Source organism: Mesorhizobium sp. M2E.F.Ca.ET.209.01.1.1, from assembly GCF_004010375.2.
Lineage (GTDB): Bacteria > Pseudomonadota > Alphaproteobacteria > Rhizobiales > Rhizobiaceae > Mesorhizobium.
This window is the reverse complement of record NZ_SADP02000009.1, coordinates 1-57,074: the sequence shown is the minus strand read 5'-3', so window position 1 is coordinate 57,074 and position 57,074 is coordinate 1. Positions and strand designations below refer to the sequence as shown.

Sequence of the window (57,074 nt, the reverse complement as noted above, 5' to 3'; positions counted from 1 at the left end):
AGATTGGAGATGAAACCCGGCACGAAGACGAGGTCGAAAGAGCCCTGGCCGATCACCTGATAGGCGATCCGCACATCCCCGCTACGGGCGTATCTGGTCTCGATCGGCCTCACGCAAACTACCCCGCCGGCCAGACGATTTCCTGTCGGCAACCATAGCAGAGCCGCGCCGATAGCGGCAGCTTAAACTTTATCGGAAAGGAATATAAGGCCGTCCAGTGGCTACATTATTCCTGCGAAGCGGCGATATCGGCTGGAAAGGCCGCGACCCCAAGCTTCCTGTCGGCCTCCGCGGGGGAGATCGGCCGCTTGATCTTGGCCGAGGCCGCGATCACGAGGTCGTCGAAATTCTCCGCGCCGCCATCCAGCATCTCGAACAACTGCCGCCGCATCCGCGGTTCCCAGAACTTGTTGATGTGCTCGGCAACGCCGGCAATGCCTTCCTCGCGCGGCTTCGAATGAAAGAAAGTGGCGATCTGGTTGGCCATGCGCACCAGCTTTTCCCTAGTGCCGGCGATGTGGTCTTCGTCATGCGACATGCTTGGCAACTCCGGAGGCCACCCGGTGCGGGTGGGTGAAAATATCGAAATCGTCGCCGCGCACCAGCGCGACCAGCGTCATGCCGGCGGCATCGGCCGTGCGGATGGCAAGCGCCGTCGGCGCCGAAACCGCCATGATGATCGCGGCGCCGATGGCGGCCGTCTTCTGCACCATCTCGACCGATACGCGCGAGGTCACCACGACGGCGCCGCTCGCGCCATCGATCCCGGCCTTGGCCAGCGCGCCGGCGAGCTTGTCCAGTGCATTGTGGCGGCCGACATCCTCGCGCGCCATAACGATGCCCTTGCCGGGCACGTAGAAGCCCGCGGCATGCACCGCGCCAGTCTCGGCGTGCAGCGGCTGCTGCTTCGACAACAAGCGGACGGCGCTTGTGACGTCCTTGGCCTGAAGCGTAAGCCGCGACGCACCAACCGCGTCGACCGAGCGCATCGCTTCCTCGATGGATTCGATGCCGCACAAGCCGCAGCCGACAGGCCCGGCCAGCCGGCGCCGCCGTGCCTGGAAACGCGTGTTGGCCTGGTCCTTCAGCCGGATCTGGATATCGATGCCGGCGCCGAGATCCTCGACCTCGATCGCCTCGATCTCTTTGGGGTCGGCAATGATGCCTTCGGTCAGCGAGAAGCCGAGCGCGAAATCCTCGAAATCGGCGGGACTTGCCATCATCACCGCATGCGTGGTGCCGGCAAAGGAGAACGCCACCGGCGTCTCTTCCGGCACCATGCGGTTCGCGGCAGCGGTGCCGCTGGCGCGATGCGCCAGCCGCGAGATTTGCGTCGTGGCTTTGCGCCGCGCGGTCAAGACTACTCCGCCGCCTGCAGCGGTGTGATGCGGCGGCTCTGGCGCGCCTGCTCGTTATAGTCCTTCTGCCAGTCGGTCGGGCCGTTGGACGGCGCCACCTGCACGGCGGTGACCTTGTATTCCGGGCAGTTGGTCGCCCAGTCCGAGAAGTCGGTGGTGATCACGTTGGCCTGCGTGTCCGGGTGGTGGAACGTCGTGTAGACGACGCCCGGCGACACGCGGTCGGTGATCAGCGCGCGCAGCGTGGTTTCGCCGGAGCGGCTGGCCAGCCGCACCCAGTCGCCTTCGCGCACGCCGCGGACTTCCGCGTCATGCGGATGGATCTCCAGCCGGTCCTCGGCATGCCACGTGACGTTTTCGGTGCGCCTGGTCTGCGCGCCGACATTGTATTGCGACAGGATACGGCCGGTGGTGAGCAGCAGCGGATAGCGCGGACCGGTCCGCTCGTCCGTCGCCACATATTCGGTGCGGATGAACTTGCCCTTGCCGCGCACAAAGCCGTCGACATGCATGATCGGCGTGCCGAGCGGCGCCTTCTCGTTGCAGGGCCACTGCACCGAGCCGACGCGGTCGAGCAGCTCGAACGAGACGCCGGCGAAGCTCGGCGTCGTCTTGGCGATCTCGTCCATGATCTGCGAGGGATGGGTATAGTTCCAGTCGAGGCCGATTGCGCGGGCAAGCTCCTGCGTCGCCTCCCAGTCGGCATAGCGCGCCTTCGGCTCGATGACCTTGCGCACCATATTGATGCGGCGCTCGGCATTGGTGAAGGTGCCGTCCTTTTCGAGGAAGGTCGAGCCCGGCAGGAAGACATGCGCGTAGTTGGCCGTCTCGTTGAGGAAGAGGTCGTGCACGACCACGCATTCCATCGCGGCGAGACCGCCCGCGACGTGCTTGGTGTCGGGATCGGACTGCAGGATGTCCTCGCCCTGGATGTAGATGCCCTTGAACGAGCCGTCGACAGCGGCGTCCAGCATGTTGGGGATGCGCAGGCCAGGCTCGTCGTCCAGCTTCACGCCCCACAGGCTCTCATAGATGTCGCGCACGGCTTCGCCCGAGATGTGGCGGTAGCCCGGCAGCTCATGCGGGAAGGAGCCCATGTCGCACGAGCCCTGCACGTTGTTCTGGCCGCGCAGCGGGTTCACGCCGACGCCCGGACGGCCGATATTGCCCGTGGCCATGGCCAGGTTGGCGATCGCCATCACCGTGGTCGAGCCCTGGCTGTGCTCGGTGACGCCGAGGCCGTAATAGATCGCGCCATTGCCGCCCTTGGCGTACATGCGCGCGGCTCCACGGATCAGTTCGGGGTCGACACCGGACAACTTGCCGACAACCTCGGGGCTGTTCTCCGGCAGGGCGACGAAGGAGGCCCAGTCCTGGAACTCGGCCCAGTCGCAGCGCTCGCGGATAAAGGCTTCGTTGAACAGGCCCTCGGTGACGATGACATGCGCCAGCGCTGTCAGCACCGCCACATTGGTGCCGGGCTTCAGCGGCAGGTGATAGTCGGCCTCGATATGCGCGGACTTGACCATCTCCGTGCGGCGCGGATCGAGAACGATCAGCTTGGCACCCTGGCGCAGCCGTTTCTTCAGCCGCGAGGCGAACACCGGGTGCGCCGAAACCGGATTGGCGCCGATGATGACGGCGACATCGGTGAACTCGACCGAGTCGAAATCCTGCGTGCCGGCCGAGGTGCCGTAGGTCTGGCCGAGGCCATAGCCCGTCGGCGAATGGCAAACTCGCGCGCAGGTGTCGACATTGTTGTTGCGGAAGCCCTGCCGCACCAGCTTCTGGACGAGATAGGTCTCCTCGTTGGTGCAGCGCGAGGAGGTGATGCCGCCGATGGCGGTGCGTCCATACTGATACTGGATGCGGCGGAATTCCTTCGCCGTATGGGCGATCGCCTCTTCCCAGCTCACTTCGCGCCAGGGATCGGAGATCTTCTCGCGGATCATCGGCGACAGGATGCGGTCCTTGTGGGTGGCATAGCCATAGGCGAAACGGCCCTTCACGCAGCTATGGCCGTGGTTCGCCTTGCCGTCCTTGTAGGGCATCATGCGGATGACCTCGTCATCCTTGACTTCGGCCTTGAACGAGCAGCCGACGCCGCAATAGGCGCAGGTGGTGACGGCCGAGCGCTCCGGCATGCCCTTTTCCAGCACGGTCTTTTCGCGCAGCGCGTCGGTCGGGCATGCCTGCACGCAGGCGCCGCAGGACACGCATTCGGAAGCGATGAAGTCCTCATGCATGCCGGCAACCATGCGCGATTCGAAGCCGCGGCCCTCGATGGTCAGCGCGAAGGTGCCCTGCACCTCTTCGCAGGCGCGCACGCAGCGCGAGCAGACGATGCACTGCGCCGGGTCATAGGTGAAATAGGGGTTGGATTCGTCGCGGGCGATGTAGTCGACGGCCAGCGAGCCATGGCCGGGCGCGACGCCGCCTTCGTCCTTGACGTGGTTGCGGCCTTCGACGCCGTAGCGGTTCTCGGTCAGACCGACCGACTTCGCCACCGCGTCGAATTCGCTGGCGCCGGTGCCGGCCTTCTCGTTCCAGCCGCTCGGGTGGTCGGAGACGTAGAGCTCCATGACGCCGCGGCGGATGGCGTCGAGCCGGTCCGACTGCGTGCGCACCACCATGCCTTCTCCGACCGGCGTCGTGCAGGAGGCCGGCGTGCCGCCGCGGCCTTCGATCTCGACCAGGCAGACGCGGCAGGAGCCGAAGGAGTCCAGCATGTCGGTGGCGCAAAGCTTCGGGATCTCGACCCCGCCTTCCATCGCCGCGCGCATGATCGAGGTGCCTTCCGGCACCGTGATGCTCTGCCCGTCGACGGTGAGCGTGACCTGCTTCGTCGCTTTCGACTCCGGCGTTCCGTAGTCGATCTCTTCGATGAGTGTCGGGAAGTCGGCCTTGATGTTCATCTGCCAGCTCCTATTCAGCCGCCACGCGCGCCGGCGCGGGCTTGAAATCCTCGGGGAAATGCGTGATCGAGCTCATCACTGGGTAGGGCGTGAAGCCACCCAGCGCGCAGAGCGATCCGAACTTCATCGTGTTGCAGAGGTCGGTGACCAGAGCGAGGTTCTTCTCCGCCTCGATGCCCGCGGCAACCTTGTCCAGAACCTCCACGCCGCGCGTCGAGCCGATGCGGCAGGGCGTGCACTTGCCGCAGCTTTCGATGGCGCAGAACTCCATGGCGAAGCGCGCCTGCTTCAGCATGTCGGCCGTGTCGTCGAAGACAGTGATGCCGGCATGGCCGATCAGTCCGTCGCGCTTGGCGAATTCCTCATAGTCGAAGGGGGTGTCGAACAAGGCGCGCGGGAAATAGGCGCCGAGCGGCCCGCCGACCTGCACAGCCTTCACCGGGCGCCCCGAAGCCGTTCCGCCGCCGATGTCGTCGACGATTTCGCCCAGCGTCAGGCCGAAGGCCGTCTCGAACAGGCCGCCCTGCTTGACGTTGCCGGCGATCTGGATCGGGATCGTGCCGCGCGAGCGGCCCATGCCGAAATCCTTGTAGTAGGCGGCGCCCTTGTCCATGATGATCGGCACCGAGGCCAGGCTGATCACATTGTTGATCACCGTCGGCTTCCCGAACAGGCCCTGGATCGCCGGCAGCGGCGGCTTGGCGCGCACCACGCCGCGCTTGCCCTCGAGGCTGTTCAAGAGCGAGGTTTCCTCGCCGCAGACATAGGCGCCGGCGCCGACGCGGATTTCCATGTCGAAGGCGTTGGGCGAGCCCAGCACATTGAGCCCGAGCACGCCCGCCTTGCGGGCGATCGCGACGGCCTTGTTCATCGTCGCCACCGCATGCGGATATTCCGAGCGGATATAGACGAAACCCTTGGTCGCGCCGGTGGCGATGCCGGCGATCGCCATGCCTTCGATCAGCACGAAGGGATCGCCTTCCATGATCATGCGGTCGGCGAAAGTGGCGCTGTCGCCTTCGTCGGCATTGCAGACGATGTATTTCTGGTCGCCCGCCGTATCCAGCACCGTCTTCCACTTGATGCCGGTCGGGAAGCCGGCGCCGCCGCGGCCGCGCAGGCCGGACTCGGTCACTTGGCTGACGACATCGGCCGGCGCCATGGCGACCGCGTTCTGCAGGCCGCGCAGGCCGCCAAGCGACTTGTAGGCATCGAGCGACAGCGGGTCATTGATGCCGCAGCGCGCGAAGGTCAGCCGCGTCTGCTTGGCGAAGAAAGGGATCTTGTCGGGCGCGCCCAGCCAGCGCTTGTGGTGGCCGCCGGTGAGAAAACCGCTGTCGAACAGGCTCTTGACGTCGGAAGGCTTGACCGGCCCGTAGGCGACGCGGCCCTTGTCGGTTGCCACCTCGACCATCGGCTCCAGGAAATAGGCGCCGCGCGAGCCGTTGCGCACGATCTTGGCCTCGACGCCGCGCTCCTTGAGCTCCTTCTCGATCGCCCTGGCGACCTTCTCGGCGCCGAGCGCCAGCGCGCCGGAATCTGCGGGGACATAGATGCGCGGGATCATGAACGCACCTCCGCGACGATCTCTTCGATCTTCTCGTCATCGAGCCGGCCGATGACTTCGCCGTCGAGCATCGCCGACGGCGAGCAGGCGCAAAGCCCGAGGCAGTAGACCGGCTCCAGTGTAACCGATCCGTCGCGCGCGGTCTCGTGGAAATCGATGCCCAGCAGTTGCTTGACCTTGGCCGCGACGGCGTCCGAGCCCATCGACTGGCAGGCTTCCGCCTGGCAGAGCTTCAGCACATGCCGCCCGGCCGGCTTGGCGCGGAAATCGTGATAGAAGCTGACCACGCCGTGCACTTCGGCCCGCGACAGGTTCAGCCCGTCGGCGATGACCGGCAGCGCATCCTTCGGAACGTATCCGAACTCTTTCTGTATGCTGTGCAGGATCGGCAGCAGCGGACCCTCGAGGCCCTTCATCTCGTCAATGATCGCCGCCGTGCGCGACGCGATCTCGGTACTTGCGGCCTGCATGGTCACGCAGCGCCCTCCCTGGTCGTAGCGGCCAATGTATGTCACCCCAGGATATAGAGCGGTTTCGGGGCAACGACATGCATAGGACGCAATATCGCTAAGTCCTTACGAAATCAGAGGAAACCTCCGAAATCAATAAAGCGCTCCCGTCGATCGATAGAAATTTTCTATCAAAAAGCGGCGGCTCGCATTCTCTAGCCTAGCGATGACGACGGAAATCGTCTGCCAGCGCCATCGCCTCGTCCAGCAGCGCCTGTACCAGCGGCGTGTGCGGCTCGCGCGGCGCCGCCACCAGGCCGACCGTGTGGCTGGCGTCCGGCTCGACGATCGGAATGGCCCGGATCGGCTCGGAAAAACCGAACGTTTCCGCGAGGTTGAGCGGCATGATCGACGACCATTTGCCTGTACGGATATGCGAGAACAGCACGATCATCGAGTTGGATTCCAGCGTCGGCCGCACCTGCACGCCGGCTTCCGCCAGATGCTGGTCGATGATGCGCCGGTTCTGCATATCCGGCGTCAAAAGGCAGAGCGGCAGCTGGCTGATCTCGGCCCATGTCACTTTGTCGCGATCGGAATAGGGGTTCCCGACCGCCGTGATCAACTGGTAGCGCTCGTCATAGAGGGGCACGCTGATGACGCGCCCAAGCGGCTCGTTGTCCAGATAGGTGATGCCGGCATCGACGTCGAAATTACCGAGCAGCGACAGCACCTCGATCGAGGTGCGCGACAGGATGGAGAAGGTGACGCCCGGATGCTTTTCGCGGAACGGCGTCGTCAGCCGCGCCACCATCGCAAGGGCGGTTGGGACGGCGGCGATGCGGATGCGGCCGGAGAGGCCGCGGCGCGCCGCCCGCATCTCCTCGCGCATCGTCCTTGTGTCGCCGACGATGCGGCGCGCCCAGCCCAGCACCTGCGTTCCTTCCGGCGTCAGCCCCTGGAACCGCGAGCCGCGCAGCACCAGCATGACCCCGAGCTGCTCCTCGAGCTGCTTGATGCCGGCCGACAAGGTCGGCTGGGTGACGCCGCACACCACCGCCGCCCGGCCGAAATGCTCTTCCTTGGCCAGCGCGATGAAGAATTCCAGCTTGTCGATCATGCCATCCGATCCACCACCGTTTAGCCCAAGGTCAGGGAAATCGCCTTGCCGCGCAAGACGCGCACGCAATCGGGCCTCGTCCACATTTTTGAGCCGGCTATCTGTTTTCCCGCGCCACGCATGGCGCTATGTGGGATAAGCGAAGGCAAGGAGGACGAGATGCTGGGCTGGTTTCGCAAGCTGTTGCCACGCGAGGATCGCTTCTTCGATCTGTTCGAGCGGCATTCGCGCACCGTGGTTGGCGGCGCCGAAGCCCTTCAGCAGCTTCTCGGCGGCAATGACATTGACCGCTGGTGCCAGAAGATCGTCGATCTCGAAAACGAGGCTGACGGCATCACCGCCGAGGTCCTGCTCGCGGTCAGGCGGTCCTTCATCACCCCTTTCGATCGCGGCGACATCAAGGATTTGATCCAGTCGATGGATGACGCCATCGACATGATGCACAAGACCGTCAAGACGGTGAAACTGTTCGAGGTGAGGGAGTTCGATCCGCTGATGCGGGAAATGGGCGGCGTCATCGTCCAGGCTGCCCGGCTGGTCGCCGAGGCGATTCCGCTGCTGAGCAAGGTGGGCGCCAACGCAGCGCGCCTCAACGCCATTGCCGAGGAGGTCATGCGCGTCGAAGGCCGCGCCGACGACCTGCACGAGCAGGGCCTCAAGGATCTGTTCAGGCATCACGGCCGCAGCGACCCGATGGCTTACCTGATCGGCTCGGAGATCTACGGCCAGCTGGAAAAGGTGGTCGACCGCTTTGAGGACGTCGCCAACGAGATCAGCGGCATCGTGATCGAGAACGTTTAGGCGATGGACGCGACGATCGCTTTTCCGCTGCTGATCGGCCTCGTTGCCGTGGCCCTGTTCTTCGATTTCCTCAACGGCCTGCACGACGCCGCCAATTCGATCGCCACCATCGTCTCCACCCGGGTGCTCAGGCCGCATTACGCGGTGTTCTGGGCCGCCTTCTTCAATTTCATCGCTTTCCTGTTCTTCGGCCTGCATGTCGCCGAGACGGTGGGGAAAGGCATTGTCGACGCCAGCATCGTCACGCCGGCGGTGATCTTCTCGGCACTTGTCGGCGCCATCGTCTGGAACATCGTCACCTGGGTCGCCGGCATTCCGTCGAGCAGCTCGCACGCGCTGATCGGCGGGCTGGTCGGCGCCGGCGTCGCCAAGGCCGGAACCGGTGCCATTGTCTGGTCCGGGCTCGGCAAGACGGTCGCGGCCATCGTGCTCTCGCCGGCGACGGGATTCGTGCTCGCGCTGGTCCTGGTTCTCATCGTCTCCTGGCTGTTCGTGCGCCAGACGCCGTTCGCCGTCGACAATACGTTTCGCGTGCTGCAGTTCTTTTCCGCCTCGCTCTACTCGCTGGGACATGGCGGCAACGACGCGCAGAAGACCATGGGCATCATCGCCGTGCTGCTCTATTCGCAAGGCATGCTCGGCCAGAGCTTCTACGTGCCGCTGTGGGTGGTCCTCACCTGCCAGTCGGCGCTGGCTCTGGGCACGCTGCTCGGCGGCTGGCGCATCGTGCACACGATGGGATCGAAGATCACGCGGCTGAACCCGATGCAGGGTTTTTGCGCCGAGACCGGCGGCGCCATCACGCTTTTCGCCGCCACCTGGCTCGGTGTTCCGGTCTCGACCACCCACACCATCACCGGCGCCATTATCGGTGTGGGCGCCGCCCGCCGCGTCTCCGCCGTGCGCTGGGGCATCGCCGGCAACATCGTCGTCGCCTGGGTGATCACCCTGCCGGCGACGGCGGCGATTTCAGCGCTCACCTACCTTGCCACCAGGCTGGCCGCTTAGCTTCGCGGCGAGGCTATTTGTCGACCAGATTCAGGATGTTGCCGTCGGGATCCTTGAACCAGGCGACCTTCATGCCTTGGCCGACATGAATGTCGCCTTCGAGCGTCAAGCCGGGCATGTCATAATGCTCGAAAGTGACGCCCTTCGACTTCAGCGACTTGACGATCGGCTCGATCCGGTCGCCGACTGCCCAGGTTACGGCCGTGGCCTTGTTGGTGCCAGCGAACTGCGAATGATAGACATTGATGAGCGTGTCGCCGCTCTTGTAGACGATCAGCTCGCCGCCCATCTCGTCCACCTGGCGGAGACCCAGCGTTCCCTCATAGAAAGCCTTGGCTTTCTCCAGATCCTTCACCGCGAGATTGGCTGTCGCATTGCTGTTTTCGAGCATGACGATCTCCTTCACAGCTTGTCGTGATGGCAAGGCAGATAGCGCGGGCGGCCCGTTTGGCCATGACAAGGTTCGAACGCCGATTGGCAAATTCGACGTCCTCCGTCGCTTTCGGGGGCACACTGGGCGAGCCATTGCGCCACGGCTTGGTTCTGGCGGGAAACTGCACTATCTGGAACGCCAAAGCCCCGAGGAAAGATCATGACCGTCACCAAGGAATCCGTCATCGAGCGCCTGAAGACGGTGAACGGGCCGGACTTCACCGGCAACATCGTCGACCTGGGCATGGTCTCGGAGATCTTCATCGCCGATTCCAAAGTGTTCTTCTCCATCACCGTTCCCGCCGCCCGTGCCCAGGAGCTGGAGCCGCTGCGCGCCGCGGCCGAGCGCGCGGTGAAGGCCATTCCCGGCGTCGCCAGCGCGGTCGTTGCGCTCACGGCCGAGAAGAAGGGCGGCGGCATGGAAGCGCCTGTGCCGCCGCGTCCGGCAGCACCGAGACCCGCGACCCCGCAGCCGGCGCAGCGTCCCGCGCCGCAGGCGCCCGCATCGCACAGCCATGGCAGGCGCGGCGTGCCCGGCATCGATGCCATCATCGCGGTCGCCTCGGGCAAGGGCGGCGTCGGCAAGTCGACCACCGCGGTCAACCTCGCGCTCGGCCTCGCCGCCAACGGCTTGAAGGTCGGCGTGCTCGACGCCGACATCTACGGGCCGTCGATGCCCAGATTGCTCAACATCCATGGCCGGCCGCAGACCGTCGACGGCAAGATCCTGAAGCCGATGCAGAACTATGGGCTGAAGGTCATGTCCATGGGCTTCCTTGTCGATGAAGAGACGCCGATGATCTGGCGCGGCCCGATGGTGATGTCGGCGCTGACGCAGATGCTGCGTGAGGTCGAATGGGGCGCGCTCGACGTGCTGGTGGTCGATATGCCGCCCGGCACCGGCGACGCCCAGCTCACCATGGCGCAGCAGGTGCCGCTCGCGGGTGCCGTCATCGTCTCGACGCCGCAGGACCTGGCGCTGATCGATGCCCGCAAGGGCCTCAACATGTTCAAGAAGGTCGACGTGCCGCTGCTCGGCATCGTCGAGAACATGAGCTACTTCCTCGCGCCCGACACCGGCAAGCGCTACGACATTTTCGGCCATGGCGGCGCGCGCCGCGAGGCCGAGCGCCTTGGCGTCACCTTCCTCGGCGAGGTGCCGCTGGAGATGGGCATTCGCGAAAGCTCGGACGCCGGCGCGCCGGTCGTCGCCTCCAAGCCGGAGGGCGCCGAGGCGAAGATCTATCGCGACATCGCCTTGAAGGTCTGGGATCGGGTCCGGGAAGAGCGCGGCGCGGCCGAAGCCGCGGTGCCCAGCATCGTGTTCGAATAACCCCTTTTCCCTAAGGGGTCAGGCGCCGACCTTCTCCCCGAATGTCGAGAAGAACTGCCCCGCCAATTTCTTCGATGTCGACTGGATCAGCCGGCTGCCGAGCTGCGCGATCTTGCCGCCGACCTCGGCCTTGGCGGCGTATTTGAGCACCGTCGCATCCGGCCCGTCCTCGGTCAGCGTCACATCGGCGCCGCCCTTGGCAAAGCCGGCAATGCCGCCCTTGCCTTCGCCCTGGATGGTGTAGGAATGCGGCGGCTTGAGGTTCTTGAGCGTCACTTCGCCGTTGAAGGTCGCCTTGATCGGCCCGATCTTCAGCACCACGGTCGCCGCCATCTCGGTGTCTGAGCGCTTTTCCAGGCTCTGGCAGCCCGGAATGGCTTCCTTCAGGATCTCCGGGTCATTGAGGGCTTCCCATACTTTCTTGACGGGTGCGGCGATCCGCTCCTCGCCTTCGATCACCAAAGCCATCAAAACCTCCCCGATTTACTGATGCCGATTGGTCGTAGCGCGCGGGCCGCGACAAGTCTATCGCACCAAAGTCCGGGTCCGGGCAGCGTCTGCCTCTTGCTTGCGCTCGCGCGTTGTCCTATCGATTTGTCATACAAATACGGAGACCACCATGGCAGGCGCCCCCACTAAGAAAAAGAAGTTTCGCTCGCAGGAGTGGTTCGACAACCCCGACAATCCGGGCATGACGGCGCTCTATCTCGAGCGTTATCTGAACTATGGCCTGACCCGCGCCGAGCTGATGTCGGGCAAGCCGCTGATCGGCATCGCGCAGACCGGGTCCGATCTCTCGCCCTGCAACCGCCACCACCTCGAGCTCGCCAAGCGCGTGCGCGAGGGCATTGTCTCGATGGGCGGCATCCCCTTCGAGTTCCCGTGCCATCCGATCCAGGAGACTGGCAAGCGCCCCACGGCCGCGCTCGACCGCAACCTTGCCTATCTGAGCCTCGTCGAGGTGCTTTACGGCTATCCGCTCGACGGCGTCGTGCTCACCATCGGCTGCGACAAGACCACGCCGGCGCTGCTGATGGCGGCGGCCACCGTCAACATTCCGGCCATCGCATTGTCGGTTGGCCCGATGCTCAATGGCTGGCACAAGGGCAAGCGCACCGGCTCCGGCACCATCGTCTGGGAATCGCGCCAGCGCCTGTCGGCCGGTGAGATCGACTATGACGAGTTCATGGATATCGTCGCCTCCTCGGCGCCGTCGACCGGTTATTGCAACACCATGGGCACCGCCACCACGATGAACTCGCTGGCCGAGGCGCTCGGCATGCAACTCCCCGGTTCGGCCGCCATCCCCGCCCCTTATCGCGAGCGCGGCCAGATCGCCTACGAGACGGGCAAGCGCATCGTCGACATGGTGCATGAGGACCTGAAGCCGTCCGACATCATGACGCGCCAGGCCTTCGAGAACGCCATCGTCGTCAATTCGGCGATCGGCGGCTCCACCAATGCGCCGATCCACCTGAACGCGATTGCCCGCCATCTCGGCGTGCCGCTCGACAATGACGACTGGCAGAAGATCGGCCTCAACGTGCCGCTGCTCGTCAACCTGCAGCCGACCGGCGAATATCTCGGCGAAGACTATCACCACGCCGGCGGCGTGCCGGCGGTCGTCGCCGAACTGATGAAGGGCGGCCTGCTGCCCCATCCCGACGCCATCACCGTCAACGGCAAGTCGATGGGCGATAATTGCCGGGATGCCCTCAACGAGAACCACGAGGTCATCCGCAGCGCCGACAAGCCGCTCAAGGCCAATGCCGGCTTCATCAATCTCAAGGGCAATCTGTTCGATTCCGCCATCATGAAGACCAGCGGCATCTCGCCCGAGTTCCGTGAGCGTTATCTCTCTAATCCGAACGATCCGGAGGCTTTCGAGGGCAACGCCATGGTCTTCGATGGGCCGGAGGATTATCACGCCCGTATCGACGATCCGGCGCAGGGTATCGACGAGCATACGATCCTGTTCATGCGCGGCGCCGGCCCGGTCGGCTATCCGGGCGGTGCCGAGGTGGTCAACATGCAGCCGCCGGCCTACCTCATCAAGAAGGGCATCCATTCGCTGGCCTGCATCGGCGACGGCCGCCAGTCCGGCACGTCCGGCTCGCCGTCGATCCTCAACGCTTCGCCGGAGGCTGCGATCGGCGGCGGCCTTGCGCTGCTCAAGACCGGCGACCGCGTCCGCATCGACCTGAAGAAGGGCACGGCCAACATTCTCGTCAGCGACGAGGAGATCGCCAAGCGGCGCGCCGCGCTGCAAGGCAATGGCGGCTATCACTATCCCAAGCACCAGACGCCGTGGCAGGAGATTCAGCGCGGCATGGTCGACCAGTTCTCGGCCGGCATGGTGCTGAAGCCGGCTGTGAAGTACCAGGACGTCGCGCATACCAGCGGCGTGCCGCGCGACAATCACTGAACTTTTAGTCGGCTAAATCTTGAGGGCGGCCTCGCCATCGGCGGGCCGCCCTTTTTCGTGCCCTTGTCTCGGCCACGCTCAGCCCACAGATAAGGTCGAACTCGGCAGCCTCGCGAAGGGGAGATCATCTGTGGCGAAACGGCGCTCTTCCCTTGGGTTCCTCGGCATGTTTGGCCGCTCGAGCGACCTGCGCCAGCTCGACGACGCGTTGCGCAAGGCCGACCTGCATCCGGCCCTGGTCCCGGAAGGCGTGAAACTCACCATCGTCAATCTGATGAACGACCGCTGGCCGGACGAGCCGCCGCCTGACGCGTATACCTCGGTGGCGCAGCTTTGCGGCTATTGCGTCGCCGGGCCGGACGTGTTCGAGCAGGCCAATGGTCCTGAACTGACCTTGGCGGTCGAGCGCCGCATCGAGGCGGCGCTGGAGGCCGGCGACAGTTTCGACGCGCGGATCGTGCTGATGACGCTGCACGCCAAGCTGATCAACGCCGAGGTGGTCGTGCGTTATGCGCTGAGCGTCGAGTAGATCAACCACCCATGCCGCTGCGCGGCAACTTGATCATCTCGCCGAAGCGGGCGCGCAATTTGTCGTCGAGCAGGCGCGAGACATGGCGCGGGAAACGCTCGGCAAGCACGCGCTTCTTCTCCGCAATTGCCCGCGACAGGATATCGGGCCGGCCCTTTTCGTTCCATTCCTTGGGCGAGAAACGGTCGCCGACGGCGGGATAGAAATACTCGGTCTGCATCAGTTTCAGCGTCTGGTCGTTGCCGAGATAGTGGCCGGGGCCCTTGAGGCAGACCTCGGCTATGGTGTCGATCGACAGTGCGTCGTCGGTCACCTCGATGCCGCGCACGCAGCGCAGGCAGTGGCCAAGCATGTCGTTGTCGATGATCAGGCTTTCCAGGCAGAAGCCGAGCAGTGAGGCATGCATGCCGGCCGATTCATAGACCAGGTTCAAGCCGGACAGTCCCGCCATGACATTGGTGATGCCCTTCTCGTAACCGGCCTGGATGTCGGGCAGCTTGGAGTCCGACATGCCGGCGGCCGAGCCGCCGGGCAGGTCGTAATATTGCGCCATCTGCGCGCAGGCCGCGGTCAGCACCGCCTGCTCGGCCGAGCCGCCGGACATGGCGCCGGTCCTGAGATCGGAGACGAACGGCCAGGTGCCGAAGATCGCCGGATGTCCGGGCTTGATTGCGTTGACATAGACCAGGCCCATCAGCACTTCCGCCACCGCCTGCACGACCGCGCCGGCAATCGCCGCGGGTGCCGTGGCGCCGGCCTGGCCGGCGGAGAGCAGCAGGATCGGAATGCCGCCTTCGACGCAGGCTTCGAGCACGCCGCAGGCGTCCTCGGCGAACTTCATCGGCGGCACGACGAAGCAGTTCGAGTTTGAGACGAACGGCCGCGCCCGGAAATTCTCCTCGCCGCCGGCGATCGCATAGAGCATCTCCAGCGCCGGCTTGACGTTCTCACGCACGGTGAACGAGGTGCCGACATGCTTCGACGTCCCCATCACACAGGCGTAGAGCGTGTTGAAATCCATATCGAGCGGGTCGGGAATGTCGCGCGGCACCATGGTGCGCTGGAAGAAATGGATGTTGTCCAGCCCGTCGACGAGACGGGCGGCGTCATAGAGATCCTGCAGCAGCGATTCGCGGTATTCGCGCTTCTCGACATCGACCAGATGCACCGCCGCGCCCGCCGTGCCGTAATGCACGCGTTTGCCCTGGATCACCATGTCGTGCTTGGGATCCTGGCCGTAGAGGGTGAAGTTGCGCGCCGCCCTTTTGATCGTGTCCAGCACCAGCGCGCGCGGCAGCCGGATGCGGCCGTCGTCGCCATAGATGCCGCCGACCCGGGTCAGCGCTTCGATGCAGGACGGGATGGCATTGGCGAAGCCGACCGTCTCCAGGAGCGTCAGCACCGCTTCGTGGATGCGTTCCTGGTCGGCCTGGCTCAATGGCCCGTAGCTGCCGCCTTCAAGCCCCGCCCGCACCGGGCGGATGTCGTCGGCCAAGGGTGCTGCCCGCATCGCGCGGCGCGCTTCGCGCCCGCCGGAACGCCGCGAACGCTGGTCCGACGACGTTTCCTGCTTCTCGAGAGCCACTGACATGGAAGCACTCCACTTTTTGTCTTTATCCGCGAGGCGGGACACGGGTGGTTGGTCCACCATCGGCCTGCCTCGTCCCCTTCTGGCCCCGACTATGCTGCCGGCATTGGCACAGCATATGGGCCAGCCGATTCCGTCGAATATGCCAGGGTTCTAAAACGACAAGGATGCGCCAAAACAAAAAGAGCCGGCGCGGCGCCGGCTCTTTTTTAAAGTCCATGGCAATCAGGCGGCCGCGGGCCTGCGGCCGGCGGCGGTGGCAAGCTCGCGGATGCCCGGCTCGATATGCTGCAGCGAGATCGAGGAGATGCCCAAGCGCATGAAACGCGAAGGCTTTTCGCTGCGGTCGAAGAACCGGTCGCCAGGTTCTATGATGACGCTGCGCGAAGCAGCGGCTTCGGCCAGGCCGCGGGAATCGGTGCCGCGCGGCCCTTCCAGCCAGAGCGACGTGCCGCCCGCCGAGTCGGTCGAGCGCCATTCTGGCAGGAAAGCGGAAATCGCATGGACCAGCCGCTTGCGCCGCTCGTCGAAGGCGGCGGAAAGCCTGCGCACCAGCGCTTCGTGATGGCCGAGCGACAGGAACAGCGCGACGGCGCGCTGGTTGTTCGCCGGCGGGTGCCTGAGCATGAAGCGGCGCAGCGCACGAAGCTCGGCGATCAGCCCCGCCGAGGCGACGATGTAGCCGAGCCTCAGCCCCGGAGCCAGCGTCTTCGACATCGAGCCGACATAGATGACGCGGCCAGAGCGGTCGAGGCTCTTCAGCGCCTGCTGCGGCGCCTCGTCGAGCAGCTGGCTGTCATAGCCGTCCTCGATGATGATCTGGTTGTTGCGGTTGGCGCGCGCCAGAAGGTCCTGCCGGCGTTCCGCCGACAGCGGCACCATGGTCGGGCAATGGTGGCTCGGCGTGACGAAGACGAAGCCCGAATCGCTGGGGATCGACGAGGTGACGATGCCCTGCTGGTCGACCGGAACCGGCTGGATATCGGCGCCGGCCAGCCGGAAGATCGAGCGTGCATCCGGATAACCTGGATCCTCCATCGCCACTTTCGAGCCCTTGGTCATCAAGAGCGAGGCGAGCATATAGAGCGCGTTCTGCGCCCCCAGCGTCACGATGATCTCGTCCGGATTGGCGAAGATGCCGCGGCGCGGCAGGAGCCTGGCCTGGATCTGCTCGATCAACAGCGGATCGTCGCGATCCACCATGTCGGACGCCCAGTTGCGGATCTCGAGCACGGCCAGCGCCATGCGGTTGCACTCGCGCCATTCGGCGGTCGGGAACAGCGCCGGGTCGAACTGGCCGTAGACGAACGGGTAGGAGGACTTGATCCAGTTGTCGTGCTTGGCCGGCGGCGGCATGTCGCTGGCGGCGATCTGCCGGCGCGCCTTCCAGTCGATCTCGTTCTGCTGGTCGGGCGCCTTCTGGTGTGGCTTGGCCGGGGTGGCCAGCACATCCGGATTGACGAAATGGCCGCGCCGTTCGCGCGCCACCAGAAAGCCCTGGTCGACCAGCTGCTGGAAGGCGAGCACCACCGTTCCGCGGGCAACGCCAAGTTTTTCCGCCAGAATCCGGCAGGACGGCAGTGGCATCGAGGCGGCGATCTGTCGGTCGAGAATAGCCGCGACGATCGCCTGGCGTATCTGCGCCTGGAGGGTTTGGCCGGATTCAGCCGAAATCCGGAAGAGGCCGGACCATATGGCCGTGTCATTGCGCTGTGGCATGGGGAATCTTCCTCGGATGGCCAGCTGTTTTCACTTGGCTGGACCAGTGGAGTGTATGGGTGGCATAAGGGGTTGCGCCAATCAATTTTTCTGATCGCTGGGATTTATGCCAGTGATCTATTGGCCGCGCAGGCGGTCCATCTACCGGTCGGTAAAAACAATGCTGCAATGCATCATAAAAGCGTGATGCACTGCGGCAAAGCCGCGCTTGAATGAAATGGAAATAGGCTCAATAGAATGATGCGAAAATGACGCGACGACACGCGCCGGAAACATCCGGCCTGTTAAGATAAATCTAAAAACCCGCCAGGAGCCCGTCAGTGGATCAGTCATCTTTCGACAAGCAACTTGCCGCCCTGCGTGATCAGCGCGCGGCGGCCAAGGGTACGATGCGCGAGGCCTTCGCCGCCGATCCCAAGCGCTTCGAGACGTTCTCCGCCACCGACGGCGACCTCCTCCTCGACTGGTCGAAATGCGCGGTCGACGCAAATACCATGACGATGCTGGAGAAGCTCGCCGGCGCCGCCGATCTCGCGGGACGACGCGCCGCGATGTTCGAAGGCAAGAAGATCAACATTACCGAGAATCGCGCCGTGCTGCACACCGCGCTGCGCAACTTGACCGGCAAGAGCGTCGTGGTCGACGGCCAGGACACCAAGGCCGATGTGATTGCCGTGCTCGACGCCATGGGCGCCTTCGCCGACGCCATCCGCTCCGGCAAGGCCGCGGGCGCCACCGGCAAGAAGATCACCGACATCGTCAACATCGGCATCGGCGGTTCGGACCTCGGCCCGGCGATGGTGACGCTGGCGCTGGCGCCCTACCATGACGGGCCGCGCGCGCACTACGTCTCCAATGTCGACGGCGCCCATATCCATGACACGCTGAAGGGCCTTTCCGCCGAGACGACCCTGTTCATCGTCGCCTCCAAGACCTTCACCACCGTCGAGACGATGACGAATGCTGAGACTGCGCGCCAATGGGTGGAGAAGGCGCTGGGCGAGCAAGCGATCGGCAAGCATTTCGCCGCCGTCTCGACCGCGCTCGACCTGGTGGCGAAGTTCGGCATCGAACAGGACCGTGTCTTCGGCTTCTGGGACTGGGTCGGCGGCCGCTACTCGGTCTGGAGCGCCATCGGCCTGCCGGTGATGATCGCCGTCGGCCCGCGCAACTTCCGCGCCTTCCTCGACGGCGCGCATGAGATGGACGAGCATTTCCGTACCGCGCCGATGCAAAAGAACCTGCCGGTGCTGCTGGGGCTGATCGGCTGGTGGCACCGGGTCGTCTGCAAATATCCGGCCCGCGCCGTCATCCCCTACGACCAGCGCCTGTCGCGCCTGCCGGCCTATCTGCAGCAGCTCGACATGGAATCGAACGGCAAGAGCGTCACGCTGGACGGCACCGCGGTCGCCACGCCGACCGGCCCGCTGGTCTGGGGCGAACCCGGCACCAACGGCCAGCACGCCTTCTTCCAGCTGCTGCATCAGGGCACCGACTTCATACCGGTCGAATTCCTCGCCGCGGCGATAGGTCATGAGCCCGAGTTGAAGCACCAGCACGACCTTCTGCTAGCCAATGTCTTGGCGCAGTCGGAGGCCTTGATGAAGGGTCGCACGCTGGAAGAGGCGCGCGCGCAGATGCTGGCCAAGGGCATGAAGCCGGCCGATGTCGACCGCATCGCGCCGCACCGCGTCTTCTCGGGCAACCGCCCCTCTCTGACCATTCTTTACAGGAAACTCGATCCGCGCACGCTGGGGCGGCTTATCGCACTTTATGAACATCGCGTCTTCGTCGAGGGCACGCTGTTCAACATCAATTCCTTTGACCAATGGGGGGTCGAGCTCGGCAAGGAACTGGCGACGGGCCTGCTGCCTGTCGTTGAGGGCAAGGAGACTGCCGCAAACCGCGACGCCTCGACTGCCGGTCTGGTGGGACACATCCACCAATTGCGCGGCGCGGAGTAACAGGATTGGCAGACATCAAGGGAATTCTCTTCGACAAGGACGGCACGCTTGTCGATTTCAACGCAACCTGGCTCGGCATCGCCGACTTCATGGCCATGGACGCTGCCGAGGGCGACCGCTGGAAGGCCGACAGGCTGCTCGCCGCCGCCGGCTTCGACTTCGCCACCAAGCGCTTCAAGCCCGATTCGATCTTTGCGTCCGGCTCGAACATGGATGTCGTTGAGCTCTGGTTCCCGCGCCTGTCTAACGAGGATCAGCTGCTCGCCGTTTCCCGCTTCAACGAGATCACCTCGGTGCAGGGCTCCTCGATGGCGGTGGCGCTTCCCGGCGTTATCGATTCGCTGCGGGCGCTGCACAACCGATCCTACCGCATGGGCGTCGCCACCAATGACTCCACCAGCGGCGCCGAGAAGACGCTCGCCACGCTCGGTGTCGCGCAGCTCTTCGACGCCGCCTTCGGCTATGATGCGGTGGCCAACCCGAAGCCAGCGCCGGACACCGTCATTGCCTTCTGCGATCTGACCGGGCTGAGACCCGGCGAGATCGCCATGGTCGGCGACAACCGCCACGACCTCGAAATGGCGCGCGCCGGCGGCTGCGGCCTGGCGGTGGGCGTCCTTTCCGGCACCGGCACGCGCGACTCGCTGGCGCCGATGGCCGATGTCATCCTGGACTCGGTCGCCGACTTGCCGGATTTTCTTGCCGCGCGGGTGAACGTGCCGGCCGGCTAACCGGGTTCGGCCACAAGCGCGAACACCGCGCTCGGCTTCGGCTCGCCGCCGCCGTTTCCGCCGACGTCTGGCACCTGGTATTCGCCGAGCAGGCAGAGCCGCGACCTCGGCAGCCATGCGCGGCCGGGATCGCCGACCAGCACATCGATGCCGGCGGCCAGGCAGCGGTCGAGGAAAGGCATCATCCGCTGTCCCACATCCTGCGCGTAAAAGACATCGCCCGCGAGCACCAGCTCGACCTCCGGCGGCGGACCGCCGGTGACATCCCCCTCGAATATCTGGATGGCGACGCCATTGGCTTGCGCGTTGAGGCCCAGCGCCACGATCCCGTTGCGGTCGACCTCCGCCGCGATCACAGCGCGCGCTCCGGCTCTCGCCGCCGCGATACCGACCAGCCCCGAGCCGGCGCCGAGATCGAGCACGCGTTTGCCGGCCACGATCGACGGACGGTCCAGCACATAGCGGGCCAGCACCGCGCCGCCGGCCCAGGCATAGGCCCAGTAGGGCGGCTGTGGCTCCGTCTCGCCTTCGCCGCCATCGTCCGGTTCGAGCAGCCGCCGCAGGCCGCTGCCGGGATGCGCCATATAGAGACGGACCTCCGGCAGCGCGGGTACCGGCGCCAGCCGCATGTTCGCCTTGATGAATTCCGCCGGATCGAGCGCTTTCGCGGGCTCTCGCCTCAGGTTGGCCGTGCTATCGCTCAAGCCTGGTCCCGCAGCGCGCGACGCAGGATCTTGCCGACCGGCGTCTTCGGCAGTTCGGTGCGGAACTCGATGTATCTCGGCCGCTTGTAGCCGGTCAGGTTCTCGCGGCAATAAGCCATCAGCGCCTCGACGGTGAGCGCCGGATCCTTCCTGACCACGAACAATTTAGGCACTTCGCCGGAATGCTCGTCCGGCACGCCGACCGCTGCCGCTTCCATCACGCCGGGGTGATGCGCCACCACTTCTTCCAGTTCGTTGGGATAGACGTTGAAGCCGGAGACCAGGATCATGTCCTTCTTGCGGTCGACGATCTTGGTGTAGCCGCGTTCGTCCATGAAGCCCATGTCGCCGGATTTGAAGAAGCCGTCCTTGGTCATCACCTTGGCGGTCTCGTCGGGCCGGTTCCAGTAGCCGGCCATCACCTGCGGACCGCGGATGCAGATCTCGCCCACCTCGCCGAGCGGCACGTTGTTGCCGTCATCGTCGCGGATGGCGATCTCGGTCGAGGGCAGCGGCAAGCCGATCGTGCCGGTGAAGTCGCTGGAGCTGAATTTGTTGGCGGTGGCCACCGGCGATGTTTCGGAAAGCCCGTAGCCTTCGCTGACCGGGCAGCCGGTCAGCGCCTTCCAGCGTTCGGCGACGCCCTTCTGCACCGCCATGCCGCCGCCCAGCGTCAGGATCAGCGGCTTGAAGTCCAGCTGGCGGAACTCCTCATTGTTGAGCAGCGCGTTGAACAGCGTGTTGAGGCCGGGGAAGATGTGCATCGGGTATTTCGCCAGCTCCTTGACGAAGCCCGGAATGTCGCGCGGGTTGGGGATCAGCACGTTCTGCGCGCCCTGTTGCATGCCCATCAGCGCGTTCACCGTCAGCGCGAAGATATGGTAGAGCGGCAGCGCGCAGATGAAGTTGAGATGCGCCGGCTTGGGCTTCACCGCATAGGCGTCCTCCACCCACAGCGAATTCTGCGCCACGTTCGAAAGCACGTTGCGATGCAGCAGCACAGCGCCCTTCGAGACGCCGGTGGTTCCCCCCGTATATTGCAGGAAGGCGATGTCGTCGCTGGAGACCGTCGGCGGCTTGAAGGCGATGGTCGCGCCGGTCTTGAGCACGGCGTTGAACTTGACATGGCCGGGCAGCGACCATGCCGGCACCATCTTCTTCACCCGCCGCACGACGAGGTTGACGATGGCGCCCTTGAGGCCGCCGAGCATGTCGCCCATCGACGCGACGATGACATGCTTGACCGGCGTCCTGGCGATGACCGCCTGCAGCGTGCCGGCGAAGTTCTCGAGGATGACGATCGCCTGCGCACCGGAATCCTTCAACTGGTGTTCCAGTTCGCGCGGCGTGTAGAGCGGGTTGATATTCACCACCGTGTAGCCGGCGCGAAGCACCGCCATCATCGCGACCGGATATTGCAGCACATTCGGCATCATGAGCGCCACGCGCGCGCCCTTCTCCAGGCCTCTCGCCTGCAGATAGGCGCCGAACGCGGCCGACAGCCGCTCGAGCTCGGCGTAGGTGATCGACTTGCCCATGCACACGAAGGCCGGCCGCCCGGCGAATTGCTTGCAGGCGCCGACCAGGAACTCGCCGATGGACTTGTAGGGCAGGGCGCCGATCTCGGCCGGCATGTTCTTCGGATAGCTTTTCAGCCACGGTTTTTCCGGCAGGCCGGCCGTGAGTTCGGTGATCGCCTTCGGCAAGCCCTTCGAGGCAGGCTTGGCGGTGGCCGGCTTGTCAACTTTCGCGGCTGCGGCCTTGGTCTTTGCGGCTGCGGGTTTGGCGGCGGCAGGCTTTGCTGCTTTGGCGGGCGCTGCCTTGGCGGCCGTCTTCGGCTTCGATGCGGCGGCAGACTTGGCAGCCTTGGGCGTATTGCTTTCCGCGGCGGCCTTATCTCTTTTTTTCGCCGGGGCTGTCGTCTTGGCTGCTTTTGCCACCTGTCTCTCCCTGTCGCGTTCGATCTGGGCGCCCGCTTCCGCAAGAAGCGTCCTCCACGCCGGTCCGGATTTTCCGGGAAATCCCGCCCACCATCTATGTATTGCCTCTATCCGCGACCGTGCAAGCCTTGCCCCAGCGGCAATGCGAGGAAAGATTTGCCGTCGAATCCAGCTCTCCACGGCCTTCCTGGAGGGCAGGCGGACATCCAGCAGCGCCTCTCACAGGCTCGTTTCCCGGGACAGCCGATCAATAAAAAAATCCCGTCGTTAATAATGTTGTGAGGAGAAAATAATGCTCATTCTTTCTATCGCCGGAGCATAATCCGGATTCTTTTCCTGCTTCCCGTGGGGTACGCATACGAGGTGTTCCAAAGGCGAAGAAACGGTGCTTATATGCGCCCTTCGCGAGCCTGATAGAGGGGCTTGAGAGAACATCAGGGAGTGCTCAATGAAAAAGACAATGACTTTTGCAGCCGCGTTGCTGGCTGCAAGCGTCCTCGGCGGCGTGGCCAGTGCCAAGACGCTCGTTTATTGCTCGGAAGCGTCGCCGGCCAATTTCGATCCGGGTACGACGACCGGCGGCAACGACTTCGACGCGTCCTCGCGCACCGTCTATTCGCGACTGGTCGAATTCAAGCATGGCGGCACCGAAGTCGAGCCGGGTCTTGCCGACAAGTGGGAAATTTCCGACGATGGCCTGGTCTACACTTTCCACCTGCATCCGGGTGTGAAGTTCCAGACCACCGACTATTTCAAGCCGACGCGCGACCTCAACGCCGATGACGTCGTCTTCTCCTTCGATCGCCAGTTCAACAAGGAGAATCCTTGGAACGGCGACAAGTATCTGCCGAACCTCACCTGGGACTACTACACCGGCATGGACATGCCGAAATATGTCGCCAAGTGGGAGAAGGTCGACGACCTCACCGTCAAGCTGACGCTGACCGAGCCGAATGCGCCGATGCTGGCCAATCTCGGCATGGATTTCGCCTCGATCGTGTCGAAGGAATATGCCGACCAGCTGCAGAAGGACGGCAAGATGGCCGACTTCTCGACCAAGCCGATCGGCACCGGTCCGTTCCAGTTCGTCGACTACCAGCTGGATTCGGTCATCCGCTACGCGGCCAACCCGGATTACTTCAAGGGCAAGGAAAAGATCGACGATCTCGTCTTCGCCATCACGCCTGACGCCACCGCCCGCATCCAGAAGGTGCTGGCTGGCGAATGCGACGTTGCGCCCTATCCGAACCCGGCCGACATCGGCACCATCAAGGCCAACAAGGACGTGACCTTGATGGATCAGGCCGGCCTGAACATCGGCTATATGAGCTACAACACCACGATCCCGCCGCTCGACAAGCCGGAGGTGCGCCATGCGCTCAACCAGGCGATCGACCGGGAAGCGCTGATCAAGTCGCTGTTCCAGGATGCCGGCGCCACGCCCGCCGAAAACCTGATCCCGCCGACCATGTGGTCGTGGAACAAGGATGTGAAGACCGACGCCTACAATCCGGATGAGGCCAAGAAGGTGCTCGAGGCTGCCGGGCTGAAGGAAATCCAGCTCTGGGCTTCCGACCGCGTCCGCCCGTATAACCCGAACTTCCAGCGCGCCGCGGAGCTGATCCAGGCCGACTGGGCCAAGGTCGGCGTCAAGGCTGAAATCGTCAACTACGAGTGGACCAAGTATCGCGCCGAAGGCAAGAAGAAGGACCGTCCCGGTGCCTTCCAGATCGGCTGGACCGGCGACAATGGCGATCCGGACAATTTCTTCGCCACCCTGTTCGCCTGCTCGGCCATCGGCGTCTCGAACTACTCCAGCTGGTGCGACAAGGACTTCGAGGACCTGATCCAGAAGGCCAAGAAGACCAGCGACCAGGCCGAGCGCACCAAGCTCTACGAGCAGGCGCAGGTGATCTTCGCCAAGGAGGCTCCGGCTTTCCTGCTCGCCCACAGCCAGGTCTACGCGGTTGTTCGTAATAATGTCAGCGGCTTCAAGATGGACCCGCTCGGCATTCATCGCTTCGACGGCGTTGACAAGGCCGAATAATATTGCGAACGGGGCGGCGCAACTTTGGCGCCGCCCCCTTCAATTCGACGATGCTCCGATATCTTCTCAACAAAATCGCCCTCCTGATCCCGACCCTCGTCGGCATCACCATCTGCGCCTTCGCCTTCGTCCGGCTGCTGCCCGGCGATCCGATCCTGGCCATGGCCGGCGAGCATGGCGTCGCCCCCGCCCGCTACGAAGAGCTCAAGCAACAGTTCGGCTTCGATCTGCCGATCTGGGAGCAGTACGCGCGCTATGTCGGTGAGGTCGCCACCGGCGATTTCGGTGTCTCCATCTCGTCCAAGCGCCCGGTGCTCGAGGAGTTCAAGACGCTCTTCCCGGCAACGCTGGAACTGTCCTTCTTCGCCATGATCTTCGCCATGGTGCTCGGCATTCCGGCCGGCATCTTCGCGGCCGTCAAGCGTGGCTCGTGGTTCGATCAATCGCTGATGGGCACGGCGCTCGTCGGCTATTCCATGCCGATTTTCTGGTGGGGCCTGCTGCTGATCATCTTTTTCTCCGGTTATCTTGGCTGGACACCAGTCAACGGCCGCATCGACCTGCAGTACTTCTTCAAGCCGATCACCGGCTTCATGACCATCGACACTTTGATCTACGGCAAGTGGGCTGCATTCCGCTCGGTATTGCGCCATCTGGTGCTGCCGACAATTGTGCTCGGCACCATTCCGCTGGCTGTGATAGCGCGCCAAACGCGCTCGGCCATGCTCGAGGTGCTGAGCGAGGACTATGTACGGACTGCCCGCGCCAAAGGCCTCTCGTCGGCCCGGGTTATCGGTGTGCATGCGCTGCGCAATGCACTCATCCCGGTGGTCACCACTATCGGCCTGCAGGTTAGTACGCTGCTCGCCGGCGCCATCCTTACCGAAACGATCTTCTCGTGGCCCGGCATCGGCAGGTGGATGGTCGAATCCATATCCAAGCGCGACTATGTCGTCGTGCAGTCAGGTCTGCTTTTGATCGCGCTGATCGTCATGGCGGTGAACCTCATCGTCGATGTGCTCTATGCCGTCATCAACCCACGCATCAGGGCGGCGTAAATGAGCCAGACCGAAATCGCCCCGATGGCCGCCGGCAGCCCGGATCGCCTCACCGGCCTCAAGACCTTCTGGCACTATTTCTCGGTGAACCGCGGCGCGGTCATCGGCCTGTTCGTCTTCATCCTCTTGGTGCTGGCCGCGCTGTTCGCGCCACTGCTCGCGCCCTATGCGCCCGACATCCAGGACAAGACCGCGTTTCTGCGGCCGCCGGCATGGCAGGAGGGCGGCTCGACGCAATATCTGCTCGGCACCGATCCGGTTGGCCGCGACATCCTCTCGCGCCTGCTCTATGGCGCGCGCTTCTCGCTGCTGATCGGCGCGGTCGTCGTCACGCTGGCGCTCATCGGCGGCATCACGCTCGGCCTGCTCGCGGGCTATTTCCGCGGCTGGGTCGACGTGGCGATCATGCGCGTCATGGACCTGATCCTGGCCTTCCCGTCGTTGCTGCTGGCGCTGGTTCTGGTCACCATCCTCGGCCCCGGCCTATTCAACGCCATGCTGGCGATCGCGCTGGTGCTGCAGCCGCATTTCGCCCGCCTGGTGCGCGCCGCCGTCATGGCCGAGAAAAGCCGCGAATATGTCGTTGCGGCGAAGGTCGCCGGCGCTGGCCATCTCAGGCTGATGCTCGGCACCATCCTGCCCAACTGCCTGGCGCCGCTGATCGTCCAGGGCACGCTATCCTTCTCCAATGCCATCCTGGAGGCCGCCGCGCTCGGCTTCCTCGGCCTCGGCGCCCAGCCGCCGACGCCGGAATGGGGCACCATGCTCGCCTCGGCGCGCGAGTTCATCCTGCGCGCCTGGTGGGTGGTCACCTTCCCGGGTCTCGCCATCCTCATCACCGTGCTTGCCATCAACCTGATCGGCGACGGCCTGCGCGATGCGCTCGATCCCAAGCTCAGGAGGTCGTGATGGCGCTGCTCGACATCCAGAACCTCGTCGTCGAATTCCAGACCGCTTCCGGCCCGTTCCGCGCCGTCGACGGCGTCTCGCTCCATGTCGACGAGCGCGAGGTGCTCGCCATCGTCGGCGAATCCGGCTCCGGCAAATCGGTGTCGATGCTGGCCGTGATGGGGCTCCTGCCATGGACAGCCACCGTCACCGCCGACCGCATGACCTTCAACGGCCGCGACCTGTTGAAGATCAGCCCGGCCGACCGCCGCAAGATCATCGGCAAGGACATCGCCATGATCTTCCAGGAGCCGATCGCCAGCCTCAATCCCTGCTTCACCGTCGGCTTCCAGATCGAGGAAGTGCTGCGCTTCCACATGGGCATGGACAAGGCCCAGCGCCGGGCGCGCGCCATCGAGCTTTTCAAGCAGGTCGGCATCCCCGATCCGGCCGACCGGCTCAACTCCTTCCCGCATCAGATGTCGGGCGGCCAATGCCAGCGCGTCATGATCGCCATGGCAATCGCCTGCAATCCGAAGCTCTTGATCGCCGACGAGCCGACCACCGCGCTCGACGTCACCATCCAGAAGCAGATCCTCGATCTGCTGGTCTCGCTGCAGGCCAAATACGGCATGGGCCTGATCATGATCACCCACAATATGGGCGTGGTGGCCGAGACCGCCGACCGCGTCATCGTCCAGTACAAGGGCCGCAAGATGGAAGAGGCCGACGTGCTGTCGCTCTTTGAATCGCCGAAGAGCAACTACACGCGCGCGCTGCTTTCGGCGCTGCCGGAAAACGCCGTCGGCGACCGGCTGCCGACCGTGACCGACATGCTGTTCGAGGCCGCACCCTCCGGAGCCGGCGCATGACCAATGTCGTCGAGGGCAAGGACATCAAGCGCGACTACCATGTCGGCGGCGGCCTGTTCCGCGGCGCGCGCACCGTGCATGCGGTGAAGGGCGTTTCCTTCAGCGTCGAGAAGGGCAAGACGCTGGCGATCGTCGGCGAGTCCGGCTGCGGCAAGTCCACGCTCGCTCGCATCATCACGCTGATCGATCCGGCCACCTCCGGCGAGCTCTTCATCGATGGCAACAAGGTCGATATCGCCAGGGACGGGCTCACCAAGGAAATGCGCCGCAAGGTGCAGATCGTCTTCCAGAACCCTTATGGCTCGCTCAACCCGCGCCAGAAGATCGGCGACGTTCTCGGCGAGCCGCTCTTGATCAACACGGACAAGCCGGCCGAGGAACGGCGCGACCTGGCGATGAAGATGCTGAAGAAGGTTGGGCTGGGACCTGAGCATTACAACCGCTACCCGCACATGTTCTCGGGTGGCCAGCGCCAGCGCATCGCCATTGCCCGCGCGCTGATGCTGAACCCGAGCCTGTTGGTGCTGGACGAGCCGGTCTCGGCGCTCGACCTGTCCGTGCAGGCGCAGGTGCTCAACCTGCTGGCCGACCTGCAGGACGAGTTCCAACTGACCTATGTCTTCATCAGCCATGACCTCTCGGTGGTGCGCTACATCGCCGACGACGTGATGGTCATGTATTTCGGCGAAGCCGTCGAATACGGTCCGCGCGACGAGGTCTTCTCCAACCCCAAGCATGCCTACACCAAGACGCTGTTCGCCGCGACCCCGCGCGCCGACATCGCGAGCATCAAGGCGAGATTGGCGAAGAAGAAGGCGGCCTGACCGGGAACGTCGCGCCCCTACCTCCCCCTTGTGGGGAGGTCGGACTGAAGGTCCGGGTGGGGGTAAGCGCCGGACTTACCGCAACTTCACTACGACAACTTCGAGATGATCGCGCGCAGCGCCTCGCCGAATTTGTGCACTTCTTCCACCGTGTTGTAATGCACGAGCGAGGCGCGGATCGCGCCGCTGTCCATCGACAGGTTGAGCCGCTTCATCAGCCGCGGCGCGTACATGTGGCCGTCGCGGATGCCGATCTGCATCGCGGCCATTTCCTCGACGATCCGTTGCGGTGACAGCTTGCCGATGTTGAAGCAGAAGGTCGGCACGCGCTCGTTGATGCGCGCCTCGTCGGCAACGCCGTAGATGGTCGCGCCGCAATCCTTCAACACCTTCATCATCTCGCGCGCCAGCATCAGCTCGTAGCCGCGGATGGCGTTCATGCCGGCCACGATGTTGTCGCGGCGCGAGCGGTTGTTCTCGGGCAGCAAGTTGCGGCCGATCGATTCCAGGTAGCGCACCGCCGCGTCCATGCCCGACACGTTCTCGTAGATGAAGGTGCCCGCCTCGACCTTGTAGGGCGGTTCGTCCGGAATGAAATCCTCGCGGAAGGTCGGCAGCCGCTTCAGCGTGTCGAAGCGGCCCCAGAGAAAACCCATATGCGGCGAGAAATTCTTGTAGCCGGAGCAGACGAGGTAGTCGCAGTCCCAGGCCTGCACGTCCATCAGGCCGTGCGGTCCGTAATGCACGCAGTCAAGGAACACTTCGGCGCCTGCCGCATGCGCGATCCTGGCCACCGAAGCGACATCAACGATCGAGCCGATCGAATGCGCCGTCACCGTGCAGGCGACGAGGCGGGTGCGCTCCGAGACCAGCGGCTCGAGGTCGTCGACATGCAGGTTACCGTCCTCGCGCATGCGCCACCATTTGAACTTGGCGCCGGCTGATTCCAGCGCCAGCCAGGTGGCTATGTTGGCATCGTGATCCATGTCGGTGACGATGATCTCGTCGCGTTCTGAAAGCATCTGGCCGATGCCGAGGCTGACCAGGCGGATGAACGAGGTGGCGTTCATGCCGAAGCAGATTTCGGACGGGCTGTAGGCGTTGATCAGGAGCGCCACGCTCTCGCGCGCCGTCGCGACCGATTGGTCGACGGTGACGCTGCGCCCATAGCGGCCGCCGCGCTGCACATTGTGCGCCACCAGATGGTTGGTCACCGCATCGAGCACGCTTTGCGGGATCTGAGCGCCCGCGGCATTGTCCATGAAGATGAAGTCGCCGGCCCGCTGCAAGGCGGGGAACATGGCCCGGATCTTGTCAACCGGGAACGCGGCGGCGTTGGTGGTGTCGGTTTGGTGCTTATTCACGGGACGCTCCTGCGAAGGGCTTGGACGGGGACGGTATCGATGGCGGTCAGCGCGCTTTCTCATCCTTGAAGCGGCGCTCGAGCAGGCTGACGAGGCGGACCATCGGCCAGAGGAAGATGAGATAAACAAGCGCGGCGCCGATCAGCGGCGAGGGGTTGGCGTAGAGCGATTGCGCGTTGGTCGCTTCCTTCAGAAGTTCCGGCAGCGCCACCGTCGAGGCAAGCGAGGTATCCTTGAACATCGAGACGCAGTTGCTGGTCATCGGCGGGATGACGACGCGGATCGCCTGCGGCAGCACCACTTTGCGCAAGGTGAGCATGAAGGGCAGGCCGAGCGCCTGCGCCGCCTCGAACTGGCCCTTGGGAATGCTTTCGATGCCGGAGCGGAACACCTCGGCCGAATAGGCCGACATGATGATGGCGAATGCGGTCACGGCCGACGCCCATGACGACAGGCGGATGCCTAGGAAGGGCAGCGCGTAGTAGATCAGGATCAGCACCACCAGCACCGGCAGGGCGCGGAAGATGTCGGTGTAGCCGATGGCCAGCCACCGCAGCGGCTTTGGTGCGTAGAGCCGCACCAGGCTGATCGCCAGCCCCACCGCGATGCCGATGACGATGCTCATGATCCCGAGCAGCAGCGTGTTGAGGAAGCCTCGCAGCAGCGCCGGCAGGCTCGACGCAATGACCTCGGGATTGAAGAAAGTGTCGATCAGCGACATGGGAGCATTCCCGGACCGTGTTGCGTCATGCGATGCCCTGACAGGACCCGGACGATCGAAATCGGATTGGCCGAAAGCATGGTGTTCCGGGGACGTCACGCATCAAACAAGACGTGCCGGCCTTTGGAGCCGGCACGTCGCTCGTTTTGCCGGTGGCCGCTCAGGCCTTGGGCAGCGGCATTTCCTTGACCGTGGAGGAATCTGCCGGCGCGTCGCTGCCGAACCACTTCTTATGGATCGCGGCCAGCGTCCCGTCCTTCTTCATCGCCGTCAGCGCGTCGTTGAGCTTGCCGAGCAGCGGATGATCCTTGCTCATCATCAAGCCGTACTGCTCGCCGGTCTTGATGCGTTCCTTGACCACGAGGTCCTTCATCTTCTGGAACGAGTACTGCATGCCAGGGATGTCGCTGACGGCGGCATCGACGCGGCCGGCGCTGAGATCGAGCAACAGGTTCTGCTGCGTGTCGTAACCCTTCACGTCGCTGAAGCCGTCGGCTGCCTGATGGTCCTTGACCCAGGTTTCGCCGGTCGAGCCGGAGAGCACGCCGACAACCTTGCCCTTGAGATCGGCTTCCTTGCTGATCGCGCTGTCGGTCTTGGTGGCGATGCCCATGTCGGAGTCATAGTAGGGCTGGCTGAAGGAAAGCGTTTTCAACCGCTCCGGTGTGATGGTGATCGAGGAGATCGCGACATCGATGCGGTTGGAACTGACAGCCGCGAACAGCGCCTGGAAACCGAGATCGGCGATATCGGTGGTCATGCCGATACGCTTGGCCGCTTCGTTGACGATGTCGACCTCGAAACCCTCGAAAGTGCCGCTCTCGTTCTTGTATTCGAAAGGCGGATTGGTCGGATAGGCGCCGACATTGAGCACATCGGCGGCATAGGCGGTGGCGGGGCCGGCGGCGATGCCGATGGCGGCGGCCATGAGAAGCAGGTTGCGACGCGTAAAGCTCATTTGGTTTTCCCTCTGGGTCTTCCCTCTGTTGTCGATCGGGCGGGGCTCGCCCCGCACGGTTTGTTGCCGTCCCACCTCCCAGCGGGGCGTCAATTCATGGCGGCGACCATGCGCTCCAGCGCAGTCGCAATCTGGTCGCGGTCCCGGCAGACACACATGCGCAGGAATGCTGCCGCCGAATTTCCAAACAGGTGACCGGGCGCCAGTCCGACGCGCGCGGTCTCCAGGATCCTGGCGCAGACCTGTCGCGCATCGGCTTCGCCTTCCATGGCGAAGAATGCGTACATGCCGCCGCGCGGCTTGGTCGGCAGGATGATGCCTGGAATTTGCGCCAGCCTGTCATAGGCGAGGTCGAGGCCAGTCCTGATCCTCTGCCTGATTTCTTCGACCAGCGGCTCGCCCTGGCGGATCGCCGCCACGGCGCCGGCTTGGATCGGCGCGGCCGTGCCGCTGTTGATATATTGCGTCATGGCGCCGAGCTGGTCGGCCACGCCCGATGGATGCGTCAGCCAGCCGATGCGCCAACCGGTCATCGCCCAGGCTTTCGAAAAACTGTTGACCGACAGCACCCGGTCGCCGTCCTCGGCGATCTGCAGGATCGAGGGCGCGACGTCGCCGTCGAAATAGAGCCGGCCATAGACCTCGTCGGAAATGATCCAGATGCCGGTGCGCCGGCTGAAATCGAGCAGCGCCTGCATCTCCTCGCGCGACGCGGTCCAGCCGGTGGGGTTGGACGGTGTCGACAGGAAGATGGCGCGGGTGCGCGCGTCGCAAGTGGCGAACAGCCGATCGAGATCGAGCCGCCAGTCATCCTTGAAGTCGAGCGAGAACGGCCGCGGCTCGCCGCCGATCAGGTGAATGGCGTTGTGGATGCTGGGCCATTGCGGCGCGACATAGACGACATTGGTGCCGGTATCGACCAGCAGTTCCAGGGCAAGATACAGCGCCTGCATGCCGCCCGGCGTTACCGTGGTGCGTGCGATCGGGATCGGGCGGCCATGGATGCGCGTCTGGTATTCCGACAGCGCTTCATTCAGCGGGCCATGCCCGCGCATGTTGGGCACGTAGAAGGTCAGGCCTTCGTCGAAGGCCGCCTTTGCCGCGTCGCGGATGAAGGCCGGCGTCACCACGTCGCCTTCGCCGTACCAGAGCGCAATGACATCGCCGAGTTCCCGCGCGCGGACCGCGAGGTTGGCGATGTTTTCCGTGTGCAGGTCACGTATCTGGGCACGCACGCCGTCGAAGGCGTAGCGCGCGCTGGACGATGTCTGGGGCAACACAAACGACAAGGACTGAAACCCCTCCCACCCGGAGCACGACGGTGGACTGACTGGAAAGTCCCTCTGCCACCGCAGCCGCTATCAAGGATGCTATCCAAAGCGCCGCGTATTTCAAGGCAAAAGTTTTAAGCTTAAAAAGTTTGGCGCCCCTGTTGCCCCACCGATACGCCTCGGATCGCGCCCGTTTTACGCCAGTTCATCGCGCGTGGCGGCAAAATTGGCCGCCGCGCCGGCGCCAAGAAACATCGTGTCGCTGGCCAGCACGAAGAAGCTCGCGCCGAGGGCGGCCCATCGGCCGACATTCTGCGGGCTGGCGCAGAATATGCCGGCGGTCCTGCCATGCCGAACCGTCGCGCGGATGATCGTCCCGATGGCTTCGGACAGCCTGTCCGCGCCTGCCGGGCCGATCGCGTCGATCGATACCGAAAGATCGCCGGGGCCGACGAAGATCAGGTCGACACCGTCGACGGCCGCGATTGCTTCGATGTTGGCGAGACCTTCCGCTGTCTCAACCTGGACCGCGACGACGATCCGCTCATTGGCGGCGGCCAGATATTCGGGAATGCGATAGCCATATCCGGCGGCCCGTCCCGGACCGACGCCGCGTTCGCCCAGCGGCGGATAGCGCGAGGCCTTGACGGCCATCGCTGCCTGCTCTGCGGTCGAGACACGCGGCACGAGCACGCCCTGCGCGCCGCTGTCCAGCGCCGCCTGGATGGCTTCAGGCGCATGGCCGGGAACGCGCACCATGGCCGGCACGCGATGCATGTCGGCCGCCCGCACCATGGCTTCGATCGTCTCGCGGGAGATCTGCGCGTGCTCCCAGTCGATGCAGAGGAAATCGAGCCCGGAGGATGCCATCACCTCGACGGCGACCGGATGCGGAATGGCGGCAAAGGACCCGACGAGGTTGGTCTTGCCGATGCATTTCTGGCGGAACTCGCTCATGCCGATCCCCTTTTCATGTTGCCCAATCCATATCCGCAAAAGGCGGCGAGGCGAAGCTATTTCAGGCTTGAAATATTTTCACGCCGGCCTAGCGTGTGGCGTCCCGCCCGGGAGTTTCCAAGATGATCAAAGCGCATCCCCTGCATGGCCCGAACAGACTGAAGCTTGGCGTCTTCTCGACCAATGCGGATGGCGGGCTTGCCATCACCGATGTGCCGGAGCGCTGGACGGCGAGCTGGCAGGACAATCTGACGGCGGCCCAGATCGCCGACCGCGCAGGGCTGGAGTTCATGCTGCCGATCGCGCGCTGGCGCGGCTTCGGCGGCCGCAACAAGGTGCGCGAATTCTCCTTCGAGACCTTTACCTGGGCGGCAGCCCTTGCCGCGTCGACCGAACAGATCGGCCTCTTCATGACCGTGCACGTGCCGCTGGTTCATCCGCTCTACGCCGCCAAGGCGCTGGCGACGGTCGACCATATCAGCCGGGGTCGCGCGGGGCTCAACATCGTCTGCGGCTGGAACCCGAAGGAATTCGGCATGTTCGGCACACCGCTGGTCGAGAAGGGCTACGACCAGGCGGCCGAATGGATCGAGATCCTGGAGCGGCTTTACGCTTCGAGCGAGCCGCTCGATTATGAGGGCGCCTACTATCGCCTGAAGGAGGCGGTGAGCCGGCCGGCCAGTCTGCAGCTGCCGCGCCCGGTGACCATGAACGCCGCTTTCGGCGGCCCGGGCCGCGATTTCGCCGCCGCCCGATGCGACTACCTGTTCACGACCTTTTCGGAAATGGCCGATGCCGGCAAGCATGTCGCCGATATCGGCGAACGCGCCGCGAAGGCGGGCCGCGATGTCGGTGTCTATACGGTGGCGCATGTCGTCTGCAGGCCGACCATGGAGGAGGCGCAAGCCTATTACACGCGCTACGCCGTCGACATGGCCGACCACGAAGCGGTCGACGCCCACATGGCCGGCAAGAAGGAATTCTCGCAGTCGCACGACCCGCACGCCTATGACCGCTACCGCCAGCGCTTCGCCGGTGGCGCTGGTACTTACCCGCTGGTTGGAACGCCGGAAACGATCGCCGCCGACATGGCGGCAATCGCCGCGCACGGCTATCAGGGCATCGCGCTGTCCTTCGTCAACTACACGCAGGAACTGCCCTATTTCTGCGACCACGTTCTGCCGCTGCTGAAGCAGGCCGGGCTGCGTCAGTAGTCAGTCAGGAATGACCGCGGTCGCCTGGATCTCGACCTTGGCGCGGTCCTCGACCAGCGCCACCACCTGCATGGCCGCCATCGCCGGAAAATGCCGGCCGATCACGGCGCGATAGGCTTCGCCGATGCCTTTGAGGTTGCCGACATATTCGGTCTTGTCGGTGAAATACCAGGTCATCGAGGTGATGTGCCGCGGCTCGCCGCCGGCCTCGGCCAGCACAGCGACAATGTTGGCGAGCGTCTGGCGCACCTGGCCGACGAAATCGTCGGTCTCGAATTTGCACGCGGCGTTCCAGCCGACCTGGCCGCCGATAAAGACAAGCCGGCCACGCGCGGCCACGCCATTGGCATAGCCGATCGGCTTGGCCCAGCCCTCAGGCTGCAGGATGGTGTGCATGTCTAGCCTCCCCAAAAACAGACAACGCCTGCAATGGCGGCGTTCGAAAAACTCACAGGACCCACCGGCAGCTCAAGCCGCTCCCATCACCTGCCGGGCAATGACCACCTTCTGCACGTCGGAGGCGCCCTCATAAATGCGCAGCGCCCGGATCTCGCGATAGAGGCTCTCGATGATATGGCCCTTGCGCACGCCGTCGCCGCCATGCAACTGCACCGCCTTGTCAATAACCTCTTGCGCCTTGTCGGTCGCGAACAGCTTCGCCATGGCCGCTTCGCGCGTCACCCGCGCGGCGCCCATGTCCTTGGTCCAGGCGGCCCGGTAGATAAGCAGCGCGGCCGCGTCGACATCGAGCGCCATGTCGGCGATGTGGCCCTGCACCATCTGCAGATCCGCCATCGGCGCCCCGAACAGTTTGCGCTCGGCGGCTCTGCTGACGCTCTCGTCCAGCGCGCGCCGCGCGAAACCGAGCGCCGCCGCGCCCACGGTCGAGCGGAAGACGTCGAGCACCGACATGGCGATGCGGAAACCGTCGCCGGGCTTGCCGACAATGGCGGAAGCCGGAATGCGGACATTGTCGAAGGACAGCCGCGCCAGCGGGTGAGGGGCAATGACCTCGAGCCGTTCGGCGATGCCGAGACCCTTCGCGTCGCCAGGCACGATGAAAGCGGAAATCCCCTTGGCGCCCGGCGCCTCGCCGGTGCGGGCGAACACGACATAGAGGTCGGCGATCCCGCCATTGGAGATCCAGGTCTTTTCGCCGGAAAGCAGATAGTCGTCGCCGTCGCGGACAGCCGTCATTTCCATGTTGGCGACGTCCGATCCCGAGCGCGGCTCCGACAGCGCAAAGGCCGAGATCGCCTCGCCGGCTCGCGTCCTTTCCAGCCAGCGCTGCTGCTCCGGCGTGCCGAACAGCGAGATCGCGCCGGTGCCAAGCCCCTGCATGGCGAAGGCGAAATCGGCGAGGCCGTCGTGGCGGGCCAGCGTCTCGCGCGTGATGCACAGCGTGCGTACGTCGAGCGGCGCGGGGTGGGCCGGGTCGAGCGCTGTCGGCTTCAGCCAGCCGTCGCGGCCGAGCTTGGCGACGAGGTCGCGGCATGCGGCGTCGACATCGTGGTGATCAACGGGGAGGTTTTTCGCGCACCAGGCGTCGAGGCGCTCCGCGAGTTCGTGGTGGCGGTCTTCGAAGAAGGGCCAGTTGAGGAAGGAGCGGTCAGGCATGGAGAAAGTCTCCTGCGTCGCGTTCCTTCACACCCCCCTCTGTCCTGCCGGACATCTCCCCCGCAAGGGGGGAGATTGGCCGTTGCATCGGCGGCGCACTTCCCGCCACGTTGATGATTGACGAAAGCGGTCGCGACATCTGATCTCCCCCCTTGCGGGGGAGATGGCCGGCAGGCCAGAGGGGGGTGCCTGGGCGAAAACCGATCATATTTAGTTCCCCTCGAACACCGGCTTTTCCTTCGCCACGAACGCCTTGTAGGCGCGCTCGAAATCGCCGGTCTGCATGCAGATTGCCTGCGCCTGCGCTTCCGCCTCGATCGCCTGGTCGAGGCCCATCGACCATTCCTGGTTGAGCTGCGTCTTGGTGATGCCATGCGCGAAGGTTGGGCCTGAAACGATCCGCGCCGCCATGTCGAGCGCGTCGGCTTCGAGCGCTGCCGCGTCGACCAGCCGGTTGTAGAATCCCCAGCGCTCGCCTTCGGCGGCGCTCATCGTGCGGCCGGTGTAGAGCAGCTCGGCGGCGCGGCCCTGGCCGATGATGCGCGGCAGGATCGCGCAGGCGCCCATGTCGCAGCCGGCGAGGCCGACGCGGGTGAACAGGAACGCGGTTTTCGCTTCCGGTGTCGCGATACGGATGTCCGAGGCCATTGCGATGATCGCGCCGGCGCCGACTGCCACGCCATCGACGGCGGAAATGATCGGCTTGCCGCAGTTGAGCATCGCCTTGACGAAATCGCCGGTCATGCGCGTGAAGGCGAGCAACTGCTTCATGTCCATCCTGACCAGCGGTCCGATGATGTCGTGGACATCGCCGCCCGAGCAGAAATTACCGCCATTGGGCAAGAACACGACGGCATCGACATCGTCGGCATAGACGAGGTCGCGGAACGTGTCGCGCAGCTCGGCATAGCTGTCGAAGGTCAGCGGGTTCTTGCGCTCCGGCCGGTCGAGCCGGATCTTCGCGACCCGGCCTTCGACCTCCCAGAGAAAATGCTTCGGCTTGAGTCTGGCCATGGCGCTCATTCGCGTCCCTCCCAATTACTGCGGAACGATTTCAGCATGCCGGCGAGCTGCCGCGCTTCGTCGTCGCTGACACCGCCGAGCAACTCGCCGACCCAGCCCTCATGCACGGCCGCGATCGTCGCGAAAGATCTGGTGCCTTCCTCGGTCAGCCGCACCATCGAGGTGCGGCGGTCGCCGTTGCGGCGCGCCCGTGTCACCAGCCCTTCCGAAACCAGGCGGTCGACGATGCCGGTGACATTGCCGTTCGACACCAGAAGGAAGCGCGACAGGTCGCTCATCAGCATCCCTTCCGGCACACGATAGAGCGCCGCCATCACGTCGAAGCGCGGCAGTGTGGTGTCGAATTCCTTCTTCAGCCGCTCGCGCAGTTCGGCCTCGATGGTGCGCGAGGCGCGCAGCAGCCTGATCCACAGCCGCAACCTCTCCTTGCCCGGCCCGGTGGATGTCGGTCCCGCTACCATGTCTCGCCTCCGGAGATGGAGATTGCCTGTCCGGTGATCGATCGCGCCGCATCGCTGCACAGCCACAGCACCGCGTCCGCGACCTCGTCCGGCTGGATGAAACGCCCTTGCGGATTCGTCGCCGACAGGCTCTGCCTTGCTTCCGCTGCCGACCGCCCGGTCTTTTCGACGATGCGTTGGACGGATTCTTCCAGCATGTCGGTTTCGACAAAACCGGGACAGACGGCGTTGACCGTCATGCCCGACTTGGCGGTCTCGGCGGCCAAGGCGCGCATCAGTCCGACCACACCATGCTTGGCGGCGACATAGGGCGCGACATAGGCGTAGCCTTTTAGCCCAGCGGTCGATGCGACGAAGACGATGCGCCCCTGCTTGCGCGCGAGCATGCCCGCCAGCGCCGGCTTCACCGTCAGGAACGCGCCGGTGAGGTTGACGTCGAGCGTGCGTTGCCAGTCGGCCAAAGCCGTTTTGTGCACCGGCGCGCTGCCGGCCATGCCGGCATTGGCGACGACGATGTCGAACGGTCCACGCGCCGCCTCGGCTCGTTGATAAAGGGCCGCCATCGACGCCTCATCGGTGACGTCGGCGGCAATGCCGATGATGCGGTCGCTTGCGCGAGCCACCCTGCCAAGCTCCGCCTCGCGCCGCCCGCAGATGGTGACGTTTACCCCAGCCTCCGCCAGCGCCAGCGCGATGGCCTTGCCGACGCCGGAGCCACCGCCGGTGACCAGCGCATGCTTGCCGACAATTCCCCGCGCGGCGCTCATACTTTCAGCCCCGCGGCTGCTTCGCGCTCTGCCAGCCGGTAGATCTGGTCGCGTCCCGGCAGATAGGGATCCGGCCATTTGACGCCGCGGTCGCCGAGCGTCACCGCCGCATGCAGCGTCCAGTAGGGGTCGGCAAGATGCGGCCTCGCCAGCGCCACCAGATCGGCGCGGCCGGCCATCAGGATCGAATTGGCATGGTCGGGCTCGTAGATGTTGCCAACGGCCATCGTCGCCATGCCAACCTCATTGCGGATGCGGTCGGAGAACGGCGTCTGGAACATGCGGCCATAGACCGGTTTGGCGGCGATCGAGGTCTGTCCGGCCGAGACGTCGCAGAGATCGACGCCGGCCTCGCGCAGCAGTCTGGCGATCTCGACCGCGTCTGCCGGCGTCACGCCTTCGATGCCGACCCAGTCATTGGCCGAGATGCGCATCGAGATCGGCTTTTCCGCCGGCCACACCGCGCGCACCGCATGGAAGATCTCCAGCGGATAGCGCATGCGGTTTTCCAGCGAGCCGCCATAGTCGTCGGTGCGGCGATTGGTCAGCGGCGTGATGAAGGCCGACAGCAGATAGCCATGCGCGGCATGGATCTCCAGCATGTCGAAGCCGCAGCGCTTTGCCATCTCGGCCGAGGCGACGAACTGGTCGCGGACCATGTCCATGTCGGCGCGGTTCATCGCCTTGGGCACCTGGTTCTGCGGCGACCATGCCACGGCCGACGGCGCCATCACCGGCCAGTTGCCGTCCGGCAACGGCACATCCGTTCCCTCCCAGCCGACGCGGGTCGAACCCTTGGCGCCGGAATGGCCGATCTGGGCGCAGATCTTGGCCTCGGTCTCGGCATGGACGAAGTCGACCAGGCGCTTCCACGCGACCTCGTGCTCAGGCTTGTAGAAGCCGGGGCATCCGGGCGTGATGCGCCCTTCCGGGCTGACGCAGGTCATCTCGATATAGAGCAGCCCTGCGCCGCCCTTGGCGCGCTCGGCATAGTGCGAAAAATGCCAGTCGGTCGGGCAGCCGTCGACCGCCTTGTACTGCGCCATCGGCGAAACGACGATGCGGTTGTTGAGCGTCATGTCGCGCAGCTTGAACGGCGCGAACATCGGCGCGCGGCGCAGCATGTTGCCGCCGGCGCCGGCCTTGCGCTGGAACCACTCCTCGGCGCCCGCCAGCCATTCGGCATCGCGCAGACGCAGGTTCTCATGGCTGATGCGCTGCGAGCGGGTGAGCAGCGAATAGTTGAACTGAACTGGATCAAGTCCGAGATATCGTTCGACTTCCTCGAACCATTCAAGCGAATTTCGCGCCGCCGATTGCAGCTTCAGCACTTCGGTGCGCCGCGCATCCTCATATTTGCGGAAGGCCGCTTCGAGGTCGGGCTCGGATTCGACATAGTCGGCCAGCGCCACAGCACTCTCCAGCGCCAGCTTGGTGCCGGAGCCGATTGAGAAATGCGCCGATGCCGCCGCATCTCCCATCAGCGCCAGGTTCTTGTAAGACCAGCGCTCGCACAGCACGCGCGGGAAGTTGATCCAGGCCGAACCGCGAATGTGATTGGCGTTGGTCATCAGCGCATGGCCGCCAAGGTGCTTGGCGAAGATGCGTTCGCAGACCGCGATCGATTCCTGCTGCGTCATCTGGCCGAAGCCGAAGGCGTTCCAGGTCTGCTCGCTGCATTCGACAATGAAGGTCGCGGTCTCGCTGTCGAACTGGTAGGCATGCGCCCACACCCAGCCATGCTCCGTCTTCTCGAAGATGAAGGTGAAGGCGTCGTCGAATTTCTGCGTCGTGCCGAGCCACACGAACTTGCATTTGCGGGTGTCGATGTCCGGCTTGAACACCTCGGCAAAGGTGGCGCGGGATTTCGAGTTGAGCCCATCCGAAGCAACCACCAGGTCATGCGTTTCCATGAAGGGTCGCGGATCGGAAATCTCGGTCTCGAACTGCAGCTTGATGCCGAGCTCGCGGGCGCGGCGCTGCAAGAGGATCAGCAGCCGCTTGCGGCCGATGCCGCAGAAGCCGTGGCCGGAAGACACGGTGCGCACGCCGTCATGAATGACCGCGATGTCGTCCCAATAGGCAAAATGCTTCTTGATCCAGACCGCGCTGACCGGATCGTTTTTCGTCAGATTATCCAGCGTCTCCGCCGACAGCACCACGCCCCAGCCGAACGTATCGTCCGGGCGGTTGCGCTCATAGACCGTCACCTCATGCGCGGCGTCGCGCAGCTTCAGCGAGATGGCAAAGTAGAGGCCGGCTGGTCCGCCGCCGAGAACCGCAACCTTCATGTCTTGCGATCTCCTCTTCGCTCAGGAGTCGCCGGCAAAGCCGGCGATCTCCAACGGTCAGTATCGCGCCCAAGGGAAATTATTTCAAGCTTAAAGTTTTATAATTGAACGATGGTTTGGCGCGGACGGTTGAGGTCATTTGGTCGGATCCTTCGGGCTCCACAACACGGTCTCCGCGCCCTTCTCATAAGCCATGCCTTGCGGGTAGCTGATCGCCTCGAGCTGCAAGCCCCAGGGCGCCTGGAAATAGAGGATAGTCTGGCCGGCCGCGGGTCCTTCCTTCACCGGCAGCGGTCCCAGCCTAGTCTTCACGCCCTTGGCGTCCAGATAAGCCTTCGCCGCGGCGACGTCGTCGACATAGAAGGCAATATGGAAGCCGCCGATATCGCTGTTCTTCGGCGTCAGATCCTTCTGGTCGGGCGCGGTGTATTTGAACAGCTCGATGTTGGAACCGTTGCCGCAGCGGACTAGCGTGATCTCCTGGATCACCGCCTTCGGATCGACGCCGAGCAGGTCCTGCATGAAGGTGCCTTTGTCGTCGGCGAACGGGCCGAACGACATCGCCTTCTTGCAGCCGACGACGTTGGTGAAGAAATCGATGGCCTGCTTCATGTCGGGCACGGTGATGCCGGTATGGTCGTGCCCGCGCATGCCGGGGATCGAATCCGCCGATGCCGCTCCCATTGCGCCGAACAAGGAGGTCGCGAGGACCGCCGCCTGGATTGCGTATTTCATGTCACCCTCCGTTGGCGGGCTGACTTGTCCTTTGCGCACATCCGAGGCCCGCTGGTCGGCGTGCGGATATCGAAGCTCAATTCATGCCGGCGCCTTGGGCCGCAGCCAGTCCGCGTCGATCTCCGGCAGCGGAATGGCGGCGAGAAGGTCGCGCGTGTAGATCTCCTGCGGATTGTCGAACAGTGCATCCGTTGCGCTGGCTTCGACGATCCTGCCTTCGCGCATGACGATGACCTGCTGGCAGAGCCGCCGGATCACCGACAAATCGTGGCTGATGAAGGCAACCGTCAGCCCCATCTCGGCCGCCAGCTTTTCCAGCAGCGTCAGGATCTGCGCCTGCGTCGAGACGTCGAGGCCGGAGACGATCTCGTCGGCCAGCACGAATTTCGGCGCCAGCGTCAGCGCGCGGGCAATACCGACGCGCTGCCTCTGGCCGCCCGACAGCTCGTGCCGGTAGCGGCTGGCGAAGCTCTGCGGCAGGCCGACGCGCTGCAAGGCTTCCGCGACACGCTCCTTCAGCCTGTCGCCGAGTCCGTTCTGCCTGAGCGGCGCGGCGATGATGCTGAAGATCGTGTGTCGGGGATTGAGCGACGACATCGGATCCTGGAAGATCATCTGCAGATCGCGGCGCAACGGTCGCAGTTCGGCTTCCGAAAGGTGGCTGATGTCGCGCCCCTCGAAGCTGATCGAGCCGGCGCTCGGCTCGAGCAGCCGCACCAGGGCGCGGCCGAGCGTCGACTTGCCGGAGCCGGATTCGCCGACAATGCCGGTGACCGAGCCCTTGGGCAGGTCGAAGTCGAGCCCTTTCAGGATTTCAGCCAGCGGCGCGCGGCCGATCAGCGGCTTGCGCGTCATGTCGGGCAGCGCCACTTTCAGCCCCCGCACGGAAAACAGCGGCTCAGCCATGGCCGGGGCTCCAATCCTTGTCGGCGGCCGCGATCTCGGCCGTGAGTCCGGCAAGCACGCTCTCGTCCACCGGTTTAAGTGAGGCGTAGGGATCGGTGTAGCGCGGCGTCGCCGCCATCAGCGCCCGCGTGTAGGCGTGCTGCGGAGCGGCGAAGAGCTGCGCGGTCTCGGCCTCCTCGACCACCTTGCCGGCATAGAGCACCGACACTTTCTGGCTGATCTTGGCGACGACACCGAGATCGTGGGTCACGAACAGGATCGCCGTGCCGTGGTCACGCTGCAACTGCGCGATCAGCCGCAGGATCTGTTTCTGCACGGTGACGTCGAGCGCCGTCGTCGGCTCGTCGGCGACGATCAGCCTGGGCTCCGCCGCGAAGGCCGCCGCGATCAGCACGCGTTGGCGCATGCCGCCTGACAATTCATGCGGATAGCTTTTCAGCACGCGCTCGGGATCGCGGATCTGCACCTCGTCGAGCAATTGCCGGATGCGTTTGTCCGCCCGCTCGCCGCTCCAGCCAAGGATGCGCACCAGCCGGTCGGTCATCTGGGACGCGATGCGGCGCGACGGGTTGAGCGCGGTCAGCGGATCCTGCGGGATCAGCGCCGTGCGCGCGCCGATCAGGGTCCGTCGCGCCTTGGCATCGAGGCGGCCGAGATCTTCGCTTTCGATCAGCATCTCACCCTCGACGACGCGCACGCTTTTCGGCAGCACGCCGAGCACTGCCTTGCCGATCATCGTCTTGCCGGCGCCGCTCTCGCCGACCAGCGCGCGCACCTCGCCCGGCTGGACGCTGAGCGACACCGAGCGCAGCACGCGCTGGCCGTTGGGCAGCACAGCGCTAAGTGAGCGGATGTCGAGACATGGTTCCATATTGGCGCTCATCGCAGCACCGGATCGAAGCGCGCCTTCAGCGCTTCGCCGAACTGGCTGAACGAGAGCACCGTGAGGATCAGCGTGATCAGCGGGAACACCAGTACCCACCAGGCCTGGTGGATCGACAGCCGGCCTTCGGCGATGATGCTGCCCCAGGTCGGATCGTCGGTCGAGATCGACAGGTTGACGAAGGACAGGATCGCCTCGACGATGACGGCAATGCCCATTTCGAGCGACAGCAGCGCCACCACCGACGGCAGCACGTTGGGCAGCACCTCGCGCAGCATGATGCCGATGCGGCCATAGCCGGCGATGCGCGCGCTCTCGACATAGTCCATGCGCGCCTGGCTCATCGCTTCGGCGCGGATCACCCGGCAGAAGCGCGTCCAGTCGATGATGGCAATCGCAAGGATGACGGAGCTCAGGCCCGTGCCCAGCACGGCGACCAGCAGGATCGCGAACAGCACTGGCGGGAACGCCATCCAGACATCGACGACGCGCGAGATGATGCGGTCGGCCCAGCCGCCGAAATAGCCGGCGATCAGCCCCAGCGCCGAGCCGATGAGACAGGCGGACGTCGCCGCTGCGAAAGCGACGATGAAGGCGATGCGGCCGCCGAAGATCAGGCGTGACAGCAGGTCCCGGCCGAGGCTGTCGGTGCCCAGCCAATAGCCGGGCTCGGCGCCGTCCAGCCAGAACGGTGGCAGCCGCTCCAGCATCAGATCCTGCGCCAGCGGATCCTGCGGCGCAACCAGCGGCGCGAAGATCGCCGCCAGCAGCGCCAGCAGCAGCCAGCCGCCGGCCAGCCAAAGCCGCGGGCTCAGACTGCGTCGGGAGATGCGTGCCTCATCCATGCCGCAGCCTCGGATTGAGCAGCGCATACATCATGTCGACGGCAAGGTTGATCAGCACGAAGAGCAGCGCGAACACCAGCACGATGCCCTGGATCAGCGGCAGGTCTCGGTTGATGACGGCGTCGATCGCCATGTTGCCGAGCCCCTCATAGGAAAACAGCCGCTCGACGATCACGGTGCCGCCGATGAGGAAGGTGAACTGCACGCCGACCAGCGTCAGCGTCGGCAGCGCCGCGTTCTTCAGCGCCTCGCGCAGGATCACCTGCGTCTCGGAAAAACCCTTCACCCGGGCGAGCACGACATAGTCGAGATCGAGCACCTCCTTCAGCGACTGTTTGAGCAGCTGCGCGATGATCGCGGCCAGCGGCAGCGCCAGCGCAATCGCAGGCATCAGCATATGCTTGAGCAGGTCCCAGGTAAGATCGAAGCGCAGCCTGAGGATGCTTTCGACCAGGTAGAACTGAGTGACGAAGGGTAAATCGAGTTCGGGCGACACGCGGCCGGAAATTTCGAAGACAGGCACCAGCACGCCGAACAAAAGGATCAGCACCAGGCCCCACAGGAAGTCGGGGATGGAGAGCGTCGCGCCGCTGGCGATATCGATGCCGGCCTCGATCGCCGTGCCGCGCGACCGGGCGCCGAGGATCGCGGCGGTGGCGCCGATGGCGATCGCCATCAGCAGCGCCACAGTCGCCAGCTCCAGCGTCGCCGGCAGCCGGTTGAACACCAGGCCGAGCACGTCCTGGCGCAACGAGATCGAGGTGCCGAAATCGCCATGCAGCATGCCGCCGAGCCAGATGAAGAACTGCTGCACGATTGACTTGTCCAACCCGTAGAGCGCGCGCAGCCGCGCGATGTCGTCATCGCTGGCGCCGGGCGGCAGCATCATGGCGATCGGGTCGCCTGGGGCGACGCGGATGACGACGAAGACGACGATGGCGACGCCAAACAGCGTCACCAGCATCGTCAACAGACGAACGAGGAATCTCTGCAGCAGCATGCGTGCGTAATCACTCTGAACGGACTCCCCCTCATCCGGCCGCTTCGCGGCCACCTTCTCCCCGGTGGGGAGAAGAGGCTGGCTCAGCCGTCGGCGACCTCTTCTCCCCTCGGGGAGAAGGTGGCCCGAAGGGCCGGATGAGGGGGCTGCGTCGTTGAAGGAGACACGCTACCGGTGCCTCCTCATCTCGATCAGGCCGGGGTCATCAGCGCCGGCAGCAGCGCGCCGGACACGTGCTGCACGACATTGACCTTCTTCGAATGCACGATCGGCTGTGCATACTGGATCAGCGGCAGCACATAAGCCTGTTCGGCGATATATTTGTCGACGGCTTTCCAGCCGGCGATGCGCTTGGCCTCGTCCTTTTCGCCCCACAGCGGGTTGATCATGTCGACAAGGTCCTTGCTGTCCCACACCGAATGCGGGCTCGGGCCGTACATGGCGAAACCGGTCGAGGTGGTCGGGTCGCCGATGGAGTTGCCCCAATTGTAGAAGGCGGCCGGCGCCAGCTTGTCGGCGGCGCGCAGCTCGTAATGCTTGGCGATCTCATAGACCTCGATATTGGCCTCGATGCCGACCTTGCGCCACATGCCGACGATCGCCTGGATCATCTCATAGTCCTTGGGCTTGAAGCCCTTGGTGGTCTGGATGGTGAACTTGACCGGCTTCTTGGTCGAATAGCCGGAAGCGGCAAGCAATTCCTTGGCTTTCTCCGGGTTGTGCTCGACCTTGATCGATGGGTCGAAGGCCGTGTATTCCGGCGTCTCCAGCGTTGCGATCGGCTGCCCGTAGCCGCGCAGCAGGCGCTTGACCAGGAGCTCCTTGTCCACCGCCATCACGGCCGCCTGGCGGACGTTCTTGTCCAGCATCGCCTCGATGTCGTTGAAGAAGATCATGCCGATGTCGGAGACATTCTTGATCGAGCCGGCGAGCCCGCTCTTCTTGATGAGGCGGTCATATTCCTCATAGGGGATTTCAAGCGTCACCTGCGAAGAACCGGACTCGATCTCGGCGACACGGCTCGCCGCATCGGTGACGAACTTGATCGTCACATTCTCGAAGGCCGGCTTCGTGCCCCAATAATGCGGATTGGCCTTGAGCCGCAGGAAGGCGTTGCGCTCGAACTTGTCGACCATATAGGGACCGGTGCCGATCGGCGCCTTTTCGAAGCCGTCCGCGCCGACTTTCTCGTAGTATGCCTTTGGCAGGATGTAGCCGGTCAGGAACGACATCCACTTGAAATAGACCGGGTCGAACTGCACGACGTCGCCGGTGATCTTGTTGCCGTCGATCTTGAAGTTGTTGACGTTCTTCCAGACGAACTGGATCGGGTTGCCGGTCTTCTCGTCGCCCGCCCGCTGCAGCGACCACACGACGTCTTCCGGTGTGAAGGGCGAGCCGTCATGCCATTTGACGCCCTCGCGCACCGTCATCGTTACCTTGGTGCGGTCGTCGTTCCAGCCCCATTCGGTGAGCAGGCCGGGCGTGAAGGAGAGGTCCGGCTTCTGGCCGATGATCTGATCGAACACCGACTGATAGAGGCCCTGGATGGTCGGGTTCACTGCCGAGGGGCCGGTGGTCGGATCCCAGGAGGGCAGGTTGACATTGTAGGCGATGGTGAGCTCGCCCGCCGCCTTGGCCGCCCTCGGCAGGCCGAGCGTCGCGGCACCCAGCGCCGCGGCGCCATATCCAAGCAAGTCACGTCTGTTGATGGTCATGGTCGTTCCCCTTGTTGGTTGTCATTGTACGCGCGGCGTTTTCATTCGGTGGTGGGCAACCGCGCCTTGTCCATCCCGGAATTCTTCGGCTCAACTTCCTCCCAGCTGTTGGGCGAGCATGAAGCCGGAGCCCGCGCCCGTGCCGGCGCCCGGCCATGTCGCCGCGCCGGTGAGGTAGAGGTTCGAGACCGGCGTGTTCCAGCGTGCGAAGGACCGCGCCGGGCGGAAGAGGAAATTCTGAGCCAGGTGGTGGCTGCCGCAGATCTGGTCGCCGCCGACCAGGTTCGGGTTTTCGCGCTCGAGGTCGAGCGGCGAGAAGATCGCGCGGCCAAGGATTTTTTGGCGTAGGCCCGGCGCGTAGCCCTCGATGATGTCGAGCACGCGATCGACATAGGCGTCCTTGACCGCATCCCAATTCGCAGGCGCGATCTTGCCCGCGGCATCGCCGAGGATCTCCGCCGGCAGCATGCGCACCTGAACCCACAGCACATGCTTGCCCTGCGGCGCGCGCGACGGGTCGACGGCCGTCGGTTGGCCGACGACCAGCACGGGCTGATCGGGCAGCAGCCCGGCGATCGCCTGCTGGTAGGTGCGCGACATGGCGTCGAGTGAGGGTGCCAGATGCACATAGGCGAACCGGCGAAGCTCGGCGCCGGCGCTCCACTCCGGCAGGTCGTCCAGCGCCAGATGGATCATCATCGTGCCCGGCGCGTGACGGAATCTTTTCATCGCCGCATCGAAGCCGGCGTCGCCCGAGCCGTTGGGCAGCAGCTTGCCCGTCAGCGCTTTCGGCGCGACGCCGGCGATCACGGCCTTGGTCGCGGTATGGGTTTCGCCGGATGCCAGCCGCACGCCAGTGGCCTTGCCGCCGGAAACCGTGATCTCGACGACATCCGCGCCGGTCGTGATCTGGCCGCCGGCCGTCTTCACCATGCCGGTCAGCGCGCGGATGATCGTATCGGCGCCGCCTTTGCCCAGCACCATGCCGAAACTCTGGTTGGCCATCGATTCCAGATAGGGGAATACAGCGCCGCCGGCGATGTCGGGCGCGAAGTCGAGATGCATGCCCCAGGCGGCGAGCGTGGTGCGGACATGCGGCGTCTCGAAATTTTCCTCAAGCCACGCACGCGGTGATGACAGCAGCAATCGAGCCGTATCGAGCGCGCCGGCGAGACCCTTCTTGCGCCAGAGATTCCAGCCCGTGCTCGCCAGCGCCTTCGCGCTCATCGGCGATCCAAGCAGCCGGAACAGATGCTCGGCTTCGCCGGGGAAGGCGCCCACCAGCCGGCGCCATGTGGCCGCGTCCGCCGCGGAGAAGGCGGCCAGCCGAGACGCGGTCTTTTCGAGGTCGTTGCTGACGCCGAACCATTTCCCATCCGGGAAGGCGCTGGCGAAACAATCGGCCACTGGCGCGAACTCCAGCCCGTGGCCTTTCAATTCATTTGCATATTTCCGGTGAAAGGCGGAGCCGGCAAAGAGGCTCAAATTCATCGCGCCGAAATCGTGGCGGAAGCCGGGAAGCGTGTATTCGGCAGTCCGCACCGCACCGCCGATCGCATGGCTGCGCTCGAAAACCGCTATTTTCCAGCCTTTAAGCGCCAAATGCGCGGCGCATGCCAGACTGTTGTGGCCCGCCCCGACAAAGATGGCGTCGAACTCGCTCACGCCCCGCCCCAAAATGCTTTATGCTTAAAGATAATTGCAGATGCATATGTTTTCGTCTAGTAGGTATATTAAGGGCCGCAACGAGCCTTGATCATCAGAGACAAGAGGGAACAAAGACCATGGACACGCAGAAACTCCTCGGCGAGGTCGCCGGCCAGCTGCTTTCGGGCGCCATCAAGGTGGTCGACCTGACGGCGCCGCTCGGACCGAACACGCCGCTGATCAAGCTGCCGCCGGAACTCGCCGTCGACACGCCGAAGGTCGAGATCCATGAGATTTCCAAATACGACAAGAACGGTCCGTGGTGGGCCTGGAACTGGCTGAAGCTCGGCGAGCATTCGGGCACGCATTTCGATGCGCCGCAGCACTGGATCACCGGCAAGGACTATCCGGATGGCGCCACCGACACCATCCCGGCGCAGAATTTCATCGGCCCGGTCAACGTCATCGATTGCTCGAAAGAGGCCGCCGCCGATCACGACTTCCTGCTCACCGTCGACCACATCAAGGCATGGGAGGCCAAGCACGGCGCCATCAACCCCGGCGAGTGGGTGGTGATGCGCACCGACTGGTACAAGCGCAACGGCTCCGAAGCCGAATTCCTCAACGCCAACGAGACCGGCCCGCATACGCCCGGCCCGACGGCGGAAGCCATCCAGTTTCTGATAGCCAAGGACATCAAGGGCTGGGGCTCGGAGACGATCGGCACCGATGCCGGCAAGGCCGGCGGCATGGAGCCGCCATTCCCGGCGCACACGCTGATGCACAAAGCCAACCGCTATGGGCTGGCCAGCCTCTGCAATCTCGACCAGCTGCCGCCGAAGGGCGCGATCCTGATCGCCGCCCCGCTCAAGATCGAGCGCGGCACCGGCAGCCCGATCCGCGCGCTGGCGCTGGTGCCGGGCAAGTAAGGCGAGGCGGCGGTCTTCGGGAGAAGATCATGCTCGAGGGCAATGGAGTGATGGAGTCGAGGCGGTCGTCTTGGAGCGTCAGCGCTCTACGGCGCCCCCCTCTGTCCTGCCGGACATCTCCCCCACAAGGGGGGAGATTGGCAGCTTTGGCGCCCCGCTCGATCCTGCAACATGGACAATTGGCGAAAGCCGCGATGACAGCTGATCTCCCCCCTTGCGGGGGAGATGTCCGGCAGGACAGAGGGGGGCGCCGTAGAGCACTATCCGGCGCGATTGAGTTCTACCTCCCGAAGGCAGAGGCCGGCCAATGACTGCCCCCGATCACATCATCGTCGGCAGCGGCATCAACGCCCTGGTCTGCGCGGCGATGCTTGGCGCAAAGGGCGCCAAGGTGCTCGTGCTCGAGCGCAACGACCGCATCGGCGGCTGCATGCGCACCGAGGAGATCACCGCGCCCGGCTTCGTCCATGACGTGATGGCGACGACCTTCGTGCTGTTCATCACCTCGCCGGCCTTTGCCGCGCTCGGCAAGGACCTTGCGCGGCACGGGCTGGAATTCTGCCACACCGCCACACCGACCGGCGTGCTTCGGCCCGACGGCAGCCATGCCGTGCTCACCACCGACCGCGCCGCCAACATCGCGGCGCTGAACCGGATCGTCTCCGGCGACGGCGACCGTCACGGCACCGATGTCGGCGACATCGACCGCAATGCGGGGCTGCTGTTCGGCCTGCTCGGCGGCGCGCTGTGGTCCTACCCGACGACGAAGCTCATCGCCGGCGAGGCCTGGCGGCGCGGTCCGCGCAACCTCGCCGCCTTCATGGGCGAGGCGCTGGTGCCGGCGCGCGGCTGGCTGGAAACGACTTACAATTCCGATACCGTCCGCGCGCTTTGGGCGCCCTGGGTGCTGCATGCCGGACTTGGGCCGGAGGACGCCTTCTCCGGCCAGATCGCCAAGGTCATCGCCTTCGCGCTGGAGGCCGCAGGCGCGCCGATCGTCAAAGGCGGCGCCAGGAACCTGCTGGCCGCCTTCGAGGCGCTGATCAAGGAACGCGGCGGCGAAATCCGCGTCAACGCCGACGTTGCCTCGGTCGTCCAGAGCGGCGGCCGCGCCTCCGGTGTGCGGCTCGCGTCCGACGAAACGCTGAGCGCTACGAAGAGCGTCATCTGCTCGGTCACGCCGACACAGCTCTATGGCCGCCTGCTTGGCAGGGATGCGCCGGAGGCGGCGGCGAAGGCCACGCAGTCCTATCGCTACGGCAAAGGCAATTTCCAGATCCACTATGCGCTGAACAAGCCGCCCGCATGGCGCGGCGAGGGCCTCGACAAGGTCGCGCTGCTGCATCTGACGCCGGGCTTGGACGGCGTTTCGAAAGCCTGCAACGAGGCTGTGCGCGGCCTGCTGCCGGAAGTGCCGACCATCTGTGTCGGCCAGCCGCATGCGCTCGATCCCTCGCGCTGTCCCGAAGGCAAGGCGATCCTCTGGCTGCAGCTTCCGGAAGCGCCGCGCCACATCAAGGGCGATGCCGCCGGCAAGCTCGAAGCTCCCGTCGACGGAAGCTGGAGCGAGGCGCTACGCGAGGCCTATGCCGACCGCGCCGAGGCGATCCTTGCCAACCATATCGAGGGTTTTCGCGAGACCATCATCGCGCGCCGCGCCTATTCGCCGGCCGACCTCGAGGCGATGAACATCAACCTGGTCGGCGGCGATCCCTATGGCGGCTCGTCGACCATCGACCAGTCCTTCCTGTGGCGGCCCTTCAAGGCGAGCCGCAACCACGAGACCGGCATCAAGGGCCTCTACCACATCGGCGCCTCGACCCATCCAGGCGCCGGTCTCGGCGGCGGCTCCGGCTTCCTTTTGGCCGGGAGGCTGTGATGGAACAGAAGCTTCCGGAAAAGCGCCAACGCATCTCGACCCTCGGCCAGATCGGCCTGCAGCAATTCGCGCCCTATCTGATGAACCGCATCATGGGCCGCTACAACGCCACTTTGCGCGACGATTTCCGTAAGCAGGGTCTTACCATTCCGCAGGTGCGGACGCTCGCCGTGCTCTCGGTCACCGACGGCGTCACCGTCAACGACCTCTCGGTCTACACGGTGATCGAGCAGTCGACCTTGAGCCGCACCCTCGACGCGCTGGAAGGCCAGGGCCTGGTGCGGCGCGAGCAGGGCGTCACCGACAGCCGCATCCGCCATGTGTTCCTGACCGATGAAGGACGCGCTCTCTTCACGCGCGCCTGGCCGGCCATGCATGACGCTTTCGAGGCGATGTTCGACGGTGTCGACGATGCCGAATATGCCGCGCTGATCGCGATCCTGCAGAAGATGCTGAAGAACATCCGCAAGCACGACATCTGAGTTGACATACGCGCCGCTGATTGCGGCAACGGAAGGAGGCAGACATGGCCGAACGGTCTTTTGCCAAGGAAGTCGAAAAGCTGAGGCTGGGCGCAGGCGAGGAATTCGCGGGCGAGGGCATCCTCGCCATCACCAAGGCGCTGCTGCAATGCGGCGTCGGCTATGTCGGCGGCTATCAGGGCGCGCCGATCAGTCATCTGATGGATGTGCTGGCCGACGCGCAGGATATCCTGGGCGAGCTCGGCGTGCATTTCGAGGCGAGCGCTTCCGAAGCGACCGCCACCGCCATGCTCGCCGCCTCCGTGCATTATCCGATCCGGGGCGCGGCCACCTTCAAGTCGACGGTCGGCACCAACGTCGCGTCCGATGCGCTCGCCAATCTGGCGTCCGGCGGCGTCACCGGCGGCGCGCTGATCATCGTCGGCGAGGATTATGGCGAGGGTTCCTCCATCATGCAGGAGCGCAGCCATGCCTTCGCCATGAAGAGCCAGGTATGGCTGCTCGACCCGCGCCCGAACTTGCCCTCGATCGTCAAGGCGGTGGAGGACGGCTTCGAACTGTCCGAGGCGTCGAACACACCCGTGATGCTGCAGGTGCGCATCCGTTGCTGCCACGTGCATGGCCACTTCATCGCCAAGGACAACAAGCGCCCGCCAATGTCGGTCGCCGACGCGCTGTCGGCGCCGCGCCGCGACACCGGCCGCATCGTGCTGCCGCCCGCCTCCTTCCTGCATGAGAAGGAGAAGGTCGCCAAGCGTTGGCCGGCGGCGGTCGACTTCATCAAGAGCCGCAAGATCAACGAGATGTTCGGGCCGGACCACGGCTCGGTCGGCATCGTCATGCAGGGCGGCATGTACAACTCCGTCATCCGCGCGCTGCAGCGGCTCGGCCTTGCCGACACCTATGGCGACACCGACGTGCCCCTCTACGTGCTGAACGCCGTCTATCCGCTGGTGGACGACGAGTTCCTGTCCTTCTGCGAAGGCAAGCAGGCCGTGCTGGTCGTCGAGGAAGGCCAGCCCAACTATATCGAGCAGGCTTTCGCAGCCATGCTGCACAAGGCCGGGCGCGGCACCAAGCTGGTCGGCAAGGAGCATCTGCCGATGGCCGGCGAATACACCGGCCAGGTCATGCTCGACGGCATCGGCTCCTTCCTGCGCGCCAACGCTCCGCATCTCTTGCCGGGCGAGGTGCGCGCGCCGAACAAGCTGGGCGAGGGCGTCGACACCGCCGATCTCATCAATGTCGTTCCCGGCCGGCCGCCGGGCTTCTGCATCGGCTGCCCGGAGCGGCCGATCTTCGCCGCGACCAAGCTGGTCGAGCAGGAACTCGGCAAGCACCACATCGCTTCCGACATCGGTTGCCACCTGTTCTCGATCATGCCGCCCTTCGAGCTCGGCGCCACCACCATGGGCTACGGGCTGGGGCCGGCCTCGGCCTCCGCCTTCAACTCGCCGGAAGCAAAACGCCGGTCGATCTCTTTCGTCGGCGACGGCGGCTTCTGGCACAATGGCCTGACCTCCTCGATCGGCAATGCCGTCTTCAACAAGAATGACGGCGTCATCGTCATCGTCGACAACTTTTACTCGGCAGCCACCGGCGGGCAGGACATCCTGTCGTCGCGCGCCAACAACCGCACCAAGTCGACAAAACATCCCATCGATGAAGCGGTGAAGGGCATGGGCGTCAAATGGCTGCGTCACATCGACCGCACCTATGATGTCGGCAAGATGCGCGCCGCGCTGCGCGATGCGCTGACCACCGAGGAGAAGGGGCCGAAGGTCATCGTCGCCTCGTCCGAATGCATGCTCAACCGCCAGCGCCGCGAGAAGCCGCTGGTCGACAAGGCGATCAAGGGCGGCGAGCGCGTGGTGAAGCCGAAATTCGGCGTCGATGAGGACATCTGCACCGGCGACCACGCCTGCATGCGCCTCTCCGGCTGTCCGTCGCTGTCGGTCAAGTCGCTCGACGATCCGCTGCGCGACGATCCTGTCGCCTCGATCGACCAGAACTGCGTCGGCTGCGGCAATTGCGGCGAGGTGGCGGATGCCGCCGTGCTCTGCCCGTCCTTCTACCGCGCCGATGTCGTCCACAATCCCGGCCGCTGGGACCGTTTCCTCGAAGGCGCCCGCCGCGCCGTGATCGGCCTGCTGCAGCGCCGCCGCGAGAGCCGCCGTTTGATGTTCGCCGATGCTTGACCACAACGCAGTGCTGCGCCCCAAGGCGGGCGCTTCAGATGACGAGCGGGTGATAAAGCTCGCCGTGCTGGCCGTCGGCGGCCAGGGCGGCGGCGTGCTCGCCGACTGGATCACCGACGTCGCCGAGCGCAACGGCTACATCGCGCAGTCGACCTCCGTCGCCGGCGTCGCCCAGCGCACCGGCGCAACGATCTATTACATCGAGATGGCCCGCGACACCGGCCGGCTGCCGGTTTTCGCGCTGTCGCCGTCGCAGGGCGACGTCGACATCCTGATCGCCGCCGAACTGATGGAAGCCGGCCGCGCCATCATCCGCGGCTTCGTCACGCCCGAGCGCACGACGCTGATCACCTCTTCGCATCGCATCGCCGCCGTCTCGGAAAAGATCGAACCGGGCGATGGCCGCGCCTCGTCGGAAAAGGTGCACGCAACCGCGCAAGCGGCGGCGAAGCGCTTCATCGCCTTCGACATGGAAAAGATCGCCGCCGACAACGGCACCATGATCTCGGCCAGCCTGCTCGGCGCGCTGGCTGGGTCCGACGCGTTGCCCTTCACCCGCGAAAGCTACGAGCAGGCGATCGGCGCCGGCGGTCGTGGCGTCAAGGCAAGCCTTGCCGCCTTCGGCGCCGCCTGTGATCGCGCGCGCGGCATCGCGGCCGTGCCGGCCGGCGAGAAGGCGGCGGAACCTGCCGCTGCCGAACCCAGGTCGACGGCGAAGGTCAGCGGCCCTGAAACGCTGTTGAAGGGTTGGCAAGGGCTTGCCGCCCGCGTCGCGGCGTTGCCGGAGCCGCTCCGCGACGTGGCCGAACGCGGCCTGAAAAAGGTCGTCGACTTCCAGGACATCGCCTATGGCGGCGAGTATCTCGACCGGCTGGACAAGGCTGTCGCGCTGGACGATGCGGAGCAGGGCTATGCGCTGTCGATCGCCGCGGCGAAGCATCTCGCCAACGCCATGTGCTATGACGACATGATCCGCGTCGCCGATCTCAAGACGCGCTCGACCCGCGACAAGCGCGTGCGCAAGGAGGTCGGCGTCAAGGAAGGCTCGGTCCTGCAGGTCACCGAATATTTCCACCCGCGCATCGAGGAATTCTGCGGCACCATGCCGGCAGGCCTTGGCAGCTATATCGAGAGCCGGCCGAAACTTGCCGCCTTCCTCGACCGCCGCATCAATCGCGGCCGCCACATCCGCACCGACAGCTTTACCGGCTTCGCCATGCTCTGGTTCATCGGCGGCCTGCGCCGCTGGCGCCGCCGCCTGCTGCGCCACAAGGTCGAAGTCGAGCATCTCGAGCGCTGGTACGAATTGGCGCTCGGCCATGCGCGGCAGGACTACGCTTTGGCCACCGAGATCCTGAACTGCCGCCGCCTGATCAAGGGCTACAGCGACACCCATGCCCGCGCCAAGTCGAAATTCGACCGCGTGCTCTCGGCGCTGCCGATGCTCAAGGGCCGCGACGACGCCGCCGACTGGATCCGCCGCCTGCGCGAGGCGGCGCTGAAGGATGAAAAGGGCGACATGCTGGACGGCGCGCTGAAGACGGTGGCGACGCTTGGCGAATAGTCCGGTTAGACGCTCGGGTTGCCGTCGCGGACCTGGCTATTCAGTCGCCTCCCGTCCCGAAATCTGCTCGACAAGAATCCGGAAAAAGATATGCGGCATGCTGCTCGAGGCGGGAGGCGTGACGGGCTTGAGCGCGCCGGGCTCCCACCAGTCGGTATGCTTGCTCAACACTGACCACGCATGGTCGCACTGAACCTTATGGCCGATCCGGTCCGGCAGTTCCTCATAGCGGCCGTCGACGACCACGCTTTTCCACCCGCGGCCTTGTGTGTGTTCCGCCACTTGTACGCACACCAGGGGATTGGCCCGCATCCAGTCGACTTTCTTGCCGACTAGGGAGAAGGCGTAGAGGTGACTGTCGGCATAGGCGTAGTTGAGGGGCACGACATAGGGTTGTCCGTCCTTAACGCATGCCAGGTGTCCGGTGCGGTTTGCCGCCAGCAATTTCGTGCATTCCAAAGTGGAGAGCGTGCGGATCATCATCGCCATGAACTCCCGTCTTCAACCGGCCTTCAGCCGGTCTCCGCCGATCGGCCACTATCAACCTAGAGCGGGGCACGTTCTTGCTCCTTGATATGGATCAATTTGGTGCCGGCGACGGCCGCGACATGCTGTTTCAACGGCGCAATCGCAAGGCGCCGCGCGCCGAACCGCCGCGAGAGCGGAACCGTCGAACGTGGCTAACGAAGATGTGATCCGCACCGCTCCGACGGAATTCAGCCTTTCCTCCGTTTCACGGCGGTAGGGATGAATTACGGAGACAACGCATGTTCACAAGATACTTTCTGCCTATCGCTCTGGCCGCCGGCACATTGATGCTGGCCGCCGCCGACTCCCAGGCCATGCCGCTTGTCAAGCCGAGTGCTGCACAGCTGCCGGTCGAGAGCGTCGGCTGGCGCTGCGGTCCCGGCTGGCACATGAACCGCTGGGGCAGATGCGTGCCGAACGGCCGGGCGATCATTCGCCCGATGCATGTGCGCCACTGGCACCCGGGCTTCTGGCATCACGGCCGTTGGCATCCTGGTTTTTGGAGCTGATGATAGCTCCCGGATCGCCGTCGACGCCCGCGCCGGCAACGTCGCGGGCGGTTTGGCTAAGGTCCCCACGCACAGGTTCGAAACCTCCGCGCCAGCGTTCGTGATTGGCCGAGGCCCCTCAGCCTCGTCATCCACGGGCGGAGCAAGGAGCGAAGCGACGCAGCGCAGACCCGAGGATCCTGTGTGTTGGTTTCGGTGTATGGTTGAAGTGGGAAGGAGACCGAGTGGATCCTGGTCGTCCTTTCGGACAGGCCGTGGCATGGCCCGGTCCCTTCCCACCGGTGAACCATCAACCTGAACAGTTGCACGGGGCTGTTCGAAGCAGACCCCGCACC

Annotated in this window: 51 protein-coding genes (1 of these 51 running past the window's edge); 19 read left to right on the top strand and 32 right to left on the bottom strand. The window is 64.7% G+C overall.

Annotated elements, in window-relative coordinates; translation table 11 throughout:
* From EN852_RS17830 to EN852_RS17800, 7 genes are all read right to left on the bottom strand, one after another.
* Window positions 1–113 carry the start of an alpha/beta fold hydrolase gene (locus EN852_RS17830; RefSeq protein WP_127876249.1) on the bottom strand. 1,441 nt of this gene lie to the left of the window's left edge, so the window shows 113 of its 1,554 coding nt (coding positions 1–113); it begins with the start codon at window positions 111–113; the stop codon falls past the left edge of the window.
* A gap of 113 nt (window positions 114–226) precedes the next feature.
* Window positions 227–538 carry a formate dehydrogenase subunit delta gene (locus tag EN852_RS17825; protein ID WP_112128128.1) on the bottom strand — a complete coding sequence of 104 codons (312 nt, stop codon included), beginning with the start codon at window positions 536–538 and terminating at the stop codon, window positions 227–229.
* Window positions 528–1,358: a formate dehydrogenase accessory sulfurtransferase FdhD gene (fdhD, locus tag EN852_RS17820; RefSeq protein ID WP_127876248.1), complete on the bottom strand. Its 831-nt coding sequence runs from the start codon at window positions 1,356–1,358 to the stop codon at window positions 528–530. Before fdhD ends, EN852_RS17825 begins: the two co-directional genes overlap by 11 nt.
* A 2-nt stretch (window positions 1,359–1,360) precedes the next feature.
* Window positions 1,361–4,273, bottom strand: a complete 2,913-nt coding sequence (fdhF, locus tag EN852_RS17815; RefSeq protein ID WP_127876247.1) for a formate dehydrogenase subunit alpha — start codon at window positions 4,271–4,273, stop codon at window positions 1,361–1,363.
* A gap of 10 nt (window positions 4,274–4,283) precedes the next feature.
* Window positions 4,284–5,840, bottom strand: coding sequence for an NADH-quinone oxidoreductase subunit NuoF (locus EN852_RS17810; protein WP_127876246.1), 1,557 nt, complete (start codon window positions 5,838–5,840; stop codon window positions 4,284–4,286).
* Window positions 5,837–6,316, bottom strand: a complete 480-nt coding sequence (locus tag EN852_RS17805) for a formate dehydrogenase subunit gamma (RefSeq protein WP_127876245.1) — start codon at window positions 6,314–6,316, stop codon at window positions 5,837–5,839. The genes EN852_RS17810 and EN852_RS17805 overlap by 4 nt, the downstream gene beginning before the upstream one ends.
* A gap of 193 nt (window positions 6,317–6,509) precedes the next feature.
* Window positions 6,510–7,409 (bottom strand): LysR family transcriptional regulator, encoded by a 900-nt coding sequence (locus tag EN852_RS17800; RefSeq protein WP_127876244.1) that lies wholly within the window; start codon window positions 7,407–7,409, stop codon window positions 6,510–6,512.
* Window positions 7,410–7,568: 159 nt separating this feature from the next.
* Between EN852_RS17800 and EN852_RS17795 the strand changes: the two genes are divergently transcribed.
* Together EN852_RS17795 and EN852_RS17790 are read left to right on the top strand one after the other, a co-directional pair.
* Complete coding sequence (locus EN852_RS17795; RefSeq protein ID WP_112128488.1) at window positions 7,569–8,210, top strand: DUF47 domain-containing protein; 642 nt, start codon at window positions 7,569–7,571, stop codon at window positions 8,208–8,210.
* Window positions 8,211–8,213: 3 nt separating this feature from the next.
* Window positions 8,214–9,218 carry an inorganic phosphate transporter gene (locus EN852_RS17790; protein WP_112128122.1) on the top strand — a complete coding sequence of 335 codons (1,005 nt, stop codon included), beginning with the start codon at window positions 8,214–8,216 and terminating at the stop codon, window positions 9,216–9,218.
* A 13-nt stretch (window positions 9,219–9,231) separates the two neighbouring features.
* Here EN852_RS17790 and EN852_RS17785 read toward each other — a convergent pair whose 3' ends face one another.
* Entirely contained in the window at window positions 9,232–9,609 is a 378-nt protein-coding gene (locus tag EN852_RS17785) for a VOC family protein (protein WP_127876243.1), read from the bottom strand.
* Between the two features lie 201 nt (window positions 9,610–9,810).
* Between EN852_RS17785 and EN852_RS17780 the strand changes: the two genes are divergently transcribed.
* Entirely contained in the window at window positions 9,811–10,983 is a 1,173-nt protein-coding gene (locus tag EN852_RS17780) for an Mrp/NBP35 family ATP-binding protein (RefSeq protein WP_127876242.1), read from the top strand.
* 18 nt (window positions 10,984–11,001) lie between these two features.
* On the opposite strand, the gene EN852_RS17775 is transcribed toward EN852_RS17780, so the two are convergent.
* Window positions 11,002–11,451 carry a carbon monoxide dehydrogenase subunit G gene (locus EN852_RS17775; RefSeq protein ID WP_127876241.1) on the bottom strand — a complete coding sequence of 150 codons (450 nt, stop codon included), beginning with the start codon at window positions 11,449–11,451 and terminating at the stop codon, window positions 11,002–11,004.
* Window positions 11,452–11,602: 151 nt separating this feature from the next.
* Here EN852_RS17775 and EN852_RS17770 point away from each other — a divergent pair, with 151 nt between their 5' ends.
* A complete protein-coding gene (locus tag EN852_RS17770; protein ID WP_127866405.1) occupies window positions 11,603–13,408 on the top strand; it encodes an IlvD/Edd family dehydratase in 1,806 nt (601 codons plus the stop codon).
* A 130-nt stretch (window positions 13,409–13,538) separates the two neighbouring features.
* A complete protein-coding gene (locus EN852_RS17765) occupies window positions 13,539–13,937 on the top strand; it encodes a hypothetical protein (protein ID WP_127876240.1) in 399 nt (132 codons plus the stop codon).
* Between the two features lies 1 nt (window position 13,938).
* On the opposite strand, the gene EN852_RS17760 is transcribed toward EN852_RS17765, so the two are convergent.
* Together EN852_RS17760 and EN852_RS17755 are read right to left on the bottom strand one after the other, a co-directional pair.
* The gene (locus tag EN852_RS17760) at window positions 13,939–15,528 is read right to left on the bottom strand and encodes a trimethylamine methyltransferase family protein (protein ID WP_127876239.1); all 1,590 of its coding nucleotides are present in this window, start codon (window positions 15,526–15,528) and stop codon (window positions 13,939–13,941) included.
* A gap of 222 nt (window positions 15,529–15,750) precedes the next feature.
* The gene (locus EN852_RS17755) at window positions 15,751–17,244 is read right to left on the bottom strand and encodes a PLP-dependent aminotransferase family protein (protein WP_112128115.1); all 1,494 of its coding nucleotides are present in this window, start codon (window positions 17,242–17,244) and stop codon (window positions 15,751–15,753) included.
* 320 nt (window positions 17,245–17,564) lie between these two features.
* Here EN852_RS17755 and pgi point away from each other — a divergent pair, with 320 nt between their 5' ends.
* Both pgi and EN852_RS17745 read left to right on the top strand, forming a co-directional pair.
* Window positions 17,565–19,208: a glucose-6-phosphate isomerase gene (gene pgi, locus EN852_RS17750; RefSeq protein WP_127876238.1), complete on the top strand. Its 1,644-nt coding sequence runs from the start codon at window positions 17,565–17,567 to the stop codon at window positions 19,206–19,208.
* Between the two features lie 5 nt (window positions 19,209–19,213).
* The gene (locus tag EN852_RS17745; protein ID WP_127866401.1) at window positions 19,214–19,939 is read left to right on the top strand and encodes an HAD family hydrolase; all 726 of its coding nucleotides are present in this window, start codon (window positions 19,214–19,216) and stop codon (window positions 19,937–19,939) included.
* Here EN852_RS17745 and EN852_RS17740 read toward each other — a convergent pair.
* Complete coding sequence (locus EN852_RS17740) at window positions 19,936–20,568, bottom strand: 50S ribosomal protein L11 methyltransferase (protein WP_127876404.1); 633 nt, start codon at window positions 20,566–20,568, stop codon at window positions 19,936–19,938. The genes EN852_RS17745 and EN852_RS17740 overlap by 4 nt on opposite strands.
* Window positions 20,569–20,639: 71 nt before the next feature.
* Entirely contained in the window at window positions 20,640–22,583 is a 1,944-nt protein-coding gene (locus EN852_RS17735) for a long-chain fatty acid--CoA ligase (RefSeq protein ID WP_127876237.1), read from the bottom strand.
* Window positions 22,584–23,031: 448 nt separating this feature from the next.
* Here EN852_RS17735 and EN852_RS17730 point away from each other — a divergent pair, with 448 nt between their 5' ends.
* Genes EN852_RS17730 through EN852_RS17710 form a run of 5 tightly spaced genes read left to right on the top strand, consistent with a single transcriptional unit; the run spans window position 23,032 to window position 28,272 of the window.
* A complete protein-coding gene (locus EN852_RS17730; protein WP_127876236.1) occupies window positions 23,032–24,630 on the top strand; it encodes an ABC transporter substrate-binding protein in 1,599 nt (532 codons plus the stop codon).
* Window positions 24,631–24,680: 50 nt separating this feature from the next.
* Window positions 24,681–25,688, top strand: a complete 1,008-nt coding sequence (locus EN852_RS17725; RefSeq protein ID WP_127866398.1) for an ABC transporter permease subunit — start codon at window positions 24,681–24,683, stop codon at window positions 25,686–25,688.
* Window positions 25,689–26,597, top strand: a complete 909-nt coding sequence (locus tag EN852_RS17720; RefSeq protein ID WP_127876235.1) for an ABC transporter permease subunit — start codon at window positions 25,689–25,691, stop codon at window positions 26,595–26,597.
* A complete protein-coding gene (locus tag EN852_RS17715; protein ID WP_073989469.1) occupies window positions 26,597–27,448 on the top strand; it encodes an ABC transporter ATP-binding protein in 852 nt (283 codons plus the stop codon). Before EN852_RS17720 ends, EN852_RS17715 begins: the two co-directional genes overlap by 1 nt.
* The gene (locus tag EN852_RS17710) at window positions 27,445–28,272 is read left to right on the top strand and encodes a dipeptide ABC transporter ATP-binding protein (protein WP_127876234.1); all 828 of its coding nucleotides are present in this window, start codon (window positions 27,445–27,447) and stop codon (window positions 28,270–28,272) included. Before EN852_RS17715 ends, EN852_RS17710 begins: the two co-directional genes overlap by 4 nt.
* A gap of 89 nt (window positions 28,273–28,361) precedes the next feature.
* On the opposite strand, the gene EN852_RS17705 is transcribed toward EN852_RS17710, so the two are convergent.
* The 5 genes from EN852_RS17705 to EN852_RS17685 all read right to left on the bottom strand — a co-directional run bounded on the left by EN852_RS17705 (window position 28,362) and on the right by EN852_RS17685 (window position 33,543).
* On the bottom strand, window positions 28,362–29,636 hold the full coding sequence (locus tag EN852_RS17705; protein WP_127876233.1) for a cysteine desulfurase-like protein: 1,275 nt from the start codon (window positions 29,634–29,636) through the stop codon (window positions 28,362–28,364).
* A gap of 46 nt (window positions 29,637–29,682) precedes the next feature.
* On the bottom strand, window positions 29,683–30,357 hold the full coding sequence (locus EN852_RS17700; RefSeq protein WP_095817790.1) for an amino acid ABC transporter permease: 675 nt from the start codon (window positions 30,355–30,357) through the stop codon (window positions 29,683–29,685).
* Between the two features lie 160 nt (window positions 30,358–30,517).
* Window positions 30,518–31,315: an ABC transporter substrate-binding protein gene (locus EN852_RS17695; RefSeq protein WP_127876232.1), complete on the bottom strand. Its 798-nt coding sequence runs from the start codon at window positions 31,313–31,315 to the stop codon at window positions 30,518–30,520.
* 89 nt (window positions 31,316–31,404) lie between these two features.
* On the bottom strand, window positions 31,405–32,595 hold the full coding sequence (locus EN852_RS17690; RefSeq protein WP_246694324.1) for a pyridoxal phosphate-dependent aminotransferase: 1,191 nt from the start codon (window positions 32,593–32,595) through the stop codon (window positions 31,405–31,407).
* 186 nt (window positions 32,596–32,781) lie between these two features.
* Window positions 32,782–33,543 (bottom strand): HpcH/HpaI aldolase/citrate lyase family protein, encoded by a 762-nt coding sequence (locus tag EN852_RS17685; RefSeq protein ID WP_127876230.1) that lies wholly within the window; start codon window positions 33,541–33,543, stop codon window positions 32,782–32,784.
* Window positions 33,544–33,665: 122 nt separating this feature from the next.
* Here EN852_RS17685 and EN852_RS17680 point away from each other — a divergent pair, with 122 nt between their 5' ends.
* Window positions 33,666–34,757 (top strand): LLM class flavin-dependent oxidoreductase, encoded by a 1,092-nt coding sequence (locus tag EN852_RS17680; protein ID WP_127876229.1) that lies wholly within the window; start codon window positions 33,666–33,668, stop codon window positions 34,755–34,757.
* Here the strand turns inward: EN852_RS17680 and EN852_RS17675 are convergent, their stop codons facing one another.
* The 13 genes from EN852_RS17675 to EN852_RS17610 form a co-directional block, all read right to left on the bottom strand.
* On the bottom strand, window positions 34,758–35,153 hold the full coding sequence (locus EN852_RS17675) for a RidA family protein (protein WP_127876228.1): 396 nt from the start codon (window positions 35,151–35,153) through the stop codon (window positions 34,758–34,760).
* Window positions 35,154–35,225: 72 nt separating this feature from the next.
* Window positions 35,226–36,374 carry an acyl-CoA dehydrogenase family protein gene (locus tag EN852_RS17670; protein ID WP_127876227.1) on the bottom strand — a complete coding sequence of 383 codons (1,149 nt, stop codon included), beginning with the start codon at window positions 36,372–36,374 and terminating at the stop codon, window positions 35,226–35,228.
* A gap of 210 nt (window positions 36,375–36,584) precedes the next feature.
* Window positions 36,585–37,397, bottom strand: a complete 813-nt coding sequence (locus EN852_RS17660) for an enoyl-CoA hydratase family protein (RefSeq protein WP_127876225.1) — start codon at window positions 37,395–37,397, stop codon at window positions 36,585–36,587.
* Window positions 37,394–37,858, bottom strand: coding sequence for a MarR family transcriptional regulator (locus EN852_RS17655; protein ID WP_127876224.1), 465 nt, complete (start codon window positions 37,856–37,858; stop codon window positions 37,394–37,396). Before EN852_RS17655 ends, EN852_RS17660 begins: the two co-directional genes overlap by 4 nt.
* Window positions 37,852–38,625 (bottom strand): SDR family NAD(P)-dependent oxidoreductase, encoded by a 774-nt coding sequence (locus EN852_RS17650; RefSeq protein WP_127876223.1) that lies wholly within the window; start codon window positions 38,623–38,625, stop codon window positions 37,852–37,854. Before EN852_RS17650 ends, EN852_RS17655 begins: the two co-directional genes overlap by 7 nt.
* The gene (locus EN852_RS17645) at window positions 38,622–40,916 is read right to left on the bottom strand and encodes a bifunctional salicylyl-CoA 5-hydroxylase/oxidoreductase (RefSeq protein WP_127876222.1); all 2,295 of its coding nucleotides are present in this window, start codon (window positions 40,914–40,916) and stop codon (window positions 38,622–38,624) included. The genes EN852_RS17650 and EN852_RS17645 overlap by 4 nt, the downstream gene beginning before the upstream one ends.
* 135 nt (window positions 40,917–41,051) lie before the next feature.
* The gene (locus EN852_RS17640) at window positions 41,052–41,651 is read right to left on the bottom strand and encodes a VOC family protein (protein ID WP_127866382.1); all 600 of its coding nucleotides are present in this window, start codon (window positions 41,649–41,651) and stop codon (window positions 41,052–41,054) included.
* An 81-nt stretch (window positions 41,652–41,732) separates the two neighbouring features.
* Window positions 41,733–42,557: an ATP-binding cassette domain-containing protein gene (locus EN852_RS17635; RefSeq protein WP_127876221.1), complete on the bottom strand. Its 825-nt coding sequence runs from the start codon at window positions 42,555–42,557 to the stop codon at window positions 41,733–41,735.
* Window positions 42,550–43,428, bottom strand: coding sequence for an ABC transporter ATP-binding protein (locus tag EN852_RS17630; RefSeq protein WP_189546025.1), 879 nt, complete (start codon window positions 43,426–43,428; stop codon window positions 42,550–42,552). The genes EN852_RS17635 and EN852_RS17630 overlap by 8 nt, the downstream gene beginning before the upstream one ends.
* An 8-nt stretch (window positions 43,429–43,436) precedes the next feature.
* Window positions 43,437–44,285, bottom strand: coding sequence for an ABC transporter permease (locus EN852_RS17625; protein ID WP_127876219.1), 849 nt, complete (start codon window positions 44,283–44,285; stop codon window positions 43,437–43,439).
* Window positions 44,278–45,285, bottom strand: coding sequence for an ABC transporter permease (locus tag EN852_RS17620; protein WP_127876218.1), 1,008 nt, complete (start codon window positions 45,283–45,285; stop codon window positions 44,278–44,280). Before EN852_RS17620 ends, EN852_RS17625 begins: the two co-directional genes overlap by 8 nt.
* A 191-nt stretch (window positions 45,286–45,476) precedes the next feature.
* Entirely contained in the window at window positions 45,477–47,003 is a 1,527-nt protein-coding gene (locus tag EN852_RS17615; protein ID WP_127876217.1) for an ABC transporter substrate-binding protein, read from the bottom strand.
* A gap of 90 nt (window positions 47,004–47,093) precedes the next feature.
* A complete protein-coding gene (locus EN852_RS17610) occupies window positions 47,094–48,668 on the bottom strand; it encodes an NAD(P)/FAD-dependent oxidoreductase (RefSeq protein ID WP_127876216.1) in 1,575 nt (524 codons plus the stop codon).
* 119 nt (window positions 48,669–48,787) lie between these two features.
* Between EN852_RS17610 and EN852_RS17605 the strand changes: the two genes are divergently transcribed.
* The 5 genes from EN852_RS17605 to EN852_RS17580 all read left to right on the top strand — a co-directional run bounded on the left by EN852_RS17605 (window position 48,788) and on the right by EN852_RS17580 (window position 55,702).
* Window positions 48,788–49,579, top strand: a complete 792-nt coding sequence (locus tag EN852_RS17605) for a cyclase family protein (protein WP_127876215.1) — start codon at window positions 48,788–48,790, stop codon at window positions 49,577–49,579.
* Between the two features lie 307 nt (window positions 49,580–49,886).
* Complete coding sequence (locus EN852_RS17595) at window positions 49,887–51,458, top strand: NAD(P)/FAD-dependent oxidoreductase (protein WP_127876214.1); 1,572 nt, start codon at window positions 49,887–49,889, stop codon at window positions 51,456–51,458.
* On the top strand, window positions 51,458–51,940 hold the full coding sequence (locus tag EN852_RS17590) for a MarR family transcriptional regulator (RefSeq protein ID WP_127876213.1): 483 nt from the start codon (window positions 51,458–51,460) through the stop codon (window positions 51,938–51,940). Before EN852_RS17595 ends, EN852_RS17590 begins: the two co-directional genes overlap by 1 nt.
* 44 nt (window positions 51,941–51,984) lie before the next feature.
* Complete coding sequence (locus EN852_RS17585) at window positions 51,985–54,138, top strand: indolepyruvate ferredoxin oxidoreductase subunit alpha (RefSeq protein WP_127876212.1); 2,154 nt, start codon at window positions 51,985–51,987, stop codon at window positions 54,136–54,138.
* Complete coding sequence (locus EN852_RS17580; protein WP_127876211.1) at window positions 54,131–55,702, top strand: indolepyruvate oxidoreductase subunit beta family protein; 1,572 nt, start codon at window positions 54,131–54,133, stop codon at window positions 55,700–55,702. Before EN852_RS17585 ends, EN852_RS17580 begins: the two co-directional genes overlap by 8 nt.
* Window positions 55,703–55,738: 36 nt before the next feature.
* Here EN852_RS17580 and EN852_RS17575 read toward each other — a convergent pair whose 3' ends face one another.
* A complete protein-coding gene (locus tag EN852_RS17575; protein WP_127876402.1) occupies window positions 55,739–56,185 on the bottom strand; it encodes a pyridoxamine 5'-phosphate oxidase family protein in 447 nt (148 codons plus the stop codon).
* Window positions 56,186–56,469: 284 nt separating this feature from the next.
* On the opposite strand from EN852_RS17575, the gene EN852_RS17570 reads away from it, so the two are divergent.
* On the top strand, window positions 56,470–56,739 hold the full coding sequence (locus EN852_RS17570) for a hypothetical protein (protein WP_246694314.1): 270 nt from the start codon (window positions 56,470–56,472) through the stop codon (window positions 56,737–56,739).
* Window positions 56,740–57,074: the final 335 nt, after the last annotated feature.

Excerpts from the sequence above, each read along its gene's own strand:
- EN852_RS17580 (WP_127876211.1), top strand. The coding sequence starts at position 54,131 with ATGCTTGACCACAACGCAGTGCTGCGCCCCAAGGCGGGCGCTTCAGAT.
- EN852_RS17680 (WP_127876229.1), top strand. The coding sequence starts at position 33,666 with ATGATCAAAGCGCATCCCCTGCATGGCCCGAACAGACTGAAGCTTGGC.
- EN852_RS17590 (WP_127876213.1), top strand. The coding sequence starts at position 51,458 with ATGGAACAGAAGCTTCCGGAAAAGCGCCAACGCATCTCGACCCTCGGC.
- EN852_RS17635 (WP_127876221.1), bottom strand. The coding sequence starts at position 42,557 with ATGGCTGAGCCGCTGTTTTCCGTGCGGGGGCTGAAAGTGGCGCTGCCC.
- EN852_RS17675 (WP_127876228.1), bottom strand. The coding sequence starts at position 35,153 with ATGCACACCATCCTGCAGCCTGAGGGCTGGGCCAAGCCGATCGGCTAT.
- EN852_RS17645 (WP_127876222.1), bottom strand. The coding sequence starts at position 40,916 with ATGAAGGTTGCGGTTCTCGGCGGCGGACCAGCCGGCCTCTACTTTGCC.
- EN852_RS17650 (WP_127876223.1), bottom strand. The coding sequence starts at position 38,625 with ATGAGCGCCGCGCGGGGAATTGTCGGCAAGCATGCGCTGGTCACCGGC.
- EN852_RS17760 (WP_127876239.1), bottom strand. The coding sequence starts at position 15,528 with ATGTCAGTGGCTCTCGAGAAGCAGGAAACGTCGTCGGACCAGCGTTCG.
- EN852_RS17595 (WP_127876214.1), top strand. The coding sequence starts at position 49,887 with ATGACTGCCCCCGATCACATCATCGTCGGCAGCGGCATCAACGCCCTG.
- EN852_RS17620 (WP_127876218.1), bottom strand. The coding sequence starts at position 45,285 with ATGCTGCTGCAGAGATTCCTCGTTCGTCTGTTGACGATGCTGGTGACG.
- EN852_RS17795 (WP_112128488.1), top strand. The coding sequence starts at position 7,569 with ATGCTGGGCTGGTTTCGCAAGCTGTTGCCACGCGAGGATCGCTTCTTC.
- EN852_RS17715 (WP_073989469.1), top strand. The coding sequence starts at position 26,597 with ATGGCGCTGCTCGACATCCAGAACCTCGTCGTCGAATTCCAGACCGCT.
- EN852_RS17700 (WP_095817790.1), bottom strand. The coding sequence starts at position 30,357 with ATGTCGCTGATCGACACTTTCTTCAATCCCGAGGTCATTGCGTCGAGC.
- EN852_RS17740 (WP_127876404.1), bottom strand. The coding sequence starts at position 20,568 with ATGCGGCTGGCGCCGGTACCCGCGCTGCCGGAGGTCCGTCTCTATATG.
- EN852_RS17725 (WP_127866398.1), top strand. The coding sequence starts at position 24,681 with ATGCTCCGATATCTTCTCAACAAAATCGCCCTCCTGATCCCGACCCTC.
- fdhF (WP_127876247.1), bottom strand. The coding sequence starts at position 4,273 with ATGAACATCAAGGCCGACTTCCCGACACTCATCGAAGAGATCGACTAC.
- EN852_RS17640 (WP_127866382.1), bottom strand. The coding sequence starts at position 41,651 with ATGAAATACGCAATCCAGGCGGCGGTCCTCGCGACCTCCTTGTTCGGC.
- EN852_RS17775 (WP_127876241.1), bottom strand. The coding sequence starts at position 11,451 with ATGGCTTTGGTGATCGAAGGCGAGGAGCGGATCGCCGCACCCGTCAAG.
- EN852_RS17785 (WP_127876243.1), bottom strand. The coding sequence starts at position 9,609 with ATGCTCGAAAACAGCAATGCGACAGCCAATCTCGCGGTGAAGGATCTG.
- EN852_RS17790 (WP_112128122.1), top strand. The coding sequence starts at position 8,214 with ATGGACGCGACGATCGCTTTTCCGCTGCTGATCGGCCTCGTTGCCGTG.
- EN852_RS17685 (WP_127876230.1), bottom strand. The coding sequence starts at position 33,543 with ATGAGCGAGTTCCGCCAGAAATGCATCGGCAAGACCAACCTCGTCGGG.
- EN852_RS17630 (WP_189546025.1), bottom strand. The coding sequence starts at position 43,428 with ATGGAACCATGTCTCGACATCCGCTCACTTAGCGCTGTGCTGCCCAAC.
- EN852_RS17710 (WP_127876234.1), top strand. The coding sequence starts at position 27,445 with ATGACCAATGTCGTCGAGGGCAAGGACATCAAGCGCGACTACCATGTC.
- EN852_RS17605 (WP_127876215.1), top strand. The coding sequence starts at position 48,788 with ATGGACACGCAGAAACTCCTCGGCGAGGTCGCCGGCCAGCTGCTTTCG.
- EN852_RS17730 (WP_127876236.1), top strand. The coding sequence starts at position 23,032 with ATGAAAAAGACAATGACTTTTGCAGCCGCGTTGCTGGCTGCAAGCGTC.
- EN852_RS17800 (WP_127876244.1), bottom strand. The coding sequence starts at position 7,409 with ATGATCGACAAGCTGGAATTCTTCATCGCGCTGGCCAAGGAAGAGCAT.
- EN852_RS17825 (WP_112128128.1), bottom strand. The coding sequence starts at position 538 with ATGTCGCATGACGAAGACCACATCGCCGGCACTAGGGAAAAGCTGGTG.
- EN852_RS17695 (WP_127876232.1), bottom strand. The coding sequence starts at position 31,315 with ATGAGCTTTACGCGTCGCAACCTGCTTCTCATGGCCGCCGCCATCGGC.
- EN852_RS17615 (WP_127876217.1), bottom strand. The coding sequence starts at position 47,003 with ATGACCATCAACAGACGTGACTTGCTTGGATATGGCGCCGCGGCGCTG.
- EN852_RS17720 (WP_127876235.1), top strand. The coding sequence starts at position 25,689 with ATGAGCCAGACCGAAATCGCCCCGATGGCCGCCGGCAGCCCGGATCGC.
- EN852_RS17780 (WP_127876242.1), top strand. The coding sequence starts at position 9,811 with ATGACCGTCACCAAGGAATCCGTCATCGAGCGCCTGAAGACGGTGAAC.
- EN852_RS17660 (WP_127876225.1), bottom strand. The coding sequence starts at position 37,397 with ATGAGCGCCATGGCCAGACTCAAGCCGAAGCATTTTCTCTGGGAGGTC.
- EN852_RS17575 (WP_127876402.1), bottom strand. The coding sequence starts at position 56,185 with ATGATGATCCGCACGCTCTCCACTTTGGAATGCACGAAATTGCTGGCG.
- EN852_RS17755 (WP_112128115.1), bottom strand. The coding sequence starts at position 17,244 with ATGCCACAGCGCAATGACACGGCCATATGGTCCGGCCTCTTCCGGATT.
- EN852_RS17770 (WP_127866405.1), top strand. The coding sequence starts at position 11,603 with ATGGCAGGCGCCCCCACTAAGAAAAAGAAGTTTCGCTCGCAGGAGTGG.
- EN852_RS17570 (WP_246694314.1), top strand. The coding sequence starts at position 56,470 with ATGTTCACAAGATACTTTCTGCCTATCGCTCTGGCCGCCGGCACATTG.
- EN852_RS17585 (WP_127876212.1), top strand. The coding sequence starts at position 51,985 with ATGGCCGAACGGTCTTTTGCCAAGGAAGTCGAAAAGCTGAGGCTGGGC.
- EN852_RS17655 (WP_127876224.1), bottom strand. The coding sequence starts at position 37,858 with ATGGTAGCGGGACCGACATCCACCGGGCCGGGCAAGGAGAGGTTGCGG.
- EN852_RS17625 (WP_127876219.1), bottom strand. The coding sequence starts at position 44,285 with ATGGATGAGGCACGCATCTCCCGACGCAGTCTGAGCCCGCGGCTTTGG.
- EN852_RS17670 (WP_127876227.1), bottom strand. The coding sequence starts at position 36,374 with ATGCCTGACCGCTCCTTCCTCAACTGGCCCTTCTTCGAAGACCGCCAC.
- EN852_RS17810 (WP_127876246.1), bottom strand. The coding sequence starts at position 5,840 with ATGATCCCGCGCATCTATGTCCCCGCAGATTCCGGCGCGCTGGCGCTC.